The organism is Streptomyces sp. NPDC001903, assembly GCF_042891345.1.
Taxonomy (GTDB): Bacteria; Actinomycetota; Actinomycetes; order Streptomycetales; family Streptomycetaceae; genus Streptomyces.
In genome coordinates, this window is the sequence record NZ_JBIASZ010000009.1 from 85,931 (window position 1) to 140,522 (window position 54,592).

At 74.2% G+C, this 54,592-nt stretch carries 56 protein-coding genes and 1 pseudogene (2 of these 57 cut by a window edge); 26 read left to right on the plus strand and 31 right to left on the minus strand.

All coding sequences use genetic code 11. From position 1 onward, the window contains the following. Both pgm and ACFYZS_RS21140 read right to left on the minus strand, forming a co-directional pair. On the minus strand, positions 1–772 hold the 5' portion of the coding sequence (gene pgm / locus ACFYZS_RS21135) for a phosphoglucomutase (alpha-D-glucose-1,6-bisphosphate-dependent) (protein ID WP_389014599.1). The gene continues 869 nt to the left of window position 1, outside the view; only the first 772 of its 1,641 coding nucleotides appear in the window; it begins with the start codon at positions 770–772; its stop codon lies off the left edge, out of view. Between the two features lie 156 nt (positions 773–928). After that, the gene (locus tag ACFYZS_RS21140) at positions 929–1,903 is read right to left on the minus strand and encodes a class I SAM-dependent methyltransferase (RefSeq protein ID WP_389014601.1); all 975 of its coding nucleotides are present in this window, start codon (positions 1,901–1,903) and stop codon (positions 929–931) included. Positions 1,904–1,981: 78 nt separating this feature from the next. Here ACFYZS_RS21140 and ACFYZS_RS21145 point away from each other — a divergent pair, with 78 nt between their 5' ends. Next, a complete protein-coding gene (locus ACFYZS_RS21145) occupies positions 1,982–2,602 on the plus strand; it encodes a helix-turn-helix domain-containing protein (RefSeq protein ID WP_389014604.1) in 621 nt (206 codons plus the stop codon). 15 nt (positions 2,603–2,617) lie between these two features. Here ACFYZS_RS21145 and ACFYZS_RS21150 read toward each other — a convergent pair whose 3' ends face one another. Continuing rightward, positions 2,618–3,367, minus strand: coding sequence for an anti-sigma factor domain-containing protein (locus ACFYZS_RS21150; protein WP_389014607.1), 750 nt, complete (start codon positions 3,365–3,367; stop codon positions 2,618–2,620). Continuing rightward, on the minus strand, positions 3,364–3,888 hold the full coding sequence (gene sigK, locus ACFYZS_RS21155) for an ECF RNA polymerase sigma factor SigK (RefSeq protein WP_389015159.1): 525 nt from the start codon (positions 3,886–3,888) through the stop codon (positions 3,364–3,366). The genes ACFYZS_RS21150 and sigK overlap by 4 nt, the downstream gene beginning before the upstream one ends. Before the next feature lie 362 nt (positions 3,889–4,250). Between sigK and ACFYZS_RS21160 the strand changes: the two genes are divergently transcribed. From ACFYZS_RS21160 to ACFYZS_RS21175, 4 genes are all read left to right on the plus strand, one after another. Further along, positions 4,251–5,519, plus strand: a complete 1,269-nt coding sequence (locus ACFYZS_RS21160) for an NAD(P)/FAD-dependent oxidoreductase (RefSeq protein ID WP_389015162.1) — start codon at positions 4,251–4,253, stop codon at positions 5,517–5,519. Positions 5,520–5,605: 86 nt separating this feature from the next. Then, on the plus strand, positions 5,606–6,373 hold the full coding sequence (locus ACFYZS_RS21165) for a DUF1365 domain-containing protein (RefSeq protein WP_389015165.1): 768 nt from the start codon (positions 5,606–5,608) through the stop codon (positions 6,371–6,373). After that, entirely contained in the window at positions 6,370–7,647 is a 1,278-nt protein-coding gene (locus tag ACFYZS_RS21170) for a class I SAM-dependent methyltransferase (RefSeq protein ID WP_389014610.1), read from the plus strand. The genes ACFYZS_RS21165 and ACFYZS_RS21170 overlap by 4 nt, the downstream gene beginning before the upstream one ends. A 70-nt stretch (positions 7,648–7,717) precedes the next feature. Further along, positions 7,718–8,452 carry an alpha/beta fold hydrolase gene (locus ACFYZS_RS21175; RefSeq protein ID WP_389014613.1) on the plus strand — a complete coding sequence of 245 codons (735 nt, stop codon included), beginning with the start codon at positions 7,718–7,720 and terminating at the stop codon, positions 8,450–8,452. On the opposite strand, the gene ACFYZS_RS21180 is transcribed toward ACFYZS_RS21175, so the two are convergent. Next, positions 8,424–8,645, minus strand: coding sequence for a hypothetical protein (locus ACFYZS_RS21180; RefSeq protein ID WP_389014616.1), 222 nt, complete (start codon positions 8,643–8,645; stop codon positions 8,424–8,426). The genes ACFYZS_RS21175 and ACFYZS_RS21180 overlap by 29 nt on opposite strands. A gap of 120 nt (positions 8,646–8,765) precedes the next feature. Next, a complete protein-coding gene (locus tag ACFYZS_RS21185; RefSeq protein ID WP_048479056.1) occupies positions 8,766–9,176 on the minus strand; it encodes an organic hydroperoxide resistance protein in 411 nt (136 codons plus the stop codon). Positions 9,177–9,298: 122 nt separating this feature from the next. Here ACFYZS_RS21185 and ACFYZS_RS21190 point away from each other — a divergent pair, with 122 nt between their 5' ends. The 10 genes from ACFYZS_RS21190 (at position 9,299) to ACFYZS_RS21235 (ending at position 23,080) form a co-directional block, all read left to right on the plus strand. Continuing rightward, positions 9,299–9,772 carry a MarR family winged helix-turn-helix transcriptional regulator gene (locus tag ACFYZS_RS21190; protein ID WP_389014619.1) on the plus strand — a complete coding sequence of 158 codons (474 nt, stop codon included), beginning with the start codon at positions 9,299–9,301 and terminating at the stop codon, positions 9,770–9,772. Positions 9,773–9,865: 93 nt separating this feature from the next. Further along, a complete protein-coding gene (locus tag ACFYZS_RS21195; protein ID WP_389014622.1) occupies positions 9,866–10,321 on the plus strand; it encodes a hypothetical protein in 456 nt (151 codons plus the stop codon). After that, entirely contained in the window at positions 10,318–14,199 is a 3,882-nt protein-coding gene (locus ACFYZS_RS21200) for a hypothetical protein (protein ID WP_389014625.1), read from the plus strand. Before ACFYZS_RS21195 ends, ACFYZS_RS21200 begins: the two co-directional genes overlap by 4 nt. Positions 14,200–14,251: 52 nt before the next feature. Next, positions 14,252–14,638: a VOC family protein gene (locus ACFYZS_RS21205; protein ID WP_389014628.1), complete on the plus strand. Its 387-nt coding sequence runs from the start codon at positions 14,252–14,254 to the stop codon at positions 14,636–14,638. Between the two features lie 284 nt (positions 14,639–14,922). Then, a complete protein-coding gene (gene mdlC, locus ACFYZS_RS21210) occupies positions 14,923–16,530 on the plus strand; it encodes a benzoylformate decarboxylase (protein WP_389014631.1) in 1,608 nt (535 codons plus the stop codon). Between the two features lie 59 nt (positions 16,531–16,589). Then, positions 16,590–17,996, plus strand: a complete 1,407-nt coding sequence (locus tag ACFYZS_RS21215) for an FAD-binding oxidoreductase (RefSeq protein ID WP_389014634.1) — start codon at positions 16,590–16,592, stop codon at positions 17,994–17,996. After that, a complete protein-coding gene (locus tag ACFYZS_RS21220) occupies positions 17,993–19,420 on the plus strand; it encodes a cytochrome P450 (protein ID WP_389014637.1) in 1,428 nt (475 codons plus the stop codon). The genes ACFYZS_RS21215 and ACFYZS_RS21220 overlap by 4 nt, the downstream gene beginning before the upstream one ends. Positions 19,421–19,517: 97 nt before the next feature. After that, positions 19,518–20,870, plus strand: coding sequence for an alpha/beta hydrolase (locus ACFYZS_RS21225; RefSeq protein ID WP_389014640.1), 1,353 nt, complete (start codon positions 19,518–19,520; stop codon positions 20,868–20,870). A gap of 45 nt (positions 20,871–20,915) precedes the next feature. Continuing rightward, positions 20,916–22,826 carry a peroxidase family protein gene (locus ACFYZS_RS21230; RefSeq protein WP_389014643.1) on the plus strand — a complete coding sequence of 637 codons (1,911 nt, stop codon included), beginning with the start codon at positions 20,916–20,918 and terminating at the stop codon, positions 22,824–22,826. Beyond that, positions 22,823–23,080, plus strand: coding sequence for a hypothetical protein (locus ACFYZS_RS21235; RefSeq protein ID WP_389014646.1), 258 nt, complete (start codon positions 22,823–22,825; stop codon positions 23,078–23,080). Before ACFYZS_RS21230 ends, ACFYZS_RS21235 begins: the two co-directional genes overlap by 4 nt. A 44-nt stretch (positions 23,081–23,124) precedes the next feature. On the opposite strand, the gene ACFYZS_RS21240 is transcribed toward ACFYZS_RS21235, so the two are convergent. Both ACFYZS_RS21240 and ACFYZS_RS21245 read right to left on the minus strand, forming a co-directional pair. Further along, a complete protein-coding gene (locus tag ACFYZS_RS21240; protein ID WP_389014649.1) occupies positions 23,125–24,090 on the minus strand; it encodes an alpha/beta fold hydrolase in 966 nt (321 codons plus the stop codon). A 10-nt stretch (positions 24,091–24,100) separates the two neighbouring features. Beyond that, positions 24,101–24,457, minus strand: a complete 357-nt coding sequence (locus ACFYZS_RS21245; RefSeq protein ID WP_389014652.1) for an ArsR/SmtB family transcription factor — start codon at positions 24,455–24,457, stop codon at positions 24,101–24,103. A gap of 70 nt (positions 24,458–24,527) precedes the next feature. Here ACFYZS_RS21245 and ACFYZS_RS21250 point away from each other — a divergent pair, with 70 nt between their 5' ends. The 4 genes from ACFYZS_RS21250 to ACFYZS_RS21265 all read left to right on the plus strand — a co-directional run bounded on the left by ACFYZS_RS21250 (position 24,528) and on the right by ACFYZS_RS21265 (position 29,279). Continuing rightward, positions 24,528–25,562, plus strand: a complete 1,035-nt coding sequence (locus tag ACFYZS_RS21250; protein ID WP_389014655.1) for a cation diffusion facilitator family transporter — start codon at positions 24,528–24,530, stop codon at positions 25,560–25,562. Positions 25,563–25,741: 179 nt separating this feature from the next. Then, positions 25,742–26,125 carry an SAV_915 family protein gene (locus ACFYZS_RS21255; RefSeq protein ID WP_389014657.1) on the plus strand — a complete coding sequence of 128 codons (384 nt, stop codon included), beginning with the start codon at positions 25,742–25,744 and terminating at the stop codon, positions 26,123–26,125. 13 nt (positions 26,126–26,138) lie between these two features. Next, positions 26,139–27,476, plus strand: a complete 1,338-nt coding sequence (lysA, locus tag ACFYZS_RS21260; protein ID WP_389014660.1) for a diaminopimelate decarboxylase — start codon at positions 26,139–26,141, stop codon at positions 27,474–27,476. Positions 27,477–27,629: 153 nt separating this feature from the next. Then, positions 27,630–29,279, plus strand: a complete 1,650-nt coding sequence (locus ACFYZS_RS21265; protein ID WP_389014663.1) for an FAD-dependent monooxygenase — start codon at positions 27,630–27,632, stop codon at positions 29,277–29,279. Here ACFYZS_RS21265 and ACFYZS_RS21270 read toward each other — a convergent pair. Beyond that, on the minus strand, positions 29,204–29,998 hold the full coding sequence (locus ACFYZS_RS21270) for a DUF4386 domain-containing protein (protein ID WP_389014666.1): 795 nt from the start codon (positions 29,996–29,998) through the stop codon (positions 29,204–29,206). The genes ACFYZS_RS21265 and ACFYZS_RS21270 overlap by 76 nt on opposite strands. A gap of 109 nt (positions 29,999–30,107) precedes the next feature. Between ACFYZS_RS21270 and ACFYZS_RS21275 the strand changes: the two genes are divergently transcribed. Further along, positions 30,108–30,824: a TetR/AcrR family transcriptional regulator C-terminal domain-containing protein gene (locus tag ACFYZS_RS21275; RefSeq protein ID WP_389014668.1), complete on the plus strand. Its 717-nt coding sequence runs from the start codon at positions 30,108–30,110 to the stop codon at positions 30,822–30,824. Positions 30,825–30,833: 9 nt separating this feature from the next. Further along, positions 30,834–31,454: an L-threonylcarbamoyladenylate synthase gene (locus ACFYZS_RS21280; RefSeq protein ID WP_389014671.1), complete on the plus strand. Its 621-nt coding sequence runs from the start codon at positions 30,834–30,836 to the stop codon at positions 31,452–31,454. Positions 31,455–31,526: 72 nt separating this feature from the next. Here the strand turns inward: ACFYZS_RS21280 and ACFYZS_RS21285 are convergent, their stop codons facing one another. Together ACFYZS_RS21285 and ACFYZS_RS21290 are read right to left on the minus strand one after the other, a co-directional pair. Further along, positions 31,527–32,480, minus strand: a complete 954-nt coding sequence (locus ACFYZS_RS21285) for a hypothetical protein (protein WP_389014674.1) — start codon at positions 32,478–32,480, stop codon at positions 31,527–31,529. A gap of 114 nt (positions 32,481–32,594) precedes the next feature. Further along, positions 32,595–33,017 (minus strand): ribonuclease domain-containing protein, encoded by a 423-nt coding sequence (locus tag ACFYZS_RS21290; protein WP_389014677.1) that lies wholly within the window; start codon positions 33,015–33,017, stop codon positions 32,595–32,597. Between the two features lie 185 nt (positions 33,018–33,202). Between ACFYZS_RS21290 and ACFYZS_RS21295 the strand changes: the two genes are divergently transcribed. From ACFYZS_RS21295 to ACFYZS_RS21305, 3 genes are all read left to right on the plus strand, one after another. Then, a complete protein-coding gene (locus ACFYZS_RS21295) occupies positions 33,203–33,868 on the plus strand; it encodes a 1,4-alpha-glucan branching protein (protein ID WP_389014680.1) in 666 nt (221 codons plus the stop codon). Between the two features lie 140 nt (positions 33,869–34,008). After that, positions 34,009–34,236, plus strand: coding sequence for a DUF6296 family protein (locus ACFYZS_RS21300; RefSeq protein WP_389014683.1), 228 nt, complete (start codon positions 34,009–34,011; stop codon positions 34,234–34,236). A 247-nt stretch (positions 34,237–34,483) separates the two neighbouring features. Further along, on the plus strand, positions 34,484–35,890 hold the full coding sequence (locus ACFYZS_RS21305; RefSeq protein ID WP_389014686.1) for an Ig-like domain-containing protein: 1,407 nt from the start codon (positions 34,484–34,486) through the stop codon (positions 35,888–35,890). Positions 35,891–36,005: 115 nt separating this feature from the next. On the opposite strand, the gene ACFYZS_RS21310 is transcribed toward ACFYZS_RS21305, so the two are convergent. Together ACFYZS_RS21310 and ACFYZS_RS21315 are read right to left on the minus strand one after the other, a co-directional pair. After that, positions 36,006–36,680 (minus strand): DUF4360 domain-containing protein, encoded by a 675-nt coding sequence (locus ACFYZS_RS21310; protein WP_389014689.1) that lies wholly within the window; start codon positions 36,678–36,680, stop codon positions 36,006–36,008. Between the two features lie 48 nt (positions 36,681–36,728). Further along, positions 36,729–37,376: a DUF4360 domain-containing protein gene (locus ACFYZS_RS21315; protein WP_389014693.1), complete on the minus strand. Its 648-nt coding sequence runs from the start codon at positions 37,374–37,376 to the stop codon at positions 36,729–36,731. Positions 37,377–37,598: 222 nt separating this feature from the next. On the opposite strand from ACFYZS_RS21315, the gene ACFYZS_RS21320 reads away from it, so the two are divergent. Beyond that, positions 37,599–38,000: a hypothetical protein gene (locus ACFYZS_RS21320; RefSeq protein WP_389014696.1), complete on the plus strand. Its 402-nt coding sequence runs from the start codon at positions 37,599–37,601 to the stop codon at positions 37,998–38,000. 21 nt (positions 38,001–38,021) lie between these two features. On the opposite strand, the gene ACFYZS_RS21325 is transcribed toward ACFYZS_RS21320, so the two are convergent. The 3 genes and pseudogenes from ACFYZS_RS21325 to ACFYZS_RS21335 all read right to left on the minus strand — a co-directional run bounded on the left by ACFYZS_RS21325 (position 38,022) and on the right by ACFYZS_RS21335 (position 39,728). Further along, positions 38,022–38,591, minus strand: coding sequence for a hypothetical protein (locus tag ACFYZS_RS21325; RefSeq protein WP_389014699.1), 570 nt, complete (start codon positions 38,589–38,591; stop codon positions 38,022–38,024). Between the two features lie 373 nt (positions 38,592–38,964). Then, positions 38,965–39,195: pseudogene (locus tag ACFYZS_RS21330) on the minus strand (hydrogenase subunit MbhD domain-containing protein); the annotation flags it as partial. 95 nt (positions 39,196–39,290) lie between these two features. After that, positions 39,291–39,728: a monovalent cation/H+ antiporter complex subunit F gene (locus tag ACFYZS_RS21335; RefSeq protein WP_389014702.1), complete on the minus strand. Its 438-nt coding sequence runs from the start codon at positions 39,726–39,728 to the stop codon at positions 39,291–39,293. 289 nt (positions 39,729–40,017) lie between these two features. Here ACFYZS_RS21335 and ACFYZS_RS21340 point away from each other — a divergent pair, with 289 nt between their 5' ends. Continuing rightward, positions 40,018–40,857 (plus strand): class II glutamine amidotransferase, encoded by an 840-nt coding sequence (locus tag ACFYZS_RS21340; RefSeq protein ID WP_389014704.1) that lies wholly within the window; start codon positions 40,018–40,020, stop codon positions 40,855–40,857. A gap of 64 nt (positions 40,858–40,921) precedes the next feature. On the opposite strand, the gene hypE is transcribed toward ACFYZS_RS21340, so the two are convergent. From hypE to ACFYZS_RS21415, 15 genes are all read right to left on the minus strand, one after another. Further along, a complete protein-coding gene (gene hypE, locus ACFYZS_RS21345; protein WP_389015168.1) occupies positions 40,922–41,911 on the minus strand; it encodes a hydrogenase expression/formation protein HypE in 990 nt (329 codons plus the stop codon). A 76-nt stretch (positions 41,912–41,987) separates the two neighbouring features. After that, positions 41,988–43,124, minus strand: coding sequence for a hydrogenase formation protein HypD (gene hypD, locus ACFYZS_RS21350; RefSeq protein WP_389014707.1), 1,137 nt, complete (start codon positions 43,122–43,124; stop codon positions 41,988–41,990). Then, positions 43,121–43,477, minus strand: coding sequence for a HypC/HybG/HupF family hydrogenase formation chaperone (locus tag ACFYZS_RS21355; protein WP_389014710.1), 357 nt, complete (start codon positions 43,475–43,477; stop codon positions 43,121–43,123). The genes hypD and ACFYZS_RS21355 overlap by 4 nt, the downstream gene beginning before the upstream one ends. Further along, positions 43,446–45,830, minus strand: coding sequence for a carbamoyltransferase HypF (gene hypF / locus ACFYZS_RS21360; protein ID WP_389014713.1), 2,385 nt, complete (start codon positions 45,828–45,830; stop codon positions 43,446–43,448). Before hypF ends, ACFYZS_RS21355 begins: the two co-directional genes overlap by 32 nt. Beyond that, positions 45,830–46,723 (minus strand): hydrogenase nickel incorporation protein HypB, encoded by an 894-nt coding sequence (hypB, locus tag ACFYZS_RS21365; protein ID WP_389014716.1) that lies wholly within the window; start codon positions 46,721–46,723, stop codon positions 45,830–45,832. The genes hypF and hypB overlap by 1 nt, the downstream gene beginning before the upstream one ends. Before the next feature lie 3 nt (positions 46,724–46,726). Continuing rightward, positions 46,727–47,140, minus strand: a complete 414-nt coding sequence (gene hypA, locus ACFYZS_RS21370; RefSeq protein ID WP_389014719.1) for a hydrogenase maturation nickel metallochaperone HypA — start codon at positions 47,138–47,140, stop codon at positions 46,727–46,729. Positions 47,141–47,337: 197 nt separating this feature from the next. Beyond that, positions 47,338–47,442, minus strand: coding sequence for a DUF6893 family small protein (locus ACFYZS_RS21375; RefSeq protein WP_389014722.1), 105 nt, complete (start codon positions 47,440–47,442; stop codon positions 47,338–47,340). A gap of 9 nt (positions 47,443–47,451) precedes the next feature. After that, on the minus strand, positions 47,452–47,982 hold the full coding sequence (locus ACFYZS_RS21380) for a hydrogenase maturation protease (protein WP_389014725.1): 531 nt from the start codon (positions 47,980–47,982) through the stop codon (positions 47,452–47,454). Then, positions 47,979–49,409, minus strand: a complete 1,431-nt coding sequence (locus tag ACFYZS_RS21385; RefSeq protein ID WP_389014728.1) for a hypothetical protein — start codon at positions 49,407–49,409, stop codon at positions 47,979–47,981. Before ACFYZS_RS21385 ends, ACFYZS_RS21380 begins: the two co-directional genes overlap by 4 nt. Beyond that, the gene (locus ACFYZS_RS21390; protein ID WP_389014731.1) at positions 49,406–50,107 is read right to left on the minus strand and encodes a DUF6084 family protein; all 702 of its coding nucleotides are present in this window, start codon (positions 50,105–50,107) and stop codon (positions 49,406–49,408) included. The genes ACFYZS_RS21385 and ACFYZS_RS21390 overlap by 4 nt, the downstream gene beginning before the upstream one ends. Further along, a complete protein-coding gene (locus tag ACFYZS_RS21395) occupies positions 50,104–50,784 on the minus strand; it encodes a DUF5947 family protein (RefSeq protein WP_389014734.1) in 681 nt (226 codons plus the stop codon). The genes ACFYZS_RS21390 and ACFYZS_RS21395 overlap by 4 nt, the downstream gene beginning before the upstream one ends. Continuing rightward, positions 50,781–51,302: a hypothetical protein gene (locus tag ACFYZS_RS21400; RefSeq protein ID WP_389014737.1), complete on the minus strand. Its 522-nt coding sequence runs from the start codon at positions 51,300–51,302 to the stop codon at positions 50,781–50,783. The genes ACFYZS_RS21395 and ACFYZS_RS21400 overlap by 4 nt, the downstream gene beginning before the upstream one ends. Further along, the gene (locus tag ACFYZS_RS21405; RefSeq protein WP_389014740.1) at positions 51,299–53,083 is read right to left on the minus strand and encodes a nickel-dependent hydrogenase large subunit; all 1,785 of its coding nucleotides are present in this window, start codon (positions 53,081–53,083) and stop codon (positions 51,299–51,301) included. The genes ACFYZS_RS21400 and ACFYZS_RS21405 overlap by 4 nt, the downstream gene beginning before the upstream one ends. A gap of 118 nt (positions 53,084–53,201) precedes the next feature. After that, positions 53,202–54,260: a hydrogenase expression protein HypE gene (locus ACFYZS_RS21410; RefSeq protein WP_389014742.1), complete on the minus strand. Its 1,059-nt coding sequence runs from the start codon at positions 54,258–54,260 to the stop codon at positions 53,202–53,204. Positions 54,261–54,375: 115 nt separating this feature from the next. Further along, on the minus strand, positions 54,376–54,592 hold the end of the coding sequence (locus ACFYZS_RS21415; protein ID WP_389014745.1) for a hydrogenase maturation protein. The gene runs 1,574 nt beyond the window's last position; only the last 217 of its 1,791 coding nucleotides appear in the window; its start codon lies beyond the right edge, outside the window — the gene reads right to left on this strand; its stop codon occupies positions 54,376–54,378.

Genomic DNA, 54,592 nt, shown 5'->3' on the forward strand with positions numbered 1-54,592 from the left:
CCACGGTCAGGTCGAGGCGGTGCTCCTCGGCGATCCGCCCCCAGTACGCGACGGAGGCCCCGCCGAGCGGGTCGGCTCCGATGCGCACGCCCGCCGCGCGGACGGCGTCCAGGTCGAGCACGGACGGCAGATCGCGCACGTACGTGCCGAGGTAGTCGTACGTACCCGTGGTCGCGGCGGCCGAGGCGCGCGCGAACGGGATGCGCCGGACCTCCTTCATCCCGCCGGTGATGATCTCGTTGGCGCGCTCCTGGATCCAGCCGGTCGCGTCCGATCCGGCGGGCCCGCCGTGCGGCGGGTTGTACTTGAAGCCGCCGTCAGCGGGCGGGTTGTGCGAGGGGGTGACCACCACGCCGTCGGCCAGCGCCGAGGTGCGGCCCCGGTTGTGGGTGAGGATCGCGTGCGAGACCGCGGGCGTGGGGGTGTAGCCGTCGGCGGAGTCGACGAGCACGGTCACGTCGTTGGCGGCGAAGACCTCCAGGGCGGTCACCCGGGCGGGCTCGGACAGGGCGTGGGTGTCCGCGCCGAGGAAGAGGGGGCCGTCGATGCCCTGCCGGGCCCGGTACTCGCAGATCGCCTGGCTGGTCGCGGCGATGTGGTCCTCGTTGAAGGCCGTGGCGAGGGAGGAGCCGCGGTGTCCCGAGGTGCCGAAGGCGACGCGCTGGCCGGGATCCGCCGGATCGGGGTGCAGCGCGTAGTAGGCGGTCACGAGCCGGGCCACGTCGACCAGGTCCTCCGGGCGCGCCTGCTGCCCCGCTCTTTCGTTGAGCATCCGCCCATTCCTCCGTACTGGATCAAAGAGAACAACCGTGGTCATTGTGTCGCCCCCTGAACGTGCCCGCACCGCCGCGTCCCCACTCGGCCCCCGCCTGTGCCCCGGGTCACGCGGTCGGGCACGCGGCGGGGATCGCCGCGGCCGGGGCGGGGGTCAGCCGCCGGAGGCCTCCCGTACGCCGGTGAAGACGGTGGTGGCGGACAGGAGGAAGGCGTCGGGCCGGTGCAGGATCCCGTGCCGGGCCGCGGGATCGAGGAGCGCGTCGAGGGTGTCGAGGTCCTGCGCGTCGAGCATGTCGCTCGCGGCCTCCCGCAGCCGGGTCAGCTGGGTGTGCAGGAAGGTGCGGGCCGTCCCGCCCAGCGGGGCCGGCAGGTCGAGGAGGTACGTGAAGCTCCCGGCGCGGGACAGCCCGGCGCGGCCCAGCATCGCGGGCCAGTCCTCGACGACGGGGGTGGTGCCGGGGAGCTCGGCCCGCATGACCGAGAACCAGTGCTCGTGGACGGCGTCGAGGCGGGCCTGCAAGCCGGGCCGGCCGATCCCGATGTCGCGCGGGAGGAAGCGCATCGGCAGACCGCCCTCCGCCACGGCGAGCACCCCGCCGGGCCGCAGTGCGCCCGCCAGCGCGTCCAGGGCGCCCTGCTGATCGCCGAGGTGGTGGACGGCCTTGCTGCTCCAGATGAGGTCCGCCGTGCCGAGGCCGTCCCCGCCGGGCCCGTCCCCTCCGTGCAGGCCTTCGGGCAGTTCCGCGTGGTGTACGGACACCCGGTCGCCGAGGCCGAGCTTCTCGGCGCGGGCCAGGGCGCGGTCCAGCAGCCCGGGCGTGGCGTCGACGGCGACGGTCCGGGCGCCGGCGAAGGCCTCGGCGAGCACGCAGGTCATCACGCCGGGTCCGCTGCCGATGTCGAGGATGCGGCCGACCTCGGCCCGGGGGTCGAACAGCCCGCTCAGGTGGGCCGCCGTCCGGCGCAGGCCGGGGAGTTGCAGTTCGGCGCCGCTCTCCAGCCGGGTCGCCATGACCTCCCAGTCGACGTCGGTGGAGTGGCGGCCGTGACCGTGGCCGGCCGGGTGCGTGTGCGCGGGTCCGTCCGCATGGCCGTGCGCGGGGCCGGAATCGCTGTGTGGGCTCATGCCTCGGAGCCTGCCCCCGGGGGATCCGATTCGACAACTCTTGTTGCCGTTTCCGGGACGGGCGGGTGGAATGCCTCCATGGACACACCAGCCGGCACTCCGGCCGACGCACCGGCGCCCTACCGGACCGTTCTCGACGAGGTCGGCCCGCGGCTCAAGCGGCTGCGCGCCAGGCGCGGCCTCACCCTGGCCGCGCTCTCCGAGACGACGGGCATCTCCAAGAGCACCCTGTCCCGGCTGGAGTCCGGGCAGCGCCGCCCCAGCCTGGAGCTGTTGCTGCCGCTGGCCGGTGCGTACCGCGTGCCGCTGGACGATCTGGTGGGAGCGCCCGAAGTGGGCGACCCCCGGGTGCGGCTGACCCCGCACGCGATGCCGAACGGCGATTCGTACGTCCCGCTGTCCCGGACTCCGGGACCCTTGCAGGCGTACAAGATGATCATTACCGACCGGGGTGCGGAGCCGGACCTGCGCACCCACGAGGGGTACGAGTGGATGTACGTGCTCCAGGGCCGGCTGCGGCTGGTGCTCCCCGAGCACGATCTGGTCCTCGGCCCCGGCGAGGTCGCCGAGTTCGACACGCGGCTGCCGCACTGGTTCAGCAGCGCCGACGGCCGGCCCGTCGAGGTGCTCAGCCTCTTCGGCCGGCAGGGCGAACGCATGCACGTGCGCGCGAAGCCCGCCCCGAAGCCCGCCCCTTAGGAAGGCGGGGCGGGCTCAGGCCGGCAGGTTGAGGAGCAGCAGCGGGCGGGTGGTGGGCCGGGCGGATCCGCCGGCGGGTTCGACGGTGAGCCCCACCCCCGAGGCGCCCTGGATGCCGCCCTGCATGAGCGTGGCCCCGTCCTGGGTGAGGAGGCCGGCGGGGCGCATGGTGCCGTGGTCCTCGAACCAGAGCTGGTACGTCCGGCCCGCTCCGGGGTCGGGGAGCCCGGCGCCGATGAAGACCGCCCGGTTCTGCAGCTTGGAGCTGACCACGGAGGTGGCGGCGCCGGTGGTGGTGCGGCCCCGTACGGTACGGGCGTCGGGGGCGGCCACGACGGCGCTGACGTCCTGGAGGCGGCGTTCGGAGGCCTGGGCCTGCTGCCGGGCGTCCTCGGCGAGCTGCTTCTGCCAGACGGTGGCGCCCCCGAGCACGGCCGCCCCGGCGATGCTCGCGGCGATGGCCAGCGTGATGGCCTTGCGGCGCAGGACGGCCGTGAACGTCATCGGCCTGCCCGAGTCGGGCAGCAGCGGCGGCAGTTGGCGGACCGAGTCGATGCCGTACAGGACCGCGTCCTTCATGTGCGCGGGCGGTGGCAGGGTGGCGGCCCCGGCCAGGCGGGCCGCGGTGGCGGCGAACTCGGCCACTTCCTGCCGGCAGGAAGGGCAGTCGGCGAGGTGCGTGGTGAACACCTCGTGTTCCGCCGGTGTGAGTGCGTGGAGGGCGTACGCGCCGGTGAGGGTGTGCAGTTCTCCGTCGTGCTTCATGTGGTCACCCCCATGCAGTCGCGCAGCCGGATGAGCCCGTCGCGCATGCGTGTCTTGATCGTCGGCAGCGGTGTGCGCAGGGTCTCGGCGACCTCGCGGTAGGTCAGTCCCTGGTAGTAGGCCAGGGTGACGGCCTGGCGCTGGATCTCGGTCAGGCCGCGCATGCAGCGCCGGACCTGTTCGCTCTCCAGCCTTGTTTCGACCTGTTCGGCCACTTCGTCGAACGGCCGCGCCTGTTGTCGCGCCGCCTGGTCGTGTTCGCGGTTGATCGCGGCCTGGGCGGAGCGGACCCGGTCGACGGCCCGGCGGTGGGCGAGCGTGGCGGCCCAGGTGCGCACGTTGCCCTGTTCGGGGCGGTAGCGGGCGGCCTGCCGCCACAAGTCGATCATCACCTCCTGTGCCACCTCCTCGGACTGGGCGCGGTCGCGTACGACCCGGACCACCACTCCGAAGACGGTCCCGGACAGGGCGTCGTAGAGAGCGGAGAAGGCGTCCTTGTCGCCGCGGGCCACCCGGGACATCAGGTCTTCGAGCCGGGGGGCAGCGGTGTCGGGGACACCGAAGGGCAGCGGTTGCCCGGTGGTGGCGGAGGGTCCGCCGGGGTCCGTCCGTCGCATGACAGTCCTTTCCTGTCGAAAGGACCGGCCCTTCCACGAAGAGGGCCGACCGCTCCGGATGCTGCCAGGTTCACGTTCTTGACCGGTCTTCGGAGCAGACATCTGTGCGGATTGGTCAACCGGGTCGCCAATTTCCGATCGATGTGCAACACCTCGCACCGCTGTTGATTCAGCTTTCGGCAACTGCCACCAATCCGCGCGCACTTCGGCCGCGAAGCAGGGGGAAACGCCGTCCGGACGGCGGCGTGGCGACCGGTGGGGAGTGACTGACTGTGCGTACCCAGAGTGTGGCCGTGATCGGCGGCGGGGTGGCGGGGCTGACCGCCGCCTACGTCCTGCAGAAGGCGTGCGACGTCACGCTGTACGAGGCGGAGCCCCGCCTGGGGGGCCACGCCCACACCCATGAACTGCCGGCCCCGGGCGGCGGAACGGTGCAGGTGGACTCGGGGTTCATCGTCCACAACGAGCGCACGTACCCCCTGCTGATGCGGCTCTTCCGCGAGCTCGGAGTGGCCACGCAGGACTCCGAGATGAGCATGTCGGTACGGTGCGACGGCTGCGGCCTGGAATACGCCGGCGCCCGCGGCGCAGCCGGCCTGTTCACCGGGCGGGCCGCCCTGGCGGGCCGGTACCTGCGGCTGCTCGCGGAGGTGCCGCTCTTCCACCGCCGGGCCCGCCGCCTGCTGGCCGAGCGCGATCCGGAGCAGCGGCTGACCCTCCGCGCCTTCCTCGCCGACGGCGGGTTCTCCCCGTACTTCGTCGGCCACTTCATCACGCCGCTGGTGTCCGCCGTGTGGTCCTGCCCCACCGAGACCGCGCTGGAGTACCCGGCCGCCTACCTGTTCCGCTTCCTCGACCACCACGGGCTGCTGTCCGTGAGCGGCTCCCCCCAGTGGAAGACGGTCACCGGCGGCAGCGCGGCGTACGTGGACAAGGCGGCCAAGGAGATCAGCAACATCCGGACCGCCACCCCGGTCAACCGGGTGGACCGGATACCGAGCGGCGTCCTGGTGGGCACCGAGGACGGCACCACCGACGCCTACGACTGCGTCGTCATCGCCACGCACCCCGATCAGGCACTGCGCCTGCTGGCCGAGCCCACCCGGGACGAGCGGCGGATCCTCGGCGCCTTCCGGTACGAGACGAACCCGACGGTGCTGCACACCGACACCGGCCTGCTGCCCCGCTCGCCCCGGGCCCGGGCCTCCTGGAACCACCATCTCGACGACTGCCATCCGGGGCCGGGAGGGGTGCGGGTCAGCTACGACATGACACGGCTCCAGCGGCTGCCCGGCGACGCCCGGTACGTCGTCACCCTGAACCCGGGCGGGCGGATCGACCCCGAGCGCGTCCTGGCCCGCATGGACTACGCGCACCCCGTCTACACGCCCGAGTCGGTGGCCGCGCAGCGGGCGCTGCCCCGCCTCAACACGCGGGTCACCGCGTTCGCCGGGGCGTACCACGGGTGGGGCTTCCACGAGGACGGCTGCCGATCGGGCGTGCGGGCGGCCGAGGCGCTGGGGGTGCGGTGGTGAGCCGGGTGGACGCGCCCACGGTGGCGCAGCGTACGAGGCCGACGATCCGGAGGGGTCCGAAGGCCGCGGCGGCTCCGGCGGGCCCGGTGGTCCCGGTGGTCCCCACGCCCCCCGCTCTTCCGCCGGTCGCCGTGCCGGCCCTGTACGACTGCGTCGTCTCGCACGCGCGGACGGCCCCGGTCCGGCACTCCTTCCGGCACCTCACGTACATGTGGCTCGTGGACCTGGACGCGCTCCCCCGCCTCCCGTGGCCGCTGCGCCCCCTGGCCCGCTTCGACGCCAGGGACCACTTCACCGCCGCACCGACGATCCGGGCCGGCCTCGACGCGTACCTGGCCTCCCGGGGCGTACACCTCGACGGCGGGCAGGTCCTGATGCTGGCCCACGCCCGGGTGCTGGGGTACGTCTTCAACCCGCTGACGCTGTACTGGTGCCACGACCGCGCCGGAGCCCTGGTCTGCGTCGTGGGCGAGGTCCACAACACCTACGGCCGGCGGCACTGCTACCTCCTGCGGACCGACGAGGCCGGCCGGGCCGAGGCGGCGAAGGAGCTGTACGTCTCGCCGTTCTTCCCCGTCGACGGCCACTACCGCATGCGCCTGCCGGAGCCGCGGGAGCGGCTGGAGATCGCCGTCCAGCTCGAGCGCGCCGGGCAGCGACCCTTCACCGCGACCCTGCACGGCCGGCACCGACCCGCCACCGCCCTGGCCCTGCTGCGCGTGGCCGCCCGGCGGCCGTGGTCCACGGCCGCCGTCTGGGCCGGGATCCGCCGCCAGGCCGTCCGACTGCTGCTCCGCGGGCTGCCCGTACAGCCCCGACCCGACCGCGCGCCCCAGGAAGGCATCCTCCCGTGACCCTTTCCCTCCCCCGTAGCGCCGACGCCGACACCGACACCGACACCTCCGGTACGCAGGCGTGGCCGGACGTCGCGCGCCCCCCGGCGGCCCCCTTCGGGCACACGGCCGTCGCCCGCGCGCTGGTCCGTCGCGCCGTGACCGCCCTGCCCCTGCGCTGCCGCTTCGGCGCCGAACCGGCCCGGGGCAGCGGTCCTTCGCTGACCGTCCACGACCCGGACGCCTTCTTCGGCCGGATCGGGGCGCACGGGCTGATCGGTTTCGGCGAGTCCTACATGGCGCGCGAATGGGACAGTGACGACCTGACCGGCCTGCTGACCGTCCTCGCCGCCCATGTGGACGACCTCATGCCCGTACCGCTGCGCCGGCTGCGCGGAGCCTGGGTGCAGCGCAGGCCCGAGACCCAGCTGAACTCCCGGACCGGGGCCCGGGAGAACATCCGCCGCCACTACGACCTGTCGAACGAGCTGTTCGCGCTCTTCCTCGACGAGACCCTGTCGTACTCCTCCGCCGTCTTCACCTCCTTCCCCGCCCGCCGCGAGAGCCTGCCGGCCGCGCAGCACCGGAAGATCGACCGGCTGCTGGACCTCGCCTGCGTCGGCCCCGGCGCGCGTCTGCTGGAGATCGGCACCGGCTGGGGCGAGCTCGCGCTGCGCGCCGCCGCCCGCGGGGCCCGCGTGACCACGCTGACCCTCTCCGCCGAGCAGCAGCACCTCGCCCGCCGGCGGATCGCCGCCGCGGGGCTGGCCGACCGGGTGGAGGTGGAGCTGCGGGACTACCGTGACGTGGAGGGCCGGTACGACGCGGTGGTGAGCGTGGAGATGATCGAGGCGGTCGGCAGGGACTTCTGGCCGACGTACTTCGCCGCCCTGCGCGACGCGGTGGCGCCCGGCGGACGGATCGCGCTCCAGTCGATCACCATGGGGCACGAGCGGATGCTGCGCACCGCCCGTACGCACACCTGGATCAGCAAGTACGTCTTCCCGGGCGGTCTGATCCCCTCCCGCGAGGCCATCGAGGCGCACGCGGCCGGGGCCGGGCTGCGGATCGTCTCCGACCAGGGCTACGGCGACCACTACGCGCAGACGCTGTGCCTGTGGCGGGAGCGCTTCGCGGAGCAGGCGCAGGCCGTGGCGGCGCTGGGCTTCGACGCGACCTTCCGGCGGATGTGGGAGTTCTACCTGGCCTACTCCGAAGCCGGGTTCCGGTCCCGCTACCTCGATGTCCGCCAGCTGCTCCTGACGGAGGACATCTCGCTCGGGGCCCGGCCGTGACCCCCGCCTGCGGGCAGGTCCTCGGGGGCGACCCCGCGGCGGCGGCCGGCGCCCTGCGGGCAGGCCGGGCATGAGGGGGCCGGCGGGTGCGCTGGTGCTGCACCGGGTGCCGCGGAACCCGACGGCCGCGGTACTCCTGCTGCACGGAGGGCGGGCGGAGGGGCTCGAAGCCCCGCCGCGGCCGAACCTGCCGGGGCTGCGGATGCGCCCCTTCGCGCGGGCGATCGCGGGTGCCGGGGCGGCGCGGGGTGTGGTGGTGGCGGAGGTCCGCTACGAGCACCGGGGCTGGAACGGCCACCGCGCGGATCCGGTCCACGACGTGTGGCAGGCGCTGCACGAGCTGTGCTGCGTGGCCGGGCCCCTGCCCGTGGTGCTGGTCGGGCATTCCATGGGAGGGCGCGCGGCGTTGCGGGCGGCCGCCGACCCGCTGGTCCGCGCGGTGGTGGGACTGGCGCCGTGGTGTCCGCCGGGTGAACCGGTGCTGCACCTCGGCGACACGGCCGTGGTGCTCCTGCACGACGAGGCCGACCGCGTCACCGACGCGCGGGGGTCGTGGGACTACGTACGGCGGGCTCGTGCCCGGGGCGCCCGGGCGGCGGGCATCGCCATGCCGTACGGCGGGCACGCGATGCTCCGCCACGCCCCCGCCTGGCACCGGGTCGCGACCGACACCACGCTGGGCCTGCTCGGCCTGGCCCCGCTCCCGGAGGACCTGTTCACCGGCCGCGTCCCCGCCCCGCCGGGCCCGTCCCGCGGGCTCGCGGCCGCGGGGCGGGTCAGCGGCCTGCCGAAGCGGTGGTCGTGAGCGGCGGGCGGTCCGGCTCTTCCACGTGTCGCCCCAGGAGCAGCAGGCCGACGTGGAACAGGAGCGGACCGACGGTGTAGACGGCGGGCTCCACACCGGCGTGGCTCTTGACGCACCGGAACAGCTCGCGCATCGCCCGGCCCGCCGCGGCCGTGCGGCGCATCCCCGACACGACGGGGACGAAGCACAGCACGGCTGCCAGGAAGAACAGGTGCCTCGAGGACCGGGCCGGCCCGGGGCCGTGTTCGGGGAACGCCCTGGCCCGCCCCTGACGGGGCGGGCCCTGAGCCTTGGGGGAAGACCCCGGTGGGGATTACTCGACCACCAGCGTGACCGGGATGTTGCCTCGGGTGGCCTTGGAGTAGGGGCAGACCTCGTGGGCCTGCTTGACCAGCAGCTCGCCCGTCTCGCCGGCGAGGGACTCCGGCAGCTCGACACGGAGGGTGACCGCCAGGGCGAAGCCCGTGTCGTCCTTGCCGATCGAGGTCTCCGCGGTGACCGACACCTCGCCGGTGTCCACCTTCGCCTGCCGGCCGACCAGGCCGAGCGCGCTGGCGAAGCAGGCCGCGTAGCCCGCCGCGAAGAGCTGCTCGGGGTTGGTGCCCTGGCCGCTGCCGCCGAGCGCCGGGGGCATGGCGAGCGCGAGGTCGATCTGGCCGTCGGAGCTGACCGTGCGGCCCTCGCGGCCGTTGGCGGTGGCGACAGCGGTGTACAGCGCGTCCATGGGGGTTCCTCTCGCGGTGGTGACCGTTCAGCCGGTGATCGGCTGACACCCAGAATTAGAGCACACAATTAAGTTGTGCACAACTAAATGCCTCGCAGCCCTGCCCGGGTACACTTGCGTCCATGAGCGAGCAGCCCACCCGAACCCTCCGCGAGGAGGACTTCCTCCGCCTGGACGGCCAGATCTGCTTCGCGCTGAACTCGGCGAGCAGGGCCTTCAACGGCCTCTACCGCGTCGTCCTCAAGGACCTCGGCCTGACCTACCCCCAGTACCTGGTGATGCTGGTGCTGTGGGAGCACGGCACCACGCCCGTCAAGGAGATCGGAAAGCACCTCCGGCTCGACTCGGGCACGCTGTCGCCGCTGATCAAGCGCCTCGAGGCGGCCGGGCTGGTCCACCGCGAGCGCAGCACCGAGGACGAGCGGTCCGTGTACGTCGGCCTCACCGCGTCCGGCACGGCGCTGCGTGACCGCGCGGTGGAGGTGCCGCGCCGGATCGCGGCCGCGACGGGCTTCGAGCTCGCCGAGATCCGCGACCTCCAGATCCGCCTCCACCGCCTCACCGCGGCGCTCGACGCCGCCGTCCCCGAGGCCTGACCGCCCCGGAGCCATTGCCCCGGCCGAAGCGGGCGAAACGCTTCCCGGAGGGTGCGGGGGCTCCTACCCTCGTCCGCGAGGGAGGGGTTCATCATGGAAGAGATCGTGACTGCCGCGGCGGCGTCCTTGTTGGGCGCGATGGCCACGGACGCCTGGGGGCAGGCTCGGGACGGCGTGATCGCCCTGTGGAGACGGGTCCGCACGGGCCGGGCCGGTGTGCCCGGCCGGGAATCGTACGATGCGCAGGACTCGGAACTCGACACCCGACTCGCCGCCCTGCGCGCCGGGTTGACCGAGGCGCGGCGCACCGGCGACACCAGGGCGGAACAGGCCCTGGCGGGTGACTGGCAGGAGTGGTTCCGCGAGCTGCTGCGCCGCCACCCGGAACTGGCCGACCCGGTCCGCGACTTGATCGACGAGCTCGCACCCGTCGCGGCGTCGGCGGCGCAGCCGGGGACGGCCGGTGGCGGCGCCGCCGTCAGCGCCAACGTCTCCGGCCACGGCCGGGCCTACCTGGCCGGCCGCGACCTCACCGTCCACGAGCGATGACCGATCCGGCCGCCGGTCCGCAGGAGTCCGAACAGCCTTCCGTGCACGCCGAGGTGAGCGGCAGCGCCCGCGCCTACCTCGCGGGCCGGGACATGCACCTGTACATCGAGGACGGCGTACGGACGCTGCGCCGGACCCTCTCGGGCGGCGCGCGCGAAGGCGGCGACGGCGCCGGGGACCGCTGCCCGTATCCCGGCCTGCGTCCCTTCGCCCCGGAGGAGCACGAGTGGTTCCGCGGGCGTGAGGAGGTCACCGCCGATCTGCTCCAACTGCTGGCCCAGCGGCTGGAGTCGGGCGGCCCGCTGATGGTGGTGGCGCCTTCGGGCGCGGGCAAGTCCTCGCTGCTGCGGGCGGGCGTCCTGCCCGAGATCGCCGCGGGCGCGCTCCCGGCCGCCGGCTCCGCGCACTGGCCCCGCGTCGTCCTCACTCCGACCGCGCGGCCCCTGTCCGCCCTCGCGGACGCGCTGTCCGCCGCCCTGTCCGAGGAACTCGGCGACACCGCCCCGGAGCGGGTGCGCCGGGCCCTGGCGCAGGGCCCGGAGGCCGCGGAGCTCCTCGTACGAACGGCCCTGCGCGGCGCGCCGCCGCGCGGGGGGCCCGCGCCCGCACGGGTCGTGCTCCTCGTGGACCAGCTGGAGGAGCTCTTCACCGTCTGTACCGACCTGGCGGAGCGGCGGGCGTTCGTACGGGTACTGGCCCGGCTCGCGGCCGGGCCGGCCGGGGAGCCGGCCGCCGCGCTCGTCATCCACGGCCTCCGCGCCGACTTCGTCGCCGCCTGCGCCGCGCATCCGGAGCTGCGCGACGCCGTACGGCACGGGCAGGTGCTGCTGGGGCCGATGGGCGAGGCGGAGCTGCGGGACGCGATCGTGCTGCCCGCTCGGGACGAGGACCTGGTCGTCGAACCGGGCCTCGTCGAGCTGCTGCTGCGTGATCTCGGGGACGGTCCCGGCACCGCCTCCGAGGCCGGGCGGCTGCCGATGCTCGCGCACGCGCTCCAGGCCACCTGGCAGGTGCGCCGCGGGCACGTGCTCACCGTCGAGGGGTACCGGCGCACCGGCGGCATCCGCAGGGCCGTCGCCACGACCGCCGACCGGGTCTACGACGGCCTCGACGAGGCGGCGCGCCGGGCCGCCCCCTGGGTCTTCGTCCAGCTGGTCAACGTCGGTGAGCGCGACGCGGCGGACAGCCGCGCCCCGCGGGACCCCGAGAGCCTGCTCTCCGCCGCCCGCGGCACCGACCGCGACGCCGTCGCCGCCGTCCTGCGCGAGTTCACCCGGGCCCGCCTGCTCACCCCGTACCGCGACTCCGTGGTCATCACCCACGAGGCACTCATCAGCGCCTGGCCCAGGCTCCGGTCCTGGATCGACGACGACCGGGCCGGGAACCGGCTGCGCCAGCGCCTCGCGCAGGACGCCGACCTGTGGACCCGGAGCAAGGATCCGGCCCTGCTCTACCGCGGCGGCCGGCTCTCCGACGCCCGCGAGGCCCTGACGGGGACTCCCCCGTCCGGCGGCGCACGGGAGTTCCTGGCCGCCTCCGAGCGCCAGGCCGCGCGCTCGGCCCGGCTGCGCCGGGCGCTCATCGCGGTGCTCACCGCGCTGGCCGTGCTCGCCTCGGGCGCCGCCGTCCTCGCCGCACGGCAGAGCGCGAACGCGTCCAGGGAGCGGGACACGGCGGTACGCCACCAGATCGCCGCGACCGCGGACCAGATCCGCGGCGCGGACAGCGCGTTCGCCACCCAGCTGGACCTGGCCGCGTACCGGATGAACCCCACCGAGCAGCTGCGGACCCGGCTGGTGTCCGATCAGAACGCCCCGCACTCCCCGGTCACCGTCACCCACGACGGGCCCGTGACGGCCGTCGCCGTCAGTCCCGACGGGACGCTGCTGGCGGGGGCCGCCGCCCCCGGCCTGCGGCTGTGGCGCCTGCCCGCCGCGGCGCCCTCCGCGCGACGCGTAGCCTCACCCGTGCCGCTCGGCGACCCGCTCCCCGGCACCCCGCTGACCGCCTCCTTCAGCCGCGACGGCCGCACCCTGGCCGTGGGCGGCGTCGACGGCTCGCTCCGCCTCTACGACCTCGGCGACCCGGCCCGGCCGCGCCCGCTGGGGCAGCCGCTGCCGGCGCACACGGGCGCCGCGAACGTGCTCTTCAGCCCGGACGGCCGGCTCCTCGCCACCGCCGGCCACGCAGCCGCCGACACCGACGAGGTGAGCCTGCGGCTCTGGGACGTCGGCGACCCCGCGGCCCCGCGCCCCCTCGGCGTGCCGGTGCCCGGCCTCGGCGCCGTGCCCGCCCTGGCGTTCGGCCCCGACGGCCGGACCCTCGCCACCACCCGGGCCGCGGCGGCCGACGGGTCGACCCAGGAGTCCGTCCAGCTGTGGAAGGTGACCGGGGGCGGCGCACCGGCCCCGATCGGCGCACCCCTCGCCGGGAGCTTCGGCACCGTCAACGCCCTCGCCTTCAGCCCCGACGGCAGGATGCTCGCCACCGGCGGCTACGACACGGCGCTGCGGCTGTGGGACACCACGGACCCGGCCCGCGCGAGCCTCGTCGGCAGCCCGCTGTACGGGGGCACCAACGCGCTGGTCACCGTCGCCTTCAGCCCGGACGGGCGCACAGTCGCGGCGGGCGGGGCGGACAGCACCGTCGCGCTGTGGATCGTCTCGGATCCGTACCGCCTGCGCCGCACCTTCCGCTCCGCGCCGCTGACCGGGCAGACCGGCGGCGTCAACAGCCTCGTGTTCGCCCCGGGCGGGCAGACCCTGGTCAGCGGCGGCGGTGACCGCACGATCCGGCTGTGGGCGCTGCCGCCCACCGTCCTCGCCGGTCACGGCATGGCCCGGCTGAGCGGCGACGGCCGCATCCTGGCCTGCCTCGGCTTCGACGGCCGCATCCAGCTCTACGACCTCTCCCCGCCCGCGGGGTCGGCGGGCCCCGGCGTGCCCCGTCCGCTGAACCCGGCATTCGACGCCGAGCGCCTCGACTGGATCGAGTTCAGCCCGACCGGACGCACCCTGGCCGCCGCCGGGAGCGACGGGACGCTGCACCTGTGGGACGCGAGCGATCCGGCGCACCCCGAACGGCTCGGCAAGCCGCTGCCCGGCCCGTTCAACGAGCTCGCCTTCAGCCCGGACGGCCGGACGCTGGTCAACACGGACAACCGGCGGCAGCCCTCCGTCACCACCCTGTGGGACATCGGCGACCCGGCGCGGCCGGCGCCCCGGGGCGGGCCGCTCGGCTGGTTCGGGCAGCAGGCGGACGTGCACGGGATCGTGTTCAGCCCGGACGGCCGCTTCCTGGCGGGCGCGGTGGGCGGGAACGGGAACAACGCCATCGACCGCAACGTCCTGCTCTGGGACGTCACCGAACCGGGCCGGCCCCAGGGGCTGTCCGGGGCCCAGGTGAGCGACCGGGGGGTGCTGATGAGCCTCGCCTTCGCCCCGGACGGCCGGCTGCTCGCCACCGGCAGCGCCGACGGGGTCGTCCGACTGTGGAACACCGCCGACCCGGCCCGCGGCATCACCCTGGCCGGCTCCCTGACCGCCCACCAGAACCTGGTGGGCGCGCTCGCGTTCAGCCCGGACGGCCGCACCCTGGCCAGCGGGGCGGCCGACACCACGGTCCGGCTGTGGGACGTGGCGAAGCGCTCCCCGCTGGGCGGGCCGCTGACCGGGCACACGCTGCCGGTCGGCGACGTGGCCTTCGCCCCGGACGGCCACACCCTCGTCACGGCCGGCTGGGACGACACCGTCCGCCTGTGGGAGACCGACCCGGCCCGGCTGCTGCCCCGGCTGTGCGCGGCCACCGCCGGCCCGCACGACCGGGAGCTGTGGCAGCGCCACGTCCCGGGCACCCCGTACGCCCCGGGCTGCGGTTGATCCGGCCCGATCGGCAAGACACCCCCTGCGGACACCCCCTAGCCTCGTCGGCATGGTGCACGTACTCGGCAGCCGCGTCCTGCTCACCCCCACCGACCCGGAGCGCTCGCGCGCCTTCTACGGCACCACCCTCGGGCTCGCCGTCCACCGGGAGTTCGGGACCGGGCCGGACCGCGGCACGGTCTACTTCCTGGGCGGCGGCTTCCTCGAGGTCTCGGGGCGCGCCGAGGCCCCGCCCGCCCCCGGGCTCCGGCTGTGGCTCCAAGTCGCCGACGCGCAGGCGGCGTACGAGGAGCTGCTGGCGCGGGGCGCCGAGGTGCTGCGGCCGCCCCTGCGGGAGCCCTGGGGGCTGATCGAGATGTGGATCGCCGACCCGGACGGGGTCCGCATCGCCGTGGTGGAGGTCCCGGCCGACCACCCGTTGCGGCTGCGCCCCTGAGCCCCGCGACCCCCGGTCCCGCCCTCGGACGAGGAACGGGAACCCGGCCCGGACGGCGCAGCTCCTGGTCCGCAACCACTGAAGCCCGTCCACCCATCGGGGGGACATCGGGCCCGTCCCCTGGACACGCCGTCAACCCCTGCCGGCCCTGTGGCCAGCAGGGAAGCGGGTACGCGGCACGCGCATAGCAGAGATGAATATGCCGTGGAGGCTTTTTGTAAAGATCAACTCAGTGTGCTGGATTGATCACCGACAGTGCCCCCGGCTGCGCGGAAGGACACCGAATGCGCACGGTTCGCGAATCAGTCCTGGACGTTCTACGAGCACGTGGTGTCACCACGGTCTTCGGCAACCCCGGCTCGACCGAACTCCCGATGCTCAAGCGGTTCCCCGAGGACTTCCGGTACGTACTCGGCCTCCAGGAGGCCGTCGTCGTCGGCATGGCCGATGGTTTCGCCCTCGCCTCCAGAACCACCTCCCTCGTCAACCTGCACACCGGGCCCGGCACCGGCAACGCGATGGGCGCCATCCTGAACGCCCGTGCGAACCGCACCCCGATGGTCGTCACCGCGGGCCAGCAGGTGCGCGCGATGCTCACCATGGAAGCCCTGCTCTCCAACCCGCAGGCCACGCTGCTGCCCCAGCCCGCCGTCAAGTGGGCGTACGAGCCCCCGCGCCCCGCCGACGTCCCGGCGGCGCTGGCCCGCGCCGTGCAGATCGCCGAAACCCCGCCCCACGGGCCGGTGTTCCTCTCCCTCCCCATGGACGACTTCGACGCGGAGCTCACCGAGGAGGAGGACCGGGCCGGCCAGAGCGCAGCCGCCCGCCGGATCACGCACGCCGCCGCACCCGACGCCGCCACGGTCGCGGCGCTCGCCGACCGGATCTCCCGCGCCCGCTCCGCCGTCCTCGTCGTCGGTGACGACGTCGACGCCTCCGGCGCCTGGGACGCCGTCCTCGAACTCGCCGAGCGCACCGGACTGCCCGTCTGGGCCGCGCCCGTCGCCGCCCGCGTCTCCTTCCCCCGCAACCACCCGCAGTTCCGCGGGGACCTGGCCCCGGCGATCGGACCGCTCGGCCGCCAGCTGGCGGGACACGACCTCGTCCTCGTGGTCGGCGCGCCGGTGTTCCGCTACTACCCCTACATCCCCGGGGCCCACCTGCCCGAGGGCACCGGGCTCGTGCTCATCACCCGGGACGCCGAGGAGGCCGCCCGCGCCCCCGTCGGGGACGCGGTCGTCGCGGATCCGGCCCTGACCGTACGGGCCCTCGCGGAGCGGCTCCCGGCCGCGGGCGCGCCCGTACCCGCGCCGCACGAGCAGGTCCGGTTCACCGAGCCGGCCGACGGGGTCCTCACCCCGCTCGCCGCGCTGACGGCCATCGCGCAGGGCGCCCCCGAGAACACCCTCTGGGTCAACGAATCCCCCTCCAACGTGCCGCAGTTCCACGAGGCCACCCGTATCTCCGCTCCGGACTCCTACCTGTTCTCCGCGGGAGGCGGACTCGGCTTCGGTGCCGCGGCGGCCGTCGGCGCGCAGCTGGGCGCGCCCGGCCGGCCCGTGGTCTGCGTCATCGGCGACGGCTCCATCCACTACGCCGTGCAGGCCCTGTGGACCGCGGCCGCGTACAAGGTCCCCGTCACCTTCGTCGTCCTCAGCAACGCGAAGTACGCGATCCTCCACTGGTTCGCGCAGCTCGAACACGCCCAGGGCGCACCGGGCCTCGACATCCCCGGTCTCGACATCACGGCCGTCGCCGAGGGCTACGGGGTGCGCACCCACCGGGCCCAGGGCGCGGGCGAACTCACCAAGCTCGTACGGGAAGCGGCGGCGCAGCAGGACGGGCCGGTGCTCATCGACGTGCCCGTGACCACCGAGCTCCCCTCCCTCTGAAGCCCGGCCCCTCCGCAGCCCGGACGCCAGCCTCCCCCCACCACCGTCAGAAGGCCCTCATGTCCCCCGAAACCCCTCTCCTGTCGCGCCTGCGCACCCTCCTCACCGACCACGCCGACGTCCTGCACACCGACCCGGAGACCCTCGCCGCGCACGCCCGCGACGCCGCGCCGTTCTCCGCGGCCGGCACCCCGGCCGTCGTCGCCTTCCCGCGCACCGCCGAGCAGGTCCGGCACATCATGCGCACCACGTACGAACTCGGCGTCCCCGTCGTCCCGCAGGGTGCCCGCACCGGCCTCGCGGGCGCCGCGAACGCGATCGACGGCTGCGTCGTCCTGAGCACCGCCCGGATGGACCGCATCCTGGAGATCGACCCCGCCAACCGGCTCGTGCGCTGCGAGCCCGGCGTGGTCACCAAGCGGCTGAACGACGCCGTCGCCGAGCACGGCCTCTCCTACCCGCCCGACCCCGCCTCCTGGGAGCACTGCACCATCGGCGGGAACATCGCGACCGGCGCCGGCGGCATCTGCTGCGTCAAGTACGGGGTCACCGCCGACTACGTCCGCGGCCTGGACCTGGTGCTCGCCGACGGCCGCCGGATGCGGACCGGCCGCGACACGGCGAAGGGGGTCGCCGGATACGACCTGACCCGGCTGCTCGTCGGCTCCGAGGGCACCCTGGCCGTCATCGTCGGAGCCACGCTCGGGCTGTGCCCCGTACGGCCGCCCGCGCTGGCCATGCTCGCGCAGTTCCCGACCCTGACGGCGGCCGGGGACGCCGTCGCCGCGATCACCGCGGCCGGCCACGTCCCGTCCGCCCTCGAACTCCTGGACCGGGCCACCTCCCAGGCCGTCGCCGACCACGGGCACCCGATGATGACGCCGGGGGCCGCGGCCACGCTGATCATCGAGAGCGACACCGCCGAGCCCGCCCGCGACCTCGCGTCGATGGCCCTGCTGTGCAAGGAGGCCGGGTCCCGGAACGTGGTGACCGCCTCCGGCTCCGAGGAGTCCCGGCAGGTCATCGAGGCACGGCGCCTCGTCACCCCGGCCCTGGGCGCCTTCGCCGCGACCCTGGGCGGGCGGCCGACCGCCTTCATCGAGGACGTGGCCGTGCCGCGCTCCGAACTGGCCAAGTTCATGGGCACGATCGAGGAGATCGCCGCACGGAACCGGCTGCGGATCTTCACCCTCGGCCACGCCGGGGACGGGAACCTGCACCCGACCGTCGTCTTCGACGAATCGGACGCGGACGAGTTCCGCCGCGCCCAGACCGCCTACGACGACATCATGGCCGCGGGCCTGGCCCTCGGCGGCACCAGCACCGGCGAGCACGGCATCGGCACCCTCAAGCGCGAGTGGCTCACCCGCGAGCTCGACCCGGTGAGCCTGGAGCTCCAGCGCGGGCTCAAGCGCCTCTTCGACCCGAAGAACCTGCTCAACCCCGGCAAGGTCGTGGAGGCATGACCGAGGCCACGGCCCGCTCCGGGGCCGCCGACGAGAGCACGACCGGGGCCGCCGGGATCCCGGACCAGCCCGCGGAGAGCGGCTCCGCCTCCCTCCCCGTACCGCGGCCCGCCCGGGCCGGGCGCGCCGAGACCGTCCGCTTCGCCGCCACCCACACGTTGCCCGCGTTCGTCCGCGGGGCCTTCCACCTGCGGCCCCGCGTGGCGGCGGCGCAGGCGGCCCTCGGCCAGCAGGGCTGGTCGGCGGCGACCCTCCGGGCCATGCGCGCCCGGCACGGCGGGGCGCCGGTGGAGGTGCGCGGGCTGTCCGGGCCGCTGCTGGTCCTGCTCGACCACGCCGACGTACGGCGGTTCTACGAACTGCCCGTGCGCACCCTCGCCATGGACGCGCCCGACAAGTACAAGGGGCTGTCCCTGCTGGAGCCCACGGGCGTCATCTGCTCCCACGGCGACACCCGCGAGGAGCGCCGGCGCGTCAACGACGAGGTGCTCGCCGCCGACCGGCCGGTGCACCCCTCCTGCGAGGAGTTCCGGGCGGTCATCGCGCAGGAGGCGCCCGCCCTGATCCAGGGCTCCGAGCTGGACTTCCCGCGGCTGCGCCGTACGGTGGCCAGGATCGGGCGCCGGATGGTCCTCGGCGACGCGGCCGCCGGGGACGAGGAGCTCGCGCGGTGGCTGCTCGTGCTGCGCGAGGAGGCCAACTGGATGCGGATGCGCAAGGGCCGGGCCGCGGCCGCCGAGGCGCTGTACCGCAAGGCCGCCGCCCGGGTCGAGGAGTACGCCGCCCGGGCCGAGCCCCACACCCTGGCCGCGCTCGCCCGCAGCCACCCGGCGGCCTCGGGGCCGGAGGCCGCCGCGCTGGACGCGGTCGGCCAGGCCCACCACTGGCTGCTCGCCCTCGACACCGTCGGCCCGACCGTGGCGCGCACCCTGCTGCTGCTCGCCGCGCACCCCGCCGAGCAGGAGGCGCTGCGGGCCGAGGTCGACGGCGGGGGCGCGGAACTGCCCCGGCTGCGGGCCTGCGTGGAGGAGACCCTGCGGCTGTTCCCGATCGTGCCGGACCTCGTACGGGTCACCCGGGCCGAGACCGAGTGGCGCGGGGTCCACTATCCGGCGGGGACCGCGGTGCTGGTGCCCGCCCTGTTCCACCAGCGGGATCCCGAACACGTCCCGGCGGCCCACCAGTTCGTGCCCGCCCGGTGGCTGCGGTCCGGGGCGGCGCAGGACATCCGGATGGCGCCGTTCAGCCACGGCGGCGGGCGCTGCCCGGGTGAGCACCTGGGCGTGCTGACGGCGGTCCTGCTGACCGCGGCGGTCCTGCGGGGCCACCGGGTCACCGGCGGCAAGCCCGCGGTGGACCCCTGCCGTCCGCTGCCCGGCATCCTCGCCTCGGCCGGCATCCGGCTCACCCTCGCCGAACGCTGAGCGCGCACGTGCGGCGCGGGGCCGGCCGGCCGCCGGGCCCCGCGCCGCACGTACGGCCCGCCGTCCGCACCCCGACCACGCCCCGGAGGGCACCTGCATGACCGCTGCCACGACCGCCGTCGCCGGCCACGAACCGGAGACCGCCTCCCTGCACCACCTGTGCCGCGTGCTCGCGGAAGCCGCCGAGGCGGTGGGCGAGGCCTCCGAGTACGCCTCCACACTGGCCCTCGGCACCCGGATCCCGGGCGCCGGCGGGGGCGCCGCCCGGCGCACCCTGCTCCGGACGATCACCGACCCCAAGGGTCTGGGCTGGGCCCCGCGCGGCCGCGGCCTGGCCCGGATCGGCTGGCTCACCGGGGTGTTCACCAGCCGGGAGAGCCTCGCGGTCAGCCTGGCCGTGACGGGCCTGAAGGCGCGCATCCGGGCCGCCGCCGTGACCCACCCCGAACTGCTCGCCGACCCGGACACCGCGCGCGTGCTGCGGGCCGTCCAAGGGGACCGGCAGCGGGAGGCGGTCCGCGTCTTCCGCTCCATCCTCGCCGCCAAGGGCGCGGAGCGGACCTTCGCACTGCTGGCCCCCGCCTTCGCCGACATCCTGGCCTGGAACGCCCTCACCGACGAGAACCCGCTCAACGACGGGGCGGGCTGGGAGATCGCCACCGGCCGCACCCTGACCGGAGCCGAGCCGATCCTCGGCGTCAGCGCCCGGGTCTGGGCCTTCCTCGACCGGGGACCGGGCCGCGCCGAACCGCTCGTCCCGCCCCCCGCCCTCGCCGAGCGCCTCGACACCTCCGGCACCATCGCCGGGTACGTCCGCAACATCGGCGCCGTGGGCACCGACGGAACGCTGCTGGTCCAGCAGGTCGTGGGACCCGACGGCGTCGAGCGGTACGTGGTCCAGCTCGCCGGCATGTCCGGCGTCAGCGACAAGAGCCCCCAGGACCTGCTGGGCGCCGTGCACGCCGTCGCGCGGCCGGCCACCCCGTACTCCAGGGCCGTCTCCAAGGCGCTGCGCCGGCTGATCCCCTCGGGCTGCGAACTGGCCCTGGTGGGCCACAGCCTGGGCGGGATCACGGCCATGAACCTGGCCGCCGACCGGGACTTCTGCGAGATCCACCGGGTCACGCACGTCGTCGCGATCGGCTCCCCCGTCGACGGCAAACGCCCGGCCGATCCGCGGACCCGGGTGTACTCGCTGGTCAACGAGCACGACGTGGTGCCCAGCCTGGAGGGCCGCTCCTCGGTCTCCGCGTACGCGCTGCCCGAGCAGTTCACCGAGTTCACCTGGACCGACGACACGCACGCCTTCCCGCTGTGCCACGCCGCGGAGCGGTACGCGCACAACCTCGAGCAAGAGGTCCCCGAGGCGAGCGCACGCGTCGACGCCGACCTCGCGCCCTTCCGGGGCCGGGTGACCGCCGCCCGCTTCTTCCGGCTCTACGACCGCTGACGTCCCGACGACCTCCGACGTCCCCACGAACCGCTGAGGATCACCATGACCGACACCACCTCCACCGAGCCGAGCACGGCCCCGAGCCAGGGGGCCTCGGCGGCCCCGGCCGTGCCCCCGCAGGCCGGCCGCCCCGGCCAGGCCGACTCGTACGGCCCGCCCGGGCTCCTCGAGCGCCTCGGATCGGCCGCCTTCGCCCGCGTCAACCGCACCCGCGAGTGGCACGAACTGCCGCTCCCCCTCGGACTGCTGAACCTGCGGGTGCTCCGCGACGACCTGCGCCGCAAGAACCTGTACGACACGTACGGGGCGGGCGGGGAGCGCCGCCGGCGGCCGACCCACGAGCTCGCGCCCTTCCGCTCGTACGACGGCTCGGGCTACGACCCGTACGACGAGGACATGGGCCGGGTCGGCACCCGCCTCGACCGCAACGCCCCGCTGCACCTGGTCTTCCCGGACTCCGAAGAGGAGCTGATGTCACCGAGCCCGCGGGAGATCAGCAGGCAGCTGCTGGCCCGCAAGGGGTTCGTGCCCGCGCCCACCCTCAACCTGCTGGCCGCGGCCTGGATCCAGTTCGAGAACCACGGCTGGGCCAACCACGGCGACAACGAGGAGGCCGAGCCGTTCACCGTCCCGCTCGCCGAGGACGACGACTGGGCCGCGCACGGCGGCAGCTGCCCGATGCGCGTGAACCGCACCCGTCCCGACCCGGTCGCGCACAGCGCGGCCGACGCGCCCCCCACGTACGAGAACACCGTCACGCACTGGTGGGACGGCTCGCAGATCTACGGCTCCGACGAGGCCCGCTGCCGGGCGCTGCGCACGGGCGAGCACGGGCGCCTCATCCTCGAGGACGGCCGGCTGCCCGCCGACCCGCGGCCAGGGAACTCCTGCCTGGACTGGACCGGTATGAACAGCGACTACTGGGCCGGCCTGTCGCTGCTGCACACGCTCTTCGCCAAGGAGCACAACGCGATCTGCGACTACCTGCGCGCCCACTACCCGACCTGGGACGACGAGCGGCTCTTCCACACCGCGCGGCTGGTCAACACCGCGCTGATGGCGAAGATCCACACGGTGGAGTGGACGCCGGGCATCCTCGACACCCCGGTGCTGCGCCGCGCGATGGACGCCAACTGGTACGGGGTGCTGCCGCGCTGGGTCAGCCGGACGTACGGGCGCGTCGGCAAGGGCGAGATGCTCAGCGGGATCCTCGGCTCCCCGACCGACCACCACGCGGCGCCGTTCTCGATGACGGAGGAGTTCGTCTCCGCGTACCGGCTGCACCCGCTGATCCCCGACGAGCTGGCCGTACGGGACCACCGCGCGGGCGCCGTGCGCGCGACCATCGGCTTCGACGAGATGCAGGGCAAGACCACCCGTACGGCGGTCGACGCGTACGGCATGAGCGACCTGTTCTACAGCTTCGGCACGGCCCACCCCGGGGCCCTCGTACTGCACAACCACCCCGACGCGCTGCGCAACCTGGCCCGGCTCACCGGCGAGCACATCGACCTGGGCACGGTCGACGTCCTGCGCGACCGCGAGCGCGGCGTCCCCCGCTACAACGCGTACCGGCAGATGCTGCGCAAGCGCCCCGTCACCTCCTTCGAGGAGCTGACGGGCGGGCACCCGGGCGACACCCCGCTGCTGAAGGAGCTGTACGAGGGGCGCCTCGACCGGGTGGACACGCTGGTCGGCAATCTCGCCGAGCCGCGGCCGGCCGGTTTCGGCTTCAGCGACTCGCTGTTCCGGATCTTCATCCTGATGGCGAGCAGGCGGCTGAAGAGCGACCGCTTCTTCACCACCGACTACCGGCCGGAGGTCTACACGGCGGAGGGCCTGGAGTGGGTGGACCGGAACGGCATGGTCTCCGTGCTCCTGCGCCACCACCCCGAGCTGGCCCCGGCCCTCGACGGCGTGACCAACGCGTTCGCCCCCTGGCGGGCCCTGTGACGGGCGTTCCCGCGCCGCGCGCGGGGCGGCAGGCGCGGCGCAACGAGCCCGCGGAGGGGCTGCGGACGCACTCCGCGGCGCTGCTGCGGCACGCGCAGCGGCTGCGCGAGGGGGCCGCGGCGCTGGACTGGAAGGGTCCGCAGGCCGAGGCCTTCCGGTGGCGGATCGAGGCCTTGGCCGAGCGCTGCGCGACGGCGGCGGACGGGCTGGCCCGGTCCGCCGAGCAGTTGGACGCGGCCGCGGGCCCGCGCTGACGGCGGGGGCCCGGCTCCGCCCGCGAACCGGGCCCTCGCGCTGCTCACCGCTCGCGCGCCTGGTCCACCACCTCGCGCACCGCGTTCGCGACCAGCCGGGGCTGCTCGACCGCGATGCCGTGGCCGCTGTGGGTGTCGGTGATGTGCCGGGCGCGGAGCTCGCGGGCGAGGTCGTCCTGGGCGGCGAGCCAGGCCGGCCAGGTCGATCCGGTGTCGCCGACGGCGAGGTCCCACGGTTGGTCGGAGGTCAGCACGGCGGCGGGCAGGGGGTGCGGCATCGGGGGCGCGCTGCGGATCTCCGCCACGGAGGCCTCGTAGTCGGGCACTTCGAGGCCCTTCCCGCGGTCCATCGCCTCGATCTTGTGCATCCAGTCCGACCACTGGGCCGGTGTCAGGGTGTCGCGCAGGTACGGGGAGGCGCCGTCGACGGTGACGAGGCCGGACACCCGGGGGAAGTCGGTGCGTGCGAAGAGCTCGGCGATCATCGCCCCCCAGGAGGCGCCGACCAGCACGAACGGCCCGTGCTCGCCGGCGGCGGACAGCACCGCCCGCAGGTCCCGCACCCCCGCCCGCGCCGTGGTGGGCTGGGACACCGGTGTCGAGGAGGTCGGCCTTCCGTCGGTCCGGGTGGTCCCGGGGCGGTCGTAGGCGCATACCCGGGTGAACGAGGCGACCTTCGGAAGCACCGCCGCCGCGCTGGGTCTCAGGCCTGCCGCTGGGGTGGCGGCGTCCACGACATGGGTCCATTCGTCCCCGGCCCCGCCCGTCCCGGAGACGAGCACGACGGTCGGGGAGCCGGTTCCCCGGCACTCCAGCCGGATGTGGCGGCCGCCCCCTACGGGCACCGGGCGGGAGGCGTCCGCGGAGGTGCCGCCCGGGGACACGGTCGCCGCAGGAGTGGCCGTCGGCGTGGCCCCGGCCCTGGCCGCGGCCGGGCCGCCGCCCGCGGCGAGGGCGAGCGTCGCCGCGACGGTGACCGCACCGGCCAGGACCCGGCCTCCTCCGGACACCCGCCCAGTGTCACACCCTGCCGTGATCGGGGCGATCGGGCCCGGCCGCGGCGAGCGCCTCGGCGACGAGGCGCCGCAGGTGGTCGCCGGCCAGGGCGTAGACCACCCGGCGGCCCTCCTTGCGGGTGGTCACCAGCCCCGACATCCGCAGCCGGGCGAGGTGCTGGCTGACGGCCGGCCTGGCGGCTCCCACCGTCGCGGCCAGGGTGGCGACATCGGCTTCTTCCGAGGCCAGCGTGTGCAGGAGGGCGAGGCGGGTGCGGTCGGCCAGCAGGCCCAGGATCCCGGCCGCGGCCTCGAAGGCCTGCGGGCCGGGTTCTTGCGGGTGCGAACCCTGCGCAGGTGATAGGTGCGTGCGTGCGCTCATACGCACACAATAGGCGGGTGGACGCTCGCGTCCACCCGCCCCTGCCGTCCCCGTCGGAAGCGAGCACGCCGTGAGCCACCACCACGAGCACCACGACGGGTCGTTCCGGACACGGCTGCGCCACCGGCTCGGCCGTCTGGCGCACGCGTTCACCCCGCACGTCCACGAGCCGGCGGCCAAGGTCGACCCGGTCATGGAGACCTCCCGGCAGGGCATGCGCACGCTGTGGCTCTCCCTGGGCGTCCTGGGCCTGACCACCGCGGTCCAGGCCGGCGTGGTCGCCCTGTCCGGGTCGGTGGCCCTGCTCGGCGACACCGTCCACAACGCCGCCGACGCGCTGACCGCCGTCCCCCTCGGCGTCGCGTTCGTCCTCGGACGGCGCGCGGCGAACCGCCGCTACACGTACGGCTACGGCCGCGCCGAGGACCTGGCCGGCATCGTGGTCGTGCTCACGATCGCGGCCTCCTGCGCCCTGGCCGCGTACCAGGCCGTGGACCGGCTCCTGCACCCCCGCGAGATCAGCCAGCTGTGGGCGGTCGCGGGCGCCGCGGTGGTCGGCTTCCTCGGCAACGAGTGGGTGGCCCGGCAGCGGATCCGCACCGGCCGCCGGATCGGCTCCGCGGCGCTCGTGGCCGACGGCCTGCACGCCCGTACGGACGGGTTCACCTCGCTCGCCGTCCTCCTCGGCGCGGGCGGCGCGGCGATCGGCTGGGAGAGCGCCGACCCGGTCGTCGGCCTGCTCATCACCGCGGCCATCCTCGTGGTGGTGCGCGACGCCGCGCGGGAGGTCTGCCGGCGGCTCATGGACTCGGTCGATCCGGCCCTGGTCGACACCGCGCACGGCGCTCTGCTCGGCGTGCCCGGCGTACGGGGCACCGGGCAGGTCCGCATGCGGTGGATCGGGCACGCGCTGCGGGCGGAAGCGGACATCGTCGTCGATCCGCACCTCTCGGTGGTGCAGGCGCACGCCCTGGCGGTCGAGGCCGAACACGCCCTGATCCACGCCGTCCCGCGGCTGACCGCGGCCACCGTGCACATCGACCACACCGCCGATCACGGGGACCCGCACGCCGCCCTGGCCCATCACCCGGGCCGGGCGGGCTGACCCCGCGATCGGGAGCGCGTCAGCGGCGCATATGGAGTGGGTCGTTTCCCGTCAAGGTGGCGTCAGGGACCGGCGCGGGGAGGGGGCGGGCGGGGATAGCTTCGAAGTCGCGCCCCGGACTGCCTCCCCGCACTCGGGGCGCCACCAGTCGCCTCTTGCGGTTCCTCAGGGAGGGCCCCATGTGTCTGTTCCGGTACGAAGACGATCCCGAGCCCGAGGAACGGGTCCCGGCCGGGCTCCTGTACGTGCCCGTCCGGCCGGGAAGAGGAGCGGAGGCGGTGATCCGCCTGTTCCGCACTCCACTGGGCGCCCGTACGGCCGTCGGCTTCACGCGCACGGACCTGCTGGCCGCCACCCTCGGTGAGGGCCAGGGCCACATCCGGCTGTCGGAGTCCGTGCTGCGGGAACTGTGCGCACCGCTCGGCGCGGACCTGGTCACCGTCGACCCGACGCTGTCGGCCCCGGCGGCCGCTCCGGCGGCTCCGGCCGCTCCCGCTGCCGACGCCGCTTCCGCCGCTGCCGCGCCGCGCCTGCAGGGCCGGCTCCCTGCCCAGACCGCCTGAGGGGAGGAGTCCCATGACCACCGTCACCGTGTCCCAGATCGCCGCGGGCTCCGCGGACGACCTGTCGGTCTGGCCGGCCTCGACCACCCGGCTGCCGCACGGGGGCCTCGCCGTCGGCGGAGTCCCGCTGAACGAGATCGCCGACCGCTTCGAGACCCCCGCGTACGTACTGGACGAGGGCGAGGTGCGGGCCCGCTGCCGCACCTACCGCGACGCCTTCCCCGACGCCGAAGTGCTCTACGCCGCCAAGGCCTTCCTCTCCCGCGCCATGGTCCACTGGGTCGCCGAGGAGGGCCTCGGGCTCGACGTCTGCTCGGCCGGCGAACTCGAACTCGCCGTGACCGCCGGATTCCCGCCCGACCGCATCCTCTTGCACGGGAACGCCAAATCACCCCGCGACATCGAGACCGCCCTGCGGCTCGGCGTGGGCCGGATCGTCATCGACAGCCCGTCCGAGATCGCCCGCCTGGCCGCCGCCGTCGGCCCGGGCGGGCACCAGAAGGTCCTGGTCCGCGTCGTCCCCGGCATCTCGGCCGGCGGCCACGAGAAGATCCGTACCGGCACGGAAGGCCAGAAGTTCGGGCTGTCCCTCACCGACGGCTCGGCGCAGCACGCCGTCACCCGCATCCTCGGCCAGCCGCAGCTCGAACTCGTCGGCCTGCACTGCCACATCGGCTCCCAGATCACCGACGTGAAGCCGTACCTGACGGCGGTGCGCCGCGTGGTCGGCCTGATGGCCCGCATCCGCGACGCCCACGGGGTCACGCTCCCCGAGCTCGACATGGGCGGCGGGCACGGCATCGCGTACTGCCCCGGGGAACCCGCGCTCGACCTCACGGCCCTGGCCGGCCGGCTGCGCGCCGAGCTCGTGGAGAGCTGCGCGGGGGCGGGGCTTCCCGTGCCCCGCCTCGCCATCGAGCCGGGCCGGGCGATCGCCGGTCCGGCGGGCGTGGCCCTGTACCGGGTGCTCGCGGTGAAACGCACGGGGGAGCGGGTGTTCGTCGCCGTGGACGGCGGTATGAGCGACAACCCCCGGCCGGCGTTGTACGGGGTGCGGTACGCGCCCCGCCTGATCGGGCGCCACTCCACCGCCGAGCCCTGTACCGCCACGGTGGTCGGCCGGCACTGCGAGGCGGGGGACGTCCTCGCCGCCGACGTCGAACTGCCCGGCGACGTCCACCCCGGGGACCTCCTGGCCGTACCGGTGGCGGGGGCGTACCAGCTGTCCATGGCCTCCGGCTACAACATGGTCGGCCGTCCCCCGGTCGTCGCCGTCGACCACGGAGCGGCCCGGCTCCTGGTGCGCCGCGAAACCCTGGACGACTTCCGCCGCCGCGACATCGGCGACTGAGGTCCGGCGGGGGGGGGGACCGACCGGGCCGCCGGCCGGCCGGTCCCCCCGGCCCGCGCCGCTTCCGGCCGGCCCGATCGCCGGGAGCGGGCCTCCGGGCCACCATGGAGGGAGATCCGCCGCATCCGCGGGGGCCCCGCCCGGGAGGCGCCGATGGTGCAGAGCGCGGGAGCCGCCGCGGACGTCCTGGTGGCGGGCGCCGGCCCGGTCGGGCTGACGGCCGCCGCCGAGCTGCGGCGGCGCGGGATCCCCTGCCGGATCGTCGACCGGCTCCCGGCGCGGCTTCCGTACGCCAAGGCGGTGGGGATCCAGCCGCGGACCCTGGAGGTCTGGGACCGGATGGGCTTCGTCCGGGCCGCGCTGGAGGCCGCCGTCCCGATGCGCGGGCAGCTGACGTACGTGAACGGGGTGGAGCAGCCCCGGCTGGACCTGGTGCTGCCGCCCGAGGTGCCCTACCGCTTCGCCGCGCTGCCGCAGTACGAGACCGAGCGGATCATCGAGGAGTTCCTGGAGGGTCTGGGGACGCGCGTCGAGCGGGGCTGCGAGCTGGTGTCGTTCGTCCAGGACGCCGACGGGGTGACGAGCCGGCTCGCCACTCCCTCCGGGGAGGAGGAGGTCCGCACCCGGTTCCTGGTGGGCTGCGACGGCGCGCACAGCACGGTCCGCAAGGGTCTGGGCCTCGCCTTCGAGGGCGGCGCGTTCCCCGAGGAGTACATGCTCGCCGACGTGGAGCTCGACTGGGACCTGCCGTACGCGTACGGGGTGCGGGCCATGCACCACGACGACCGGGGCGCGGTCGACGACGTGCTGGTGTGCATCCCGCTGCCGGGCGCCTGCCGCTACCGGGTGTCGATGATGGTGCCGCCCGAGCTCTCCGCCGCTCCCCCGCAGGGCTCCGACGCCGTGGCGCACGGCCTGGAGGGCGGCCGCGCCCCCGAACTCGGGCACATCCAGGCCGTCCTGGACCGGCTGTCCCCGCAGCCCACCACGGCGTCGGTGATGCGCTGGTCGTCCGTGTTCCGGATCAGCCACCGGCTGGTGGACCGATACGGGCGGGGACGGGTCTTCGTGGCCGGGGACGCGGCCCACATCCATCCGCCGACCGGGGCGCAGGGCATGAACACCGGGATCCAGGACGCCTGGAACCTGGCCTGGAAGCTGGCGCTCGCCGTGCGGGGCGCCGGGGCTCCCGGGCTGCTCGCGAGCTACGACGCCGAGCGCCGGCCGGTGGGCGAGGAGGTCGTCGGCCGTACGGTCCGCCAGGCCGCCGAGGGCGTGCAGGCCGATCCGGAGGACGCGGACACGCTGATGATGCGCCAGGCCCAACTGCTCGTCGGCTACCGGGGCAGCCCCCTCGTACAGTCCGCCGGGCCGCAGGACGGCGGCGGGCCCGGCCCGCGCCCCGGGGACCGGGCGCCGGACTGCGGCGGGCTCTCCGGGCACATCGCCGCGTATCCCGTGCGGTTGTACGACCTGTTGCGCGGCCGCGAGCACGTGCTCCTGCTGTACGGGCCCGGCCCGGCGCTGGACGGCCTCGCCGAGCTCACCTCCGCGGTACGGGGCTCGGCGGCGGGCCGGGTCGCGGTGTGCGCGATCCTCGCCGAGGCCGAGCCCGGGGCGGCGGCCGACCGGGGAGCGCCGGTGCCCGTGTACCGGGACGGCCGGGGCGAGTTCGCCCGGATGTACGGGGTGCGGGAACCGGCGGCCTTCGTGGTCCGGCCGGACGGCTACCTCGGCGCGAGGCTGTGCCCGCCGACCGTCTCGGGGCTGGCCGCCCACTTCTCGCAGGTGTTCGCGGGCTGAGCGGGCCCGCCGGGCCGCTCGGCCCCCGAGTCCAGGGGCCCCGTGGCCTCGGCGCCGGAGAACCCCTTGGCGAGGAGTCGGACGGCCAGGCCCACCTCCCAGGCGAACACCGGGAGCGCGGCGAGCGAGCCGGCGACCGAGACCTGCTCGTAGAGGCCGAACAGCACGGCGGTCGCCGAGGCGCAGATCAGCGCGCCGCCGACGAGACCCAGCACGGCCAGGGGCCGCGGGACGAGCCGGGAGCGGTACATCAGGCCGGCCAGGACGAGGGTGTTCGCGCCGAGGACGAAGTTGGGCCCGAGGAGGAAGGTCCAGTCGTGGACGGCCACGAGGGCGTGGGCGGCCGTGACGAGGGAGGCGGCGCCACCGCCCGGCACGCCGGCGGATTCCCGGCGCAGCGTCACCACGGACAGCACGCTGATGATGCCCACGACGATGACGGCGGCTTCCAGCAGCCGGCCGCAGACGTAGCCGAGCGCGGCGCCCTCGTTCCGGCTCTTGACGACGGGGTACAGGGCGACGCCGGTGCCGATGACGGCCAGCGCGAGGACGAACTCGAACAGCGCCCCGAGGAAGACCCGCGTGTCGGCGCCGGGGCCGAGGACGTAGCCGGCGTCGTGCAGCACGGGGCCGTACAGCGCGAGTCCGCCGATCGCGGCGACCTCGGTGACGAGGAACAACACCCCTGTGACGACCGCGGTCTTTCTGGTCGAACCCATGCGGAACCACTCCCTTGTGAGAGGTGTACGGCGTACACCTGAGCCATACGGTAGGTGTACGCCGTACACTCGTCAAGCCGTGAAACCCAGGACGAGGGAGCCGATCGAGATGACCCGCCGACCGGAGGCGGCGCCCCGGGCGCCGTTGAACAGGGACCGCGTGCTGCGCGCCGCCGTCGAGCTGGCCGACGGCATCGGGATCGAGGCGCTGAGCATGCGGCGGCTCGCACAGGAGCTGGGCGTGGTGCCGATGGCGCTCTACAAGCACGTCGCCAACAAGGAACAGCTCCTGGACGGCATGGTGGAGGCCGTGGTGGGCGAGATCGACCCCCCCGCCGACGGATCCGACTGGCAGGGCGCGGTCCGCCGGCGGATCCTCTCGGCGCGCGCCGCCCTGCTGGGGCACCCCTGGGCTGCCCAGGTGATCCGCTCGCGCAGCGGCCCGACCCCGGCGGTGCTCGCCTACCTGGACTCGGTGATCGGCATGTTCCGCGCCGGAGGCCTCTCGGTCGACCTCACCCACCACGTGATGCACGCGCTGGGCGGCCGCGTCCTGGGGTTCACCCAGGAGGTGTTCGACGCCGCGCCGGACCCGGATCCCGCGGCGCGGGCGGCCATGCCCCCGGAGGCCGCCGCGACCTACCCCCACGTCGCGGAACTGGCGATGGCCGCCGCCCACGACGGGGACTCCGTCGTGGGCGGCGGCTGCGACGACCAGTTCGAGTTCGAGTTCGCGCTGGACCTGCTCCTGGACGGCTTCGAACGCCTCAGGCGGCAGGGCTGGACCTCGGGCGCCCGGCGAGCCGGGGGTGGCCTGATCGCGTAGGCTCGGCCAATGGCCAAGTACTTCGACGTGCACCCCGAGAACCCCCAGCAGCGCACCATCGCCAGTGTCGCTGACAGCATCCGCTCCGGCGCGCTCGTCGCGTACCCGACGGACTCCTGCTACGCGCTGGGCTGCCAGCTCGGCAACCGTGACGGCCTCGCCCGGATCCGGTCCATCCGCAACCTCGACGACCGTCACCACTTCACCCTGATCTGCCAGGACTTCGCCCAGCTGGGCCAGCTCGTGCAGATCGACAACGACGTGTTCCGCGCGATCAAGGCGTCCACGCCCGGCAGTTACACCTTCATCCTCCCCGCGACGAAGGAAGTGCCGCGCCAGCTGCTGCACCCCAAGAAGAAGACGGTCGGCGTCCGCATCCCCGACCACGCCGTCACGCAGGCCCTCCTCGCCGAGCTGGGCGAGCCGCTGCTCTCCAGCACCCTGCTCCTGCCCGACGAGCCGGAACCGCTGACGCAGGGCTGGGAGATCAAGGAACGGCTCGACTACCTCGTGGACATCGTGGTCGACTCCGGCGACTGCGGGACCGAGCCGACCACCGTCATCGACTTCTCCAGCGGCGAGGCCGAGATCGTGCGGCGCGGGGCCGGCGACACCACGCGGTTCGAGTGACGGAGTCCGGCCCGCCTTCTGCGTGAGGCGGGCCCGGGGGCGTCCGGCGCGATCCGAAGGACGCGGCCCGGGTCAGGGGGCGGGCGGATCGGCCGGCCGGGGGTCACCCCCGCGGCGGACCAGACCGTACGCCCAGCGCTCGTTCAGGCCGGCCAGGAAACCGACGCTGCCCCAGAAGAACCAGGCCTTGATCAGGGCCTGGTGGCCGGCCACGGAGAGCGGAGCCGGACCGCACATGTCCCCGGGGGCGGCCGGCGGGGTGAGCAGGGTGAGGATGCCGCCGTTGATGAGAAGGAAGAGCGAACTGGCCAGGAACCAGCCGACCACCACCCGGTACCAGCCCTCCTGACGCATCATCCGGGCGAGCTGCACCGGATCCGCGGGGACGTCGGCGGGCTCGGAGCCGCCGGGAGCCGGCCGGATCAGCTGGTAGGCGTCGCGCAGCCGGATGATCACACTGAAGACCGCGCCCATCGCCCCGCCCGCGAAGCAGACCAGGGAGTCCATCAGGACCAGCTCTTCGGGGCAGCCGATGGGGCCGTGGAACAGCGGCGGCAGGAACCGGCCGGCGAGCAGGGTCAGTACCAGCACCACGGGGCTGAGGACGATGCCGAAGGCGAGGCCCGTGTTGAGCCCGCGCCCGCCGGCGAGCGCCGCGTCGGCCGCGAGCCGCTGGGCGGCCGCGTCGGCCTCGGCCCCGAGGCGGTCGGCTCCCGTTCCCCCTCCGGGCGTGGGCGGGCGTCCGGCGGGGCCGGCCGCGGTCTCGCGGATGCCCGCGCGTACGGCCGCCTCCAGGGCCCGGCACACGGCCGTGCCCGTACGCTCCTCGAACGCGCGCTGCGCGGCCGCGTGGAGGCGTTCGATCCGGGCCAGCCGCAGCGGCTCCGCTTCCCGCAGCCGCTGGAGGCCGGGAGCCTCCTCGGCGAGTCCGAGGGCCTCGGCCATCGTCCGCGGCCCGACCGGGCCGGCGGCTCCGAACAGCCAGGCTCTGATCGCCTCCGTCCGGTCCCTGCGCCCTTCACTCATCCGCATCCCCCTTGATCCCAGGGGAAGTTGTATCCTCCCGCGGCTCCCGGCGGAACCCCCGGCCCGTGGCGCCGCACGGGCCGGGAGCCGCCGGACGGCGGACGAACGGACGGATCAGCAGCCGAAGTTGACCTTCCGGAACGAGGCGTAGTGGTCGGAGGTGTAGTAGTCCTCTTCCCACTGCTGCCCGGTGATGATCCGGCGCGCCCCGCGCGTCGGCGAGCCCGGGGTGATGACCGTGTACTCGTGGTAGTAACCGCTGCCGTGGATCGGCAGCAGCCGCTCGCGGTTCTGGAAGACGACGCCGTCCTGCGAGTAGGGGAACGGGCCGCCCTGGTCGATGAGATCGAGGGTGTCGTGCGCCTGCGACGGCAGCGCCGAATAGCAGATGCTGCCGACCGCGGCCGCCGCGGCGGCCGCGGCGGAGACGGGGGCGGAGGCGGGGACGGGAGCCGCCGAAGCGGTCGGTCCGGTGAGGAGGGCGCCGGCTATCGCCGCTGCGCCGACGAGGGTCACGAAGCGTGGGGGGATTCTCATGCGGCCCATGATGACGCGCGTAGAGCAGCGGCCGTCAACGCCAACTCCGTTGAGTTTCCCGCCTGTTCATCCGGTGCGTACGGGGCTTGGCACGGACGTCGACGCCTCGTAAGGCGGACGCAACCCGGGGCCGCCGGGCACGGGTGGCAGGATGATCGTCAGTCGACCGAGAGAGGTGCCGCACCATGGCCGTAGTCCACCGGACCACGATGAACCCCGGCAAGCTGGAGCTGCTCGCTTCCTGGCTTCCCACCCAGCCCTGGTACCGGGACCCCGGCTCGGGGAGCGCCCCGCAGCCCGCGAAGGCCGGGGGCTTCCGGCTCGACGACCCGCAGGGCGAGGTCGGGATCGAGTTCATGGCCGTCTGCGACGGCGCGGGCGACCGGACGATCACCTACCACGTGCCCCTCACATACCGCGGCGCGCCGCTGGACGGGGCGGAGCACGCCCTCATCGGCACCTCCGAGCACGGGGTGCTGGGTCGCCGCTGGATCTACGACGGGACCCACGACCCCGTCCTGGTCGAGCGGTTGTACGCGCTCGTGCGCGGCGAGGCGGCGGCGCAGGCGCAGAGCGAGAGCGATACGCCCGACCCGTCCGTCACGGGCTGGTACGCGGGGACCGGCGAGCCGGGCCCGGTCGCGGTCCTCGGGGTGTCCGCCGGGCCGGAGACGACCGACGTGCTGGTGCGGACCCCGGCCGGGAAGGAAACCCTGAGCGTCCAGCGGGTCCTGCGCACCGCACCGGCGCAGGACGACGCCGCCGAACAGCCGCTGGGGCACGTCACGGCGGAGTGGACGCTGCCGGACGGGGCCAAGGCGCGCGGCCGGTACGCGGTCGTCCGCCCGTAGGCCCGCGCCGCCACCCGGCGCGCGGGCCGGGACCCGCCCCGGCCCGCGCCGGGTGGCGGCGCGCGGGCGGCGCCCACCGACCGCTGCGCGCATCATGGGAGGTGGGGAAGGCCCCTTTCGCCCGGCAGAGGAGGGCGCGGATGAGTTCCGAGCGCTACGAGCTGGTGTTTTCCGAGGGCCCGGACACGGCGGAGGACGTCGTCGTGGTGACGGCCACCGGCCAGGCCGGGCCGGGCGGCCACCCGGTGTACGCGGACGCTTCCGGCATCGTCCGTGCGGAGATCAGCGACCAGGAAGAGGTCCGCGTCCTCGCCTCCGGCGGCGGCCAGGACCCGGCCCGCGTGGTCCGGGTCCGACCCCTGCCCTGAACGCGCCCGGAACGCCGCCGGAACGCCCCGTTGCTCCGTCCGAGTTCTCTTGCGTGCCCGTTCGGTCGCACCGCCCGAGCGCATGATCATCATTTAGCCGCGCAATCGTTTTGATGCTCCCAACGGGCCGTGGGCGAGCTGGGAAGGCTGCGTGGCGATGTCATCGACGCACCGTGCACAAAAGGAACGACGGGTACGACGGGCCCTGGGGGCGCCGGGGAGCAGGACGTGGAGCGTGGTGGCCGCCGTGACCGGTGCCGCCCTCGTCGTCGCCGCGGCCCCGGGCCGGGCCCCCGGGCAGGACGCCTCGGGGCGGCCGCCCGGCGGCCCGGACGCCGCCGTGACCCTGCTCGTGGGCCGGGCGCTGGACCAGGGCGACGGCGGCATCGCCGCGCGGTGCGCGCTGGAGGCCTTCCGCGACGGCCTGTGCACCGGCTGGCGGCAGCAGCGCGTACGGGCCACCTCCCGGGGAGCCGGGGCGGTGCTGCGCGGGCCGGCCTCCCGCGGGGCGGGCGGGGAGGCTCGTACGGTCCTGCTCCCCACCAACTCCGGCGGTCCGCTGGAGATCGCGCTCGCCGAGGCGGGGCAGCTCACCGACGTCACCGTACGCGACGGGCACGGGCGCTACGTGGGGGGCGAACTCGCCCCCAGGAGCCGCCACTGGACCAACACCGAGCCGCTGCGGGCCGGCGAGCACTACACCGTGCACGTGGGTGCCCAGGACGCGGCGGGAACCCCGGTCGGCGTCACCCTGGCCTTCCGGACCTCGCCGCCCCCGGACGAGGGCCGGCTCACGGTGGAGTTCGGCCCGCGGCCCGGCACGTACGGCGCGGGCCAGATCGTGACGGCCGCCCTGAGCCGTCCGGTCCCCGCCGCCGACCGGACGGCGCGGGCCCGGGTGGAACGGGCGCTCCAGGTCACCTCGGAGCCCGCCGTCGAGGGCGGCTGGCACTGGGTGGACGATTCGACGCTGCACTACCGGCCGCGTACGTACTGGCCGGCGCACGCGGAGGTGCACGTGACGAGCGGTCTCGACGGGGTCGAGGTGGGCGACCACGACTACGGCGGCCCCTCCGACTCCACGGAGTTCACCGTCGGGGACCGGATCGAGGCGGTCACCGACGCCGAGTCGCACGAGATGACCGTACGCCGCAACGGCAAGGTCATCCGGACGATCCCGGTCACCACCGGCAAGGCGGGGTTCCGGACGCGCAGCGGCATCAAGGTCGTGCTGCGCAAGGAGTACCAGGTCCGGATGCGCGGGGACTCCGTCGGCATCAAGCGCGGTACGAGCGAGTTCTACGACCTGCCGGTCTTCTACGCGACGCGGGTGACGTGGAGCGGCGAATACGTGCACGCCGCGCCCTGGTCGGTCGCCTCGCAGGGCGAGGAGAACGTGAGCCACGGCTGTACGGGCATGAGCACGGCGGAGGCGGCCTGGTTCTTCGAGACCGTACGGGAGGGGGACATCGTGCAGGTGGTCAACAGCGAGGGCGAGCCGATGGCTCCGTTCGAGAACGGATTCGGCGACTGGAACCTGGACTGGCGGGCCTGGCAGGCGGGCAGCGCCCTCGGCTCCGACGCCACCGTCCCGGCCCCCGCCCTCCCCGCGGTCTCCCACCACGCCGCGTCCCGGCTGCGCCCCTTGACCTGAGCGGCGCGGCTTGACCTGAGCGGCGCGGCTTGACCTGAGCGGCGCGGCGCGGCCCGGCTCCGTACCCGGCGGATCCGCCGGGTACGGGGCTGGGCGTCAGGCGGTGGCGCGGGAGCTATCTCGGCGAAGGGCAGACCTGCCAGGCGAGGTGGTAGAGCGTGCTCACGCTCGCGTCCGTGGAGTCCATGGCCATAAAGCTCGTGGCGGTCTGCGGATTGGACGTTCCCGCATTCACGCGCAGTTCCGTATTGATGTTGAAGTTTCGTTTCTCCCCGCACGGCGCCCAGACCAGATCCGCATACTCGGTCTTGTCGCTCGCCTGCCAGTTGTCGTTGTGCGGACCGTTGAACTGATGGGTTCGCTGGGTCGTCTGGGGCATTCCCTGGAAGTAGTAGTTCGCCCGCTCCTGACCCCACGCGCCGGGCTGGAGGAACGCGAATCCGCGGTAGTCCGCCTGGACGATCGCGTAGGTGAATCCCGAAGGAACGTGGACGCGGAGATTGAGCTGGCAGTTCTTGCGGAATGCCGTGGGCGGCGCGCCGGGGCCCACCTGCGCGAGGTAGTCACTGTAGGTGACGGTGAAGGCGGTGTTGTCGGGCGCGACGGCCACCTCGGCGGTGCCCTCCCGGCAGCCCGATCCGTTCACCGTGGCGAGTTCGATCACGATCTTGTCGGGCGGGGCGGTGATCTGCGGGGTGTGGCCGGCGGCCCCGGCGGAGGTCGCCGCCGTGGCGATCAGCACGGCCGCCGCGCCACCGGTGAGCAGGGTACGAGACAGGGAATGAGACATCGTTGTCACTCCTGATCATCGATCGGTGTTTCCTGCGCTCACGCCGCGTCAGGCCGCCGCCGGGCATTCCTTCCACTCGAAGTGGTAGACCGTGCTCACGCTGCCGTCCGTCGAGTCCATGCTCATGAAGCTCAGGGCCTGCGGGTTCGACGTGCCCGCGTAGACCCGCAGTTCGCTGTTGACGTTGAGGTTGCGCTCCTCGCCACAGGGCGCGAAGACCAGGTCCTGGTAGTCGGTCTGGTCGCTCGCCTGCCAGTTGTCGGAGTACGGGCCGCCGAACTGGTGGTTCGTGCGGGCCGTCTGCGGCATGCCCTGGAAGTAGTAGTTCGCGCGCTGCTGGCCGTACGCCCCGCGCTGGAGGTGCGCGAAGCCGCGGTAGTCGGCCCGGGCGATGGCGTACGTGAACCCCTGCGGTACGTGGACCTGGAGGGCGAGCTGGCAGTTCTTGCGGAACTCGGTGCCGCCCGAGCCGGCGCCGGCCTGGGCCAGGTAGTTGCTGTACGTGACGCTGAAGGAGGTGTTGTCGGAGGCGGTGGTGACGCCCGCGGTCCCCTGCGGGCATCCCGAACCGTTGACTCCGACCACCTCGACGGTGATTCTGCCGGGCGGCGTGGACGGGGTGTCGGCCTGCGCGGGAACGGCCAGGGCGCATAACGCCGCGGCCGCCGCGCCGACGGTGAATCTGCGGAGCAACATCTTTGTTTCTCCATTCAATTATCCGGTGGCACCGGAAACCTGAATCGGAACCGGAACCGGTTCGAATTTCGGCATGCACATGCCACCACAGGGAATCCGTGGGGGGAAGGACGCGAAACGGCCAACCCCTCCGTCCCGCACCCGCCTGGCCGAATTCGGGCACCACGGCAGTGTGCGCAGGGCGAGAGGTGTGGGGAGCGCGCGGGTGGGCAGGCGCCGGGCATGGCTCTCCAGCACCCGGCGGAACGCGCCGGCGAGGGGCGCGCCGCCCGCTTCGAGAAGCTGGCCGAGCTCGCCTCCAATTTCACGAGCTCCGCCGTCTTCTCCGTGCTGTGCGTGCTCCTGGTGGCCGGTTTCGTGGCGGTGCACCTGGCGGGACTGCCCACGGAGTGGCAGCACCTCGCGGGCGACGCCATGGCTGCCGTGTCCCTGCTGCTGCTGGCCCTGCTGAAGAACTCCGAGCGCCGCGCCGAGCACGCCATCCAGCGCAAACTCGACGCGATCGCCGCGGCGCTGCTGGACCGGCAACAGGGCGAGGAGGGCCGGGAGGGCCGGGACAAGGACGCGTCGGGCAAGGCGCACGAGGATTTGGAGTCCGCCATCCGGATGGAGGAGCGGCTGTAGGACGCCCCCGCCGGGCACCTCCTACGCCTGGAGGGCCACCGCCGCCAGCAGGGCGGCCACTCCCACGGCCAGCCGGGGTCCCCCGCCCAGCCCCGATGCAGGCGGCGCAGCGGCTGGCCAGGGCCGCCGAGCCCAGGCCGAGCCCCGCCCCCGCAGCGATCCACTCCACCGGGACCGTGGCCGTGGCCGAGACTCTCCGCGACCGCCGGAACCGCGCCGACGAGCAGCCCCGACAGGAGCGGGGCGGCCGGAACCGCGACCATGGGCGGGTGCGGTGCCTTCCGGGGCGGCCGAGGGCTCCGGCTCCTCCCCCTCCCCGCTGGCTCGGCGTCCGCGGGCCCCGTACTCGGGGGCGCCGCGGAGGATCCGGGCGGCGGCACGCAACAGCGCGGCGCCGGTCACCGCCGAGGTCATGAGGAACACCGGCAGCAGCACGTGACCCGCCGCTTCCTCGCCGAGCGCCTTGCCCAGGCCCGCGCCGAACGGCGGGAGCCCGGCCAGGCACAGGGCGCCGAGGGCGAACAGCAGGCCGACGGCCCGCTGGGACCGCGCCTTGCCGTGGAGGCTGCGCCCGTACTGGTCGAGCAGCACCCCCCAGCCCGAAGAGCATCGCTTTCGCGCAGCCGTGGCCGGCCACGTACACGGCGGTGGCGGCGGTGCCCGCCGGGGTCAGCAGGGCGATGCCGACGATCAGGTGGCGCTGCGGCCAGCAAAGGCGACGACCGTCAGGGCGTCGGTGGGCTGCCCGGCGAGCCGCTCCCCGAGGCGGGCGGGGTTGAGCTCGCCGGTACGGGCGTACAACATCGCGATGCCGAGCAGGGAGCCGATACGCGGCGAAGGACGTGACGATCCCGAAGGTGAGAGCGCCCTGGAGCGGCCTCGCGTCTTCGATGCGGTAGCCCGTCAGGGCGAACGCGGCGAGGCCGGGCTCCTCGGCGGGCCCGCGGCGGGCCATGCGCGCCGCGAGCAGGATCAGCAGCGGTGTCAGCGCCGTGCGGACGGCTGGCCGGGAAAGTGCCACGTCAGGGGCTTGGAGTACGAGGAACAGCACGGTCAGGGCGAGCCCCGGCACCGCGAGGGCCCGCGGCCTGGCGCACGGCCTCGCGACAGGACGGCCCGGGTCGCGGCCGCCACGACGAGCAGCAGACCGATCGCCAGCCACGGCGCAGGCGATCAGCGGTGCCGCCGAGTCCATTGGCCGGGGCCAGCGCGTGCAGCCGCCCCAGGCCGCCGCGCACGCGCCCGTGCAGGAGCACGAGCGCCGCCGCCACCACGTGCACGGCGGCCACCTCAGCCGCCCCCGGCGGGCGGGCCGGAGCCGGCGACCGGGTCCGCGAAGCGGGTGAAGACCAGCACCCCGGCCGAGGGCAGCACCGCGAAGACCAGGGCGAGGTCCTGGTAGGAAGGCCGGCCGTTGGCCATGCGCAGGAACAGGAGGATGGCGCCCGTCACCGTGCCCGCCAGACCGGCGAACCGCTCCACGGCGCCGGCGAGCAGGACCAGTGCGGCCGCCGACCACGCCTGCGCGGGTACGGCGCTCACCGCGCACCGTCCCCGCGGGGCGCCGCCCGGCGCGGCCGCGAAGGTGTGGACTACGACCTCCGCGCCCCCGTCCGGCACGCCGACCACGCAGGGGTCGGCGGACCAGCCGAGCGGCGCTGCCGCCCCGCCGGGATCCGCGCCCTCGCGCAGGCGGAGCCGCCGGGTCCGCCCGGCTGCCGCTCGCACTGCCCGGCCAGTACGCCCGGCAGTGCGGCCAGAGCCCGAGCGGCGGCGAGCGGCGGCCCGGCAACCGCCCGCAGCGCCCCGGCGGTTCCGCGCACCCCGATGGCCGCCGCCCGCGACCGTTGCGTCGCCCATGTACGCCCCGTCCGCCGCCCGCACCCCCTCCGGCGCCCGGGGCGGGAGATGCCACTCGTCCGGCGCAAGCACATGAAGGGCATGCGCGTCAAGGCGCGGAGCGTCGGAAGCTCGGCCGCGATAGGCTCGTACGGGGCGCAGGAGAGGGATGATGCGGATGTGTCGCTGGCTCGCCTACTCCGGTTCGCCGATGCTGCTCGACGCGGTTCTCTACCAGCCGGAACACTCGTTGATCGATCAGAGCCTCCACGCCAAGATGGGTGTCGAGTCGACGAACGGCGACGGCTTCGGCATCGGCTGGTACAGCGCCGACGGCGACGGCACACCGGCGATCTTCCGGGACATCGGACCGGCCTGGAACAACCGCAATCTGCGGGAACTGGCCGCCCACGTCCGCTCGCCGCTGTTCTTCGCGCACGTCCGCGCCTCGACCGGCTCGGCCATCCAGCAGACGAACTGCCACCCGTTCCGGCACGGCCGCTGGCTGTGGATGCACAACGGCGCCATCACCGACTTCCACCGCCTCCAGCGTGATCTGTGCATGGCCGTCGACCCGGCCCTGTTCCCGTGCATCGAGGGCTCCACGGATTCCGAGGTGATGTTCTACCTGGCCGTCACCTTCGGCCTCGACCAGGACCCCCCGGGCGCGGTCGCCCGGATGACGGGCCTGGTGGAGCGCGTGGGCAAGGAGCACGGGGTCGCCGACCCGATGCAGATGACGATCGCGGTCAGCGACGGCGAGCGGGTCTGGGCCTTCCGCTACTCCAGCGCGGGCCAGTCGCGTTCGCTGTTCTACAGCAGCAAGGCGGAAACGGTGCGGCAGCTGTACCCGGAGCTGCCGTTCCTGCGGGAGGTCTCGGACGCGACGCGCCTGGTGGTCTCCGAGCCGCTCGGCGACCTCCCGGGCGTGTGGAACGAACTTCCCGAGGCCAGCTACGCGGTCCTGCCCTCCGCGGCCACACAGGACTACCTGCCCTTCATCCCCGAGCTCCCCTGACGGCGGACCGGGGCCCGTGCCCGGCGCACGGGCCCCGCCGCGGGTCGTCGACGCGGTCCCGGCCTCAGCAGATGCGGGGCAGCTGCTCCCCGATCGGCAGGTCCACGACGCGGGTTCCGCCGAGGCCGGTGCGGGCCACCACCAGGCCCGGGTGGGCCTCGACCGCCTCGCCGATCACGGTCGCGTGCCGGCCCAGCGGGTGCGCGCGCATCGCGTCGAGGACGGCGTCGGCGTGTTCCCGGGGTACGAACGCGACCAGTTTGCCCTCGTTGGCCACGTAGAAGGGGTCGAGGCCGAGGATCGCGCAGGCGTTGCCCACGGCCTCCGGCACCGGCACCCGGCCCTCGTGGATGACGACCCCGGCGCCCGAGGCGGCCGCGATCTCGTTGAGGGCGGCCGCCAGCCCGCCGCGGGTGGGGTCGCGCAGGACGTGCAGGTCGGGGGTGACCGCGAGCATGGCCTGGACGAGCCCGCCCAGTGGCGCGCAGTCGCTCTTGACGTCCACCCCGAATTCGAGGCCCTCGCGGACGCTCATGATGGCCACCCCGTGCAGGCCGATCTCCCCGCTGACGATGACGACATCACCCGGTACGACGCGCTGCGGGCGCAGGTCCACCCCGTCGGGGATGAGCCCGATGCCGGCGGTGTTCAGGTAGATGCCGTCGCCGTGCCCGGACTCGACGACCTTGGTGTCCCCGGTGGCCACCTCGACGCCCGCGGCCCGCGCGGCCGCCCCGAGGTCCGTGGAGACCCGGGCCACCACGGAGAGCTCGACGCCCTCTTCGAGGATGAACCCGCAGGAGAGGTAGGCGGCCCGGGCTCCGCTCATGGCCAGGTCGTTGACCGTGCCGTTGACCGCGAGGTCACCGATGCTGCCGCCGGGGAAGAAGAGCGGGCGCACCACGTAGGAGTCCGTCGAGAAGGCGAGGCGGGCCCCGCCCACCGTGACCGCGGCGGAGTCGCCGAGCTGGGCGAGCACCTCGCCGCCGAAGGCGGGTGCGAAGACGTGCTGGACGAGCTCGGCGGAGAGCGCTCCGCCGCCGCCGTGTCCCATCACCACCCGGGGGCGGTCCCGCAGCGGGGCCGGACACGTCCAGCCCGTGACGTCGAGTACGGCGTCGGACAGGGCTTCAGACAACGGGGCTCGCCTCCAGCGGTGCGGTCCGGGCGACCGGCGCGAGGTCGAGGCGCCGGTAGAGGTAGTACGCGGCGCACGCGCCCTCGCTCGAGACCATCGTGGCGCCGAGCGGGGTGCGCGGGGTGCAGGTGGTGCCGAACGCCTCGCACTCGTGCGGCTTGATGAGCCCCTGGAGGACCTCGCCGCTGCGGCACTCGGCGGGCTCCAGCGTGGCGATGTCCGTCACCGAGAAGCGGTGCTCGGCGTCGTAGTCGCGGTAGCGGGCGGACAGCCGCCAGCCGCTTCGGGGGATGACGCCGATTCCCCGCCAGGCGCGGTCGGTGACCTCGAAGACGTCCTCCAGCATGGCGAGGGCGGCCGGGTTCCCCTCCGGGCGGACGGCGCGCGCGTAGGCGTTGTCGACGGTGTGCTCGCCGCGCTCCAGCTGCCGTACGGCCCGGCGCACTCCTTCGAGGATGTCCAGCGGCTCGAAGCCGGTGACCACGATGGGGACCCGGTGGCGCGCGGCCAGCTCCGGGTACTCCCCCATGCCCATCACACTGCACACGTGCCCGGCGGCGAGGAAGCCCTGGACCCGGCAGCTCGGGGAGGTCATGATCGCCTCGATGGCCGGGGGCACCCGGACGTGGGAGACGAGCAGGCTGAAGTTGGGGATGCCGAGCTTCTTCGCCTGGTACACCGTCATGGCGTTGGGCGGCGCGGTGGTTTCGAAGCCGATGCCGAAGAACACCACCTCGCGCGCCGGGTTCTGCTGCGCGATCCGCAGGGCGTCGAGCGGCGAGTACACCACCCGTACGTCGCCGCCCTCGCTGCGCACCTGGAACAGGTCCCGGCCCGATCCGGGGACGCGGAGCATGTCGCCGAACGAACAGAAGATCACCTCGGGGCGGGAGGCGATCTCCAGCGCCTTGTCGATGACCTCCAGCGGGGTCACGCACACCGGACAGCCCGGCCCGTGGATCAACTCGACCAGATCGGGGAGGAGTTGATCGATCCCGTGCCGGATGATGGTGTGGGTCTGGCCGCCGCAGACCTCCATCAGCGCCCAGGGGCGGGTGACGGTGGCGTGGATGTCGTCGAGCAGGCGGCGGGCCAGCTCGGGGTCCTGGAATTCCTGGATGTACTTCACTGCTGCTGCGCCTCCTGTGCGGCGTCCTCGGCGTGCTGCGGCTGCTGCGCGATGTCGTCGGCGAAGGGCCAGTCCGCCACGCCCGCCTCGGCCGCCGCCCGCTCCCAGGGGTCGCCGAACTCTTCCTGGAGCATGCCCAGTTGGGCGAAGAGTTCGAGGGTCTGCCGGGCCGACTCCTCGTCGAGGCGCTGCAGGGCGAAGCCGACGTGGACGATGGCGTACTCGCCGACCTGGAGGTCCGGCAGGTACTCCAGGCACACCTCCTTGACCACACCGCCGAAGTCGACGGTCGCCATGCGGGTGCCGTCCTTCTCCCCGATGTCAAGCACTCTGCCGGGTACCGCCAGGCACATGGCCCTCTCCTTGCTGTGGGTGTTGCGGGGCACTGGCCGCCACCATGAGCTGGCCGAGGGCCAGCCCCCCGTCGTTCGGCGGGACGCGGTGGTGGCGCAGGACGGTGAATCCGCGCTCGCGCAGCAGGCGGGCGCAGGCGCAGGAGAGCACGGTGTTGGCGAAGACCCCGCCGGTCAGGGCGACGGTGTCGAGCCCGTGCCGCTCGCGCGCGAGGACGGCCAGCGTGCCCACGAGTTCGGCGACGGCCGCGTGGAAGCGGGCGGCGATCAGGGCCTTGGCCGTGCCCGCCCGTACGTCGGCCACGACCGCCGCCAGTACGGGGGCCGGGTCGGCCGTGACCGGGGTCCCGCCGCCGCGTGCTCCCGGGTGCAGCGCGAAGGCGTATCCGCCGTCCGCCGGTGTCCCGGACGCCGCGAGCGCCGCGCCCTCCAGCTCGATGGCGGCCTGGGCCTCGTACCCGGCGTGGTGGCAGACGCCCGCCAGGGAGGAGACGGCATCGAAGAGGCGGCCCATGCTGGAGGTCGGCACGCAGTGCAGGTTCCGCTCCAACTGGCGCCGGAGCAGCCGTAGCTCCTCCGGCGGGCAGGCTGCCGTACAGGGCAGGTCCGGGTCCCAGTCGAGCCCGGCGGCACGCAGATGGGACAGGGCCATCCGGTACGGCCGGTGCACGGCGGCGTCGCCGCCCGGCAGCGGGACGTAGGCGAGGTGTGCGAACCGGGTGTAGCCGGCGTAGTCCGCCAGCAGCACCTCCCCGCCCCACACCGCCCCGTCGTCGCCGTACCCCGTCCCGTCGAACGCGACGCCGATCACCCTGTCGGCGCCGTCCCGGCCGTGTTCGGCCATCGCGGACGCGATGTGCGCGTGGTGGTGCTGGACCGCGACGACCGGGCGGCCGGCGGCGCGGCCGCGGACCAGGCGGCCCGAGCGGTAGCCGGGGTGCCGGTCGACGGCGAGCAGTCCGGGGGTGACGCCGGTGATGGACTCCAGCTGCTGCTCGGCGCGCTCGAAGGCGTACTGCGTGGCCAGGTCGTCCATGTCCCCGATGTGGGCGGACAGCCAGGCCTTGCGGCCCTCGCCGAGGCAGAAGGCGTTCTTGAGGTCGCCGCCGGCGGCGAGCGCGGCGGGTACGGACAGCGGCAGCGGGAGGGGCAGCGGGGCGTGGCCGCGGGAGCGGCGCAGCACCAGGGCCTCGCCGTCGCAGACGCGTACCACGGAGTCGTCGCAGGGGACGTGGATGGGCCGGTCGTGGGTCAGCCATGCGTCGGCGAGCCGGCCGAGCCGGTCCAGGGCCTCGGTGTCGTCGGTGACGATGGGCTCGCCCGACAGGTTGCCGCTGGTCATGACGAGCAGCCGGGGGCCGGGCGGATCGCCGGGCAGGCCGAGCAGCAGGTGGTGCACGGGGGTGTAGGGGAGCATCACTCCCAGGTCGGGGCTGCCCGGGGCGACGGCCTCGGCGACGAACCCCTGCGCGGCGGCCCCGGGGCGGCGGCGCATCAGGACGATGGGGCGGGCCGGACCGGTGAGCAGGGCCCGTTCGGCCGGGCCGAGGTGGACGAGGTGCTCGATGTCGGCGGGTTCGCGGGCCATCAGGGCGAACGGCTTGTCCCCGCGGGCCTTGCGGCGCCGCAGCTCGGCCACGGCCGCGGGGTGTGCGGCGTCGCAGGCGAGGTGGTAGCCGCCGAGGCCCTTGACCGCGAGGATCGCCCCGCGGGCCAGCATCCGGCGGGCCTCGGCCACCGGGTCGGCGCCGGCCCCCTCGCGCGGCGGCGTACCGGAGAGCAGGCGCAGCCGGGGTCCGCAGGCGGGGCAGGCCACCGGCTGGGCGTGGAAGCGCCGGTCGGCGGGGTCGGCGTACTCGCGGGCGCAGTCCGGGCACATCGGGAAGCGGGCCATGGTGGTGTGCGCCCGGTCGTACGGCAGCCCGGTGACGATGGTGAAGCGGGGGCCGCAGTGCGTGCAGGTGATGAAGGGGTGCCGGTGGCGCCGGTCGGCCGGATCGGCCAGTTCCGCGAGGCAGTCGGCGCAGGTGGCCACGTCCGGGGAGACGAGGGTGCGGGCGGGGCCGCCGGAGCGGGAGGCGACGATGGCGAAGCCCGCGCCGCCGGAGACGGGCACCTCGTGGTGGTCGACTGCGTCGACGACGGCCAGCGGCGGGGCCTCGGCCGCGAGCCGTTCGCAGAAGGCCGACACGGCCGCCGGGGCGCCCTCGACCTCGGCGACGACCCCCTCGGGGGTGTTGGTGACGTGCCCGGCGAGGCCGAGTCCGGTCGCGCGGGTGTACACGTACGGCCGGAAGCCGACGCCCTGCACCACTCCGCGCACGGTGACCCGGCGGCGCTCCACGGCGTCCATCAGCGGGTCGGCACCACGCCGGAGTGCGGATGCGTGTGCCGGTAGCCGGGGCCGTGGTCGTGGCCCGGACCCCGCCCGGGGCCGGGACCGGGGCCGTGCTCATGGCCGGGGCCGTGCTCATGGGCATGGCCGGTGCCGTGCTCGTGCGCATGGCCCGGGGCGTGGGTGTGGCCCTCGGCGTGGTGATGGTGGTGGTGTGCGGGGGGCTGCTGGGCCATGACCGGGGCGTGCACCGCACCGCCGGCGCCGACCGCCAGCGCCCGGTCGAGCAGGATGCCCGCGCCCTCGCCGCCGCGGGCCGAGGTCAGCACCACCTCCACCCCCGGGTTGACCTGCTGGACGTGCGCGCGGAAGGCCGCCTCGTCGAATTCCACGGCCTGCGCGATGTCCGTCTTCGTCACCACGACGAGCTGGGCGAGCCCGAACGCCGTCGGGTACTTGAGCGGCTTGTCCTCGCCCTCCGTCACGGAGGCCAGGACCACGCGCAGCGATTCGCCGAGGTCGTACGAGGCGGGGCAGACGAGGTTGCCGACGTTCTCCACGAACAGCAGCCGGGTGTCCTCGGGCAGCCAGCCGTCGAGGTGCCGTCCGAGCATCGCGGCTTCGAGGTGGCAGAGCCCGTCGGTGAGCACCTGCTTGACCGGGACGCCCGAACGCGCCAGCCGCAGCGCGTCGTTCTCGGTGGCGAGGTCGGCGGTGAGCGCCGCGACCGGCACGCCGCGCTCGCGCGCCAGGCCGAGTTCGCGCTCCAGCAGGGCGGTCTTCCCGCTGCCCGGGCTGGACAGCAGGTTGACCACCGTGGTGCCGCGGGCGGTGAGTTCGGTGCGCAGGGTGTGCGCGGCCGAGTCGTTCTTGGCGAGGACCGCCTGCTTCAGGTCGACCACACGGCACATGGTTCAGTGCTCCTCGGAGATCGGTTCGCGGGTGGGGGCGGGGGTCCGGTGGGGGCCGGGGCCGGGGCCGTCCTCCCAGTGCACGCTGAGGATCTGCAGCTCGCGCCCGGTGAGGAGCTCCACGTCCGCGGCCTGCCCGCAGCCGGGGCAGACCAGCCGGGGCGGCATGCCGACCGCCCAGTCGCCCGTACAGGAACGGCAGTGCGCGCGGGCGGGGACCTGCTCGGTCACGAGCTCGGCGCCCTCCAGGAGCGTTCCGGCGCAGGCCAGTTCGAAGCAGAAGGCGAGGGCGTCGGGGACCACCCCGGCCAGTTCTCCGACTTGGAGCCGGACCGAGGTGACGGCGATCGCGCCGCCGGCCTCGGCGGCTTCCTCCACCTGGCCCACCACGGCCATGGCGATCGACATCTCGTGCATGGGACTCCGTCCTGCCGGGCCTCATTAGACCGGCCGGCGCCGTACGGGGCGCTCGGGCACGCCGACGCGCCGACGCCCCGTACGCCATTCGGGCGCCGGGGCGGTCGCACGCCGGGGATCGCACGGATCCCAGGTCACGGATCTCAGGTCACGAATCCCAGTTCACGGATCGCAGGTCACGGGTGACCCGTCACCGGTCACATGCGGCGGATCTTCAGATAGCGCTGGATGTCCGGGAGCACCACGCTCAGCGCGCAGGCGAGGACGGCGACGGCCGCGCCGCCGATGATGGCCTTCTTCATGGGTTCTCCTCAGTTGGCGGTGGCGTTGCGCTCTGGGTCGAGCAGTTCCTCGTCCGGGCGGAGGACCAGGTCCAGGACCATCCGTACGGCCTCCGGGACCGCCGCGGCCACCGGGGCGCTCAGGCCGATGCCCTCCTCCAGGGAGCCGGGTTCGCAGCCGACGACCCAGATCCGCCGGGGCGGCGCGGTGCCGGTCCCGGCGCACAGGGTGTCCAGCAGGGCGAGCACCGCGTCGGGGGACATCTGGTGGCCGTCGAGCACGGGGGCCTGCGGGGCGAGTGAGCCCGGCTCCGCGGCCTCGATCAGGTACAGGGTGCCGGGGGCCCCGCCGCGGGCGGTGGCGTCCACCAGGACGAGCGTGTCGTAGCCGTCGAGGAGCTGGTAGGCGAGGTGGACCCCGCGGACGCCGATGTCCACCACCTCGACGTGCTCGGGCAGCCCGTGCCCGGGGCCGGCCAGCCTCCGGACGGTCTCGACGCCGAAGCCGTCGTCGCCGAGGAAGACGTTGCCGATGCCGGCGATCAGGATGCGGCCGCTCACGCGCCCTCCAGGGGGGCGACCTCGTCGGGCTGGAAGTAGAGGAACCGGCCCTGCTCGCGGCGGATGTCGGCGCCGGGGTCCCCTTCGACGGTGACGGCGAGGTGCACTCCGCCGTCGACGTCGTGGAGGACGGCCTCCACCTGTGCGGCCGCTCCCTGCAGGAACAGGTCCTGGGCGTCGGTGCGCCGCAGCCCCGGGCGCAGGATCACCCGGCTGCCGGGGCCCACCGAGGTGCCGCCGATCAGGATCCGGTCGCGGGCCGGATCGGCGGGATCGGCGTGCGCCGGGTCCCACCAGGGGGTGTCCGGCTTGAACACGGCGTCCTCGTCGAAGAGTTCCGCGAAGGACTCGGGGACGGGCGCGCCGGGGTCGGTGATCTCGCGGAGCGCCCGGACCGCGCCGTGCAGGCGTTCCAGCACCTCGGGCGGCATGGTCTCGGCCAGGTCGATGACGGCGGCCGCGCGGGGGTCGGTGCCGCGGGCCTCGCGCTTCTCCTGGTCGGTCAGGGCCGCCGTGCGCAGGGCGAGGATCTCGTCGATCTCGGTGGCGTCGTACATGGCCCCGATGCTCTCGGGGGCGATGCCGGGGTGGTCCTCCAAGATGATCGGCGAGGACAGGACCACGTCGGTGCTGCCCGGGTCGCCGGCCAGCACGGGCCAGGTGTGCCGGTTGGCGCAGGTGGCGACGGAGGCCTTGGCCCACTCGGGCGGGTCGGTCATCGAGAGGAAGGATCCGGCGCTGAGGCCCAGCAGGAGATGGGCCGCGACCAGTGAGCGGGGCAGGGCGGCGTCGCGGTCCGCTCCCCCGGCGAGCTCGGCGTCCGGCATCCAGTCGCTCGTGTTCTCCACCACCGCCGTGAGCTTGAACGCCCGGTAGGGAACGTCCAGTTGCTCCGCGCGCAGCCGCAGCACCCCGTCGGCACGCTCGGTGCGCCGGACCAGTCGGCCCACCTGCCGGCCGTCGGCGCCGAGGACGGGCTCGGTCTCCTCGCGGGCCGGCCGGACGAAGGGCAGACGGACCTCGCCCTCCTCCAGCTCGGTGACGGGGACGGTCATCTCGACCCGCTCCTCGGTGCCCTCGTCCCAGGGGACCAGGACCCGGTCGGGCAGGTGCAGTTCGGGCACGGCCGCGAACGAGCCGTCCGCGCGGGCCTCTTCGACCGTCCGCCGCTGGGCGTGCAGGAAGCGCAGCTCGACGGCGAGGGTGGCCGCGCCCCGGGGTTCCATGACCACCTCGGTGCGCTGGAACGAGTGCTCTCCGTGGGCGGGCCCCCATGCGGGCGGCACCAGGACGCCGAACTGCCAGCGCAGCCGGTTCTTCGCCGCCGAGGCCCGGTACGGGTAGAGGACGTAGCCCTCGAAGAGGACGGCGTCGGCCACCTGCCGGGCAACGGCGAAGCGCGATTCGGGCAGGGCCGTCGTGGTCATGGCGCGGTCCTCTCGGCGGCCCGCGGCAGTACGGCGCCGGCCCACACGGGGTCCGGGGGCGCCGGCTCGGCCGTCGACGCCGCGTCCAGCAGGGTCCGTACGGTCGCCTCCCAGGAGGCGAGGGCGTGCCGGGAGCGGTAGGCGAGCAGCTCCGCCATGGTGTCGCGGGGCAGCCGCAGCCAGCCGCAGCCGGGGAAGTGCTGCTCGACCATCTCCCGCCACACCTCGGCGGGCATCCGGAACGGCGCTTCGCGGTCCCAGGGGACCGGTTCGACCTGGAAGCCCCCGGCGCCGGTGAAGGCCGTGCCGGAGAACAGCATCAGCAGCGGTGCCTCGCCCTCCTCCAGGGCGCTGAGATAGCGGCCGGAGGCGATGTCCATGTCGTACGAGCACGGGACGACGACATCGGTCTCGGTCTCCCCGGTGAAACTGGGGACCATCACCGAGACCTGGGCGAACTGGAGGGGCTGGAGGGTGGTCCCCCAGCGGGCCCGCTCGCCGAACAGGTCGTGGAGCGCGGCGGCCTCGCCCGTGCCGTAGCCGCGCCGGGCCGGTTCGATGCGGATCTGGCAGCGCAGCGCCAGGGCGTGGACGCGCTTGTCCGGAGCGGTGGTGATGCGCAGCCGGAAGACGAGGGTGGGGCCGGCCGCGTACGGGTCGGCGCGCACCCCGGTGCAGGCGAAGGCGAAGTCGGTCACGGCCGCCCCTCCCCCGCCCCGGCGGGGACCTTGGCCCTGCGCTCGACCTGCGCGAAGAAGGCGTTCAGCGCGGCGCGGGCCTCGGCCCCGCCGTCGAAGCCCTGCCACAGCAGCCGCATCCGCCCCACCAGCTCGTAGCAGATGTCGATGGGGACGAGGTAGCACTCGGTGCGGCCCTCGGTCCGGCGCAGCAGCAGCGCCTCCACGTCGGGTTCGAGCAGCGCGGCGAGCGCCCCGCCGCCGAGCACGTTCTGCCAGGTGGCCGGGTCCAGTTCGCTCTCGGTGGCGCCGGCCGGGCTCGGGTAGAGCGCGACCAGCCGGTCGAGGGCGGCGTTGCGGAAGAAGAAGGCGACGCCGACCGGGATCTGGAGCTGCTCCCAGGCGCCCTCGCCGAGCCGGTGCTCCGGGTCGGTGAGGTAGCGGTCCGGGACGGCGCGGAAGCGCCCGGTGGCGGCGCCGGGCCGGTCGAACAGCAGGGCGCAGGCGGTGCAGGCGCAGACCAGCGCCCGCTTCTCGACCTCCACCAGGTGGCGGTGGCCGTCCTCGGGGACCGCCGCCGCGCACAGTTCGCAGCGCTCGGGCCGGGGCGGCCGGGGCCCCGTGAACCGGCGCAGTCCGCGCGGCCCGGCGGAGCCGGTGCCCGGCTCAGCCGTCTCCCAGGGGTGCGGCGCGTTCACCGGGCCCGCGCCGGGGCCTGCGGGCGGGTGCCGATCTGGAGCAGGGGCAGGGGCGGTTCGGCCGCTTCGAGCTCCACCGAGGTCACCTCGGGCGCGAAGCAGGCCAGGGCGTCCTCGACGCTCCGCGGCACGGCGTCGCCGCCGGAACCGCAGCCGCAGCCGCCGCCCGGGGCGGAGCGCAGGCGCAGCACGCCGGTGGCCGCGTCGAAGCCGACCAGCTCCACGGGGTCCCGTACGGAGTCCAGGGCGCGGGCGATCCGCGTGTGCACGTCCTCCGGGTGCAGGTCGTGCAGGGCGAGCAGGCTCGCGACGAGCTCGTCGTCCAGCAGCCCGCCGAGCCGCTCCACGCCGAGCCGCTCCACGATCCGGGCGAGCCCGGCCCCGTAGAAGTCCATGAGCACGCGCACCAGTTCCTCGGCCGCGGCGCAGGCCTCGCGGTCGCCGGAGGCGGCCAGCCGGTCCAGGACCTCGTCCACGCGCCGGCCCGCCTCGCGGGCGTCGGTCGCCTGCGCGCTCATCCGCCGAGTCCGCTCAGGCCGGTGGGCACGTGCATCTGCTTGACCGTCTTGCCGCCGCCGACGTACATGTGCACGCCGCACGGCAGGCAGGGGTCGAAGCTGCGCACGGCGCGCATGATGTCGATGCCCTTGAAGTTCTCCGGGGAGTTCTCCTCGAAGATCGGGGTGTTCTGGACGGCGTCCTCGTACGGTCCGGGGGTGCCGAAGGTGTCGCGGGTGCTGGCGTTCCACGGGGTCGGCGGGTACGGGTGGTAGTTGGCGATCTTGCCGTCGCGGATCACCATGTGGTGCGAGAGCACGCCGCGCACGGCCTCGGTGAAGCCGACTCCGATGGACTCGTCCGGGACCTCGAACTTCTCCCAGGTCTGGGTGCGTCCGGCGCGGACCTCGGCCAGGCCCTTCTCGGCGCAGTGCAGCGCGATGGCCGCCGCGTACGCCTGGAAGTACGTGCGGGCGCGGTTGCGCTCCAGCGCGTTGCTCCACTTCGGGATCTTCCACTCGAAGCGGGTCTCGGGCTTGGTCATGGTGCGGGGAAGGGTGATGACCACGCTGTGGCCGGTGGCCTGGACGTAGTCGGTGTGCACGAGCCCGGACAGGGCGGTGGACCACAGGCGGGCGATGGGGCCGCCGCCGGTGTCGAGGGCCAGGTGGTCCTTGCCGTCGAACCAGCGCGGGGACATCACCCAGCTGTACTTGTCGTCGAAGTTCCGCTTCTGCGGGGCCGGGATGGTGTGCTGGTTCCACGGGTGGCGGGCGTCGACGGGGTTGCCGAGCGGGTCGTGGGTGACGAACTTCTCCTGGCCCTGCCAGTCGTCGTAGTACGAGCTGCCGAGCAGGATGCGGATGCCGAGGTTGATCTCGGTGAGGTCGTTGGTGACCAGCTTGCCGTCCACCACCACGCCCGGGGTGACGAACATCTTCCGTCCCCAGTCGGTCATGTTGGCGTACGTGAAGTCGCAGTACTCGGGGTCGTTGAGCGCGCCCCAGCAGCCCAGCAGGACGCGCCGGCGGCCGACCTCCTCGTACCCGGGCAGGGCCTCGTAGAAGAAGTCGAAGAGGTCGTCGTGGAGCGGGACCACGCGCTTCATGAACTCGCAGTACCGCATGAGGCGGCTCATGTAGTCCGTGAAGAGCTGGACGGAGGCGATGGTGCCGACGCCGCCCGGGTAGAGGGTGGAGGGGTGCACGTGGCGCCCCTCCATGAGACAGAACATCTCGCGCGTGTACCGGCTGACCTGGAGGGCCTCGCGGTAGAACTCGCCCTCGATGGGGTTGAGCGAGCGCATGATGTCGGCGATGGTGCGGTAGCCGTGGTCACCGGCGTGCGGGGCCTCGGTGCGCTCGGCGAGTTCGAGTACGCCGGGGTTGGTCTCGCGGACCATCTTCTCGCAGTAGTCGACCCCGACCAGGTTCTCCTGGAAGATGTTGTGGTCGAACATGTACTCCGCCGACTCGCCCAGGTTGATGATCCACTCGGCGAGGTGGGGCGGCTTCACCCCATAAGCCATGTTCTGGGCGTAGACGGAGCAGGTGGCGTGGTTGTCGCCGCAGATCCCGCAGATGCGGCTGGTGATGAAGTGCGCGTCGCGGGGGTCCTTGCCGCGCATGAAGACGCTGTAGCCGCGGAAGACGGACGAGGTGCTGTAGCACTCCGCGACCTTCTTCTGCTTGAAGTCGATCTTCGTGTGGATGCCGAGACTGCCCACGATCCGGGTGATCGGATCCCAGGCCATCTCCACCAGGCCGCTGCCGTCACCGGCCGCCTTCGTCTTCGGTGTCATCTTGTCTGCCGTGACCCTTCTTGGAGGCGGGAGCTGGGGTTTTGGGGAGGCGCAGCGGTGGGGCGCGGGCCCGGGTGCGGGCCCGCGCCGGGCGGGCGGGGTGCCCGGGACGGCCCGGTCACCAGGGCTTGCGGTATCCGGTGGTCAACTGCCGTCCCGGATGGCGCCACTTGGGCTCCTGGTCCACCGTGTGCTCGGTGATCGACCTGAGCTTGCGGATCAGCGTGCCGTAGACCCCGCTGGCGGTGACGGAGACCCTCGCCCCCGGAGGTTCGTCCATGAAGGGCATGAACTTGTCGGGGAAGCCGGGCATGGTGCAGGCGATGCAGATGCCGCCGACGTTGGGGCAGCCGCCGATGCCGTTCATCCAGCCGCGCTTGGGCACGTTGCACTTGACGACGGGGCCCCAGCAGCCGAGTTTGACCAGGCACTTGGGCGAGTCGTAGGTCTGCGCGAACTCGCCCTGCTCGTAGTAGCCGGCCCGGTCGCAGCCCTCGTGCACGGTGGCGCCGAAGAGCCAGGTGGGGCGCAGCTTGTCGTCCAGGGGGATCATCGGCGCGGAGCCGGCCGCCTGGTAGAGCAGGTAGGTGAGGGTCTCGGAGAAGTTGTCCGGCTGGATCGGGCAGCCGGGCACGCACACGATCGGGATGCCGGCCTTCGAGGTCCAGTCCCAGCCGAGGTAGTCGGGCACGCCCATGGCGCCGGTGGGGTTGCCCTCCATCGCGTGGATGCCGCCGTACGTGGCGCAGGTGCCGATCGCCACCACGGCGAGGGCCTTGGGCGCGAGGCGGTCGATCCACTCGCTGGTGGTGATGGGCTGGCCGGTCTCCGGATCGTCGCCGAAGCCGCACCAGTAGCCCTCGGGCTTGATCTTCTCGTTGGGGATCGAGCCTTCGACGACGAGCACGAAGGGGTCGATCTCCCCGCGCTCCCCCTTGAAGAACCATTCGATGAAGGTGTCGGCGCCGCCGACGGGTCCGCATTCGAAGTCGATCAGCGGCCAGTGCACGGCGATCTTGGGCAGGCCCGGGAGGACGCCCATGACGATCTCCTCGATGCTGGGCTGCATCGCTGCCGTCAGGGACACCGAGTCGCCGTCGCAGCTCAGTCCGGCGTTGATCCAGAGGATGTGGATCGGGGGGTCCTCTACTGCCGTGCTCGGCGTTGCTGCATCCATGAGGATCGCTCCTTGGGAGGGGATGCGGGGGGGGTGGGTGGGGCCGGGGACGCGGAGGGGGCGGGAACGGGGAGGGCGGACGGGCAGGTGCTCCGCGCCGGCCTCACCCTTCTTGCTAGCAGCCGGCCGGGCCCGGTGCCCTGTCTTGTACGGCCGGTCCAGTGACCGGGGGCCGCCGGGAGGGCAGGGGCGCGGTGCGCCGTCCCGGCACGGTCCGCTCCAGGTGGGCCGGGGTGCGCTCCGGGGCCTCCTTGCGTACGAAGGCGCGGCGCAGGGCGTGGTAGGGGGCCCGCAGGTCGAAGAAGGTCTCGCGCATCCGCGCGAGCTCGGCC

What these genes read in the sequence shown, in the direction of transcription:
- ACFYZS_RS21140 (WP_389014601.1), bottom strand. Translation starts at nt 1,903, where the DNA reads ATGAGCCCACACAGCGATTCCGGCCCCGCGCACGGCCATGCGGACGGA.
- ACFYZS_RS21145 (WP_389014604.1), top strand. Translation starts at nt 1,982, where the DNA reads ATGGACACACCAGCCGGCACTCCGGCCGACGCACCGGCGCCCTACCGG.
- ACFYZS_RS21150 (WP_389014607.1), bottom strand. Translation starts at nt 3,367, where the DNA reads ATGAAGCACGACGGAGAACTGCACACCCTCACCGGCGCGTACGCCCTC.
- sigK (WP_389015159.1), bottom strand. Translation starts at nt 3,888, where the DNA reads ATGTCCCGGGTGGCCCGCGGCGACAAGGACGCCTTCTCCGCTCTCTAC.
- ACFYZS_RS21175 (WP_389014613.1), top strand. Translation starts at nt 7,718, where the DNA reads ATGAGGGGGCCGGCGGGTGCGCTGGTGCTGCACCGGGTGCCGCGGAAC.
- ACFYZS_RS21185 (WP_048479056.1), bottom strand. Translation starts at nt 9,176, where the DNA reads ATGGACGCGCTGTACACCGCTGTCGCCACCGCCAACGGCCGCGAGGGC.
- ACFYZS_RS21190 (WP_389014619.1), top strand. Translation starts at nt 9,299, where the DNA reads ATGAGCGAGCAGCCCACCCGAACCCTCCGCGAGGAGGACTTCCTCCGC.
- ACFYZS_RS21195 (WP_389014622.1), top strand. Translation starts at nt 9,866, where the DNA reads ATGGAAGAGATCGTGACTGCCGCGGCGGCGTCCTTGTTGGGCGCGATG.
- ACFYZS_RS21200 (WP_389014625.1), top strand. Translation starts at nt 10,318, where the DNA reads ATGACCGATCCGGCCGCCGGTCCGCAGGAGTCCGAACAGCCTTCCGTG.
- ACFYZS_RS21205 (WP_389014628.1), top strand. Translation starts at nt 14,252, where the DNA reads ATGGTGCACGTACTCGGCAGCCGCGTCCTGCTCACCCCCACCGACCCG.
- mdlC (WP_389014631.1), top strand. Translation starts at nt 14,923, where the DNA reads ATGCGCACGGTTCGCGAATCAGTCCTGGACGTTCTACGAGCACGTGGT.
- ACFYZS_RS21215 (WP_389014634.1), top strand. Translation starts at nt 16,590, where the DNA reads ATGTCCCCCGAAACCCCTCTCCTGTCGCGCCTGCGCACCCTCCTCACC.
- ACFYZS_RS21220 (WP_389014637.1), top strand. Translation starts at nt 17,993, where the DNA reads ATGACCGAGGCCACGGCCCGCTCCGGGGCCGCCGACGAGAGCACGACC.
- ACFYZS_RS21225 (WP_389014640.1), top strand. Translation starts at nt 19,518, where the DNA reads ATGACCGCTGCCACGACCGCCGTCGCCGGCCACGAACCGGAGACCGCC.
- ACFYZS_RS21230 (WP_389014643.1), top strand. Translation starts at nt 20,916, where the DNA reads ATGACCGACACCACCTCCACCGAGCCGAGCACGGCCCCGAGCCAGGGG.
- ACFYZS_RS21245 (WP_389014652.1), bottom strand. Translation starts at nt 24,457, where the DNA reads ATGAGCGCACGCACGCACCTATCACCTGCGCAGGGTTCGCACCCGCAA.
- ACFYZS_RS21255 (WP_389014657.1), top strand. Translation starts at nt 25,742, where the DNA reads ATGTGTCTGTTCCGGTACGAAGACGATCCCGAGCCCGAGGAACGGGTC.
- lysA (WP_389014660.1), top strand. Translation starts at nt 26,139, where the DNA reads ATGACCACCGTCACCGTGTCCCAGATCGCCGCGGGCTCCGCGGACGAC.
- ACFYZS_RS21265 (WP_389014663.1), top strand. Translation starts at nt 27,630, where the DNA reads ATGGTGCAGAGCGCGGGAGCCGCCGCGGACGTCCTGGTGGCGGGCGCC.
- ACFYZS_RS21270 (WP_389014666.1), bottom strand. Translation starts at nt 29,998, where the DNA reads ATGGGTTCGACCAGAAAGACCGCGGTCGTCACAGGGGTGTTGTTCCTC.
- ACFYZS_RS21275 (WP_389014668.1), top strand. Translation starts at nt 30,108, where the DNA reads ATGACCCGCCGACCGGAGGCGGCGCCCCGGGCGCCGTTGAACAGGGAC.
- ACFYZS_RS21280 (WP_389014671.1), top strand. Translation starts at nt 30,834, where the DNA reads ATGGCCAAGTACTTCGACGTGCACCCCGAGAACCCCCAGCAGCGCACC.
- ACFYZS_RS21285 (WP_389014674.1), bottom strand. Translation starts at nt 32,480, where the DNA reads ATGAGTGAAGGGCGCAGGGACCGGACGGAGGCGATCAGAGCCTGGCTG.
- ACFYZS_RS21290 (WP_389014677.1), bottom strand. Translation starts at nt 33,017, where the DNA reads ATGAGAATCCCCCCACGCTTCGTGACCCTCGTCGGCGCAGCGGCGATA.
- ACFYZS_RS21295 (WP_389014680.1), top strand. Translation starts at nt 33,203, where the DNA reads ATGGCCGTAGTCCACCGGACCACGATGAACCCCGGCAAGCTGGAGCTG.
- ACFYZS_RS21300 (WP_389014683.1), top strand. Translation starts at nt 34,009, where the DNA reads ATGAGTTCCGAGCGCTACGAGCTGGTGTTTTCCGAGGGCCCGGACACG.
- ACFYZS_RS21310 (WP_389014689.1), bottom strand. Translation starts at nt 36,680, where the DNA reads ATGTCTCATTCCCTGTCTCGTACCCTGCTCACCGGTGGCGCGGCGGCC.
- ACFYZS_RS21315 (WP_389014693.1), bottom strand. Translation starts at nt 37,376, where the DNA reads ATGTTGCTCCGCAGATTCACCGTCGGCGCGGCGGCCGCGGCGTTATGC.
- ACFYZS_RS21320 (WP_389014696.1), top strand. Translation starts at nt 37,599, where the DNA reads ATGGCTCTCCAGCACCCGGCGGAACGCGCCGGCGAGGGGCGCGCCGCC.
- ACFYZS_RS21340 (WP_389014704.1), top strand. Translation starts at nt 40,018, where the DNA reads ATGTGTCGCTGGCTCGCCTACTCCGGTTCGCCGATGCTGCTCGACGCG.
- hypE (WP_389015168.1), bottom strand. Translation starts at nt 41,911, where the DNA reads ATGGGACACGGCGGCGGCGGAGCGCTCTCCGCCGAGCTCGTCCAGCAC.
- ACFYZS_RS21355 (WP_389014710.1), bottom strand. Translation starts at nt 43,477, where the DNA reads ATGTGCCTGGCGGTACCCGGCAGAGTGCTTGACATCGGGGAGAAGGAC.
- hypF (WP_389014713.1), bottom strand. Translation starts at nt 45,830, where the DNA reads ATGGACGCCGTGGAGCGCCGCCGGGTCACCGTGCGCGGAGTGGTGCAG.
- hypB (WP_389014716.1), bottom strand. Translation starts at nt 46,723, where the DNA reads ATGTGCCGTGTGGTCGACCTGAAGCAGGCGGTCCTCGCCAAGAACGAC.
- hypA (WP_389014719.1), bottom strand. Translation starts at nt 47,140, where the DNA reads ATGCACGAGATGTCGATCGCCATGGCCGTGGTGGGCCAGGTGGAGGAA.
- ACFYZS_RS21375 (WP_389014722.1), bottom strand. Translation starts at nt 47,442, where the DNA reads ATGAAGAAGGCCATCATCGGCGGCGCGGCCGTCGCCGTCCTCGCCTGC.
- ACFYZS_RS21385 (WP_389014728.1), bottom strand. Translation starts at nt 49,409, where the DNA reads ATGACCACGACGGCCCTGCCCGAATCGCGCTTCGCCGTTGCCCGGCAG.
- ACFYZS_RS21400 (WP_389014737.1), bottom strand. Translation starts at nt 51,302, where the DNA reads ATGAGCGCGCAGGCGACCGACGCCCGCGAGGCGGGCCGGCGCGTGGAC.
- ACFYZS_RS21405 (WP_389014740.1), bottom strand. Translation starts at nt 53,083, where the DNA reads ATGACACCGAAGACGAAGGCGGCCGGTGACGGCAGCGGCCTGGTGGAG.
- ACFYZS_RS21410 (WP_389014742.1), bottom strand. Translation starts at nt 54,260, where the DNA reads ATGGATGCAGCAACGCCGAGCACGGCAGTAGAGGACCCCCCGATCCAC.